The organism is Pseudomonas sp. SWRI68 (assembly GCF_014269165.1).
GTDB lineage: Bacteria > Pseudomonadota > Gammaproteobacteria > Pseudomonadales > Pseudomonadaceae > Aquipseudomonas > Aquipseudomonas capeferrum.
In genome coordinates, this window is sequence record NZ_JABWRU010000015.1 from 57672 (window position 1) to 114415 (window position 56744).

Sequence of the window (56744 nt, forward strand, 5' to 3'; positions counted from 1 at the left end):
CCAGCAGCATGGGCCGGTAGTGCAGCGTTGCGCCTTGGCGGGCGCACATACCCGGCAGTTGCGTCCACGCCAGGTAGCTGGCCGGGCTACCAAGATCAAAGAAGAATTCGACGGTATTGGTCATGGGTACGGTCCTTGATCGATGAGGGGGCTTACCAGCGTTCCATCCAGGGGCGCAGGTCCAGTTCGAATGTCCAGGCGTCTCGCGGCTGGGCGTGAAGGAACCAGTAGCTGTCGGCAATATGAGCCGGGTCAAGGATGCCATCCTGGTCCTTCAGGGCGTAGCGCTCGGGGAAGCTGTCACGAATGAACGCGGTATCGATGGCACCATCCACCACCACATGGGCCACATGGATATTGCGCGGCCCCAACTCGCGCGCCATGCTCTGCGCCAACGCCCGTAGGCCGTGCTTGGCGCCGGCGAATGCGGCAAAGCCAGCGGCACCCCGTGTACCTGCGGTAGCGCCGGTAAACAGAATCGTGCCGCGTTCACGCACCACCATGCGCCGGGCCACTGCCTGAGCGGTCAGAAACCCGGCAAAACAGGCCATTTCCCAGATCTTGAAGTACTTGCGTGGCGTTTCATCGAGAATGCTGCAAGGCACATTGGCGCCGATATTGAAGACAAACGCCTCGATCGGGCCAATATCACGCTCGATGGCCTCCACCAGCGCCGCCACCTCATCTTCCTTGCGCGCATCGGAGCCAAAGCCATGGGCCTGGCCGCCTGCTGCGCGTATTTCGTCCAGTAGCGGTTGCAGCTTGTCAGCCTGTCGGCGGGTGACGCAGGCGACGTAGCCCTCCTTGGCGAACCGTTTGGCAATCTCGCCCCCGGTGGCATCCCCCGCGCCGATCACAAGCACTACTTTTTGTTGTCGAGTCATGTGCGCCTCTTTGGTGAATGATCGTTTAGTAAACGAACGCTATGTTATGATCGGCCCCATCGTCAAGCCAGCGCGCAGAGGTTCATGAATGCGCTATTCCAGCGAGCACAAGCAACAAACCCGCGAAAAGCTGTTGGCCACCAGCGGTGCGCTAGCCAAACGCGGTGGCTTTACCAGCACCGGCGTGGCCGGGCTGATGAAGGCCATCGGGCTGACCGGCGGTGCCTTTTACAACCACTTCCCGTCCAAGGATGATCTGTTCACCGAAGTGGTGCGTCAGGAACTCTGCAACAGCCCACTGGCACGCCTGGCCAGCCAAGGCGCCAGCCGCGAACGCCTTGGCCGTTGCCTGCAGCAGTACCTGAGCATGGCTCACTTGCACAATGCCGAAGGTGGCTGCCCGTTGCCGCCGCTAGGGGTGGAAATCGCCCGGGCAGACCTTGCAGTGCGAGAGGTGGCCGAGCATTGGCTGGTCGACCTGCACAAGGCCTGGGCTGCCACACTGGAGGATGAAGCGTTGGCCTGGGTGTTGATCAGCCAATGCGTCGGCGCGTTGCTGGTCGGGCGCATGCTGGCCAGTGAGGCGGTGCAATCGCAGGTGCTGGACGCCAGCCGCACCTTCGTTGAAAAGGCCTTGAATGAAACCCGTTAACCTGTTGCTTGGCCTGTGCCTGAGTGCGCCGGTACTGGCCGAGCAAGCCTGCCCACCGGGGCAGTATCAGGTATGCCTGATGGGGTGTTTTTGCGCCCCGGTCGACCCAGGGCAGGCCGGGCAGATCCTCAAGGACGTGGAAGCCATGGCGTCGACCAGCCTGGCCTACGCATTGCGCCAGGCCCGCGACGAAGCCAATGCCAGCGGTAGTGAACCGATCCCCCTGCACATCCGCGCCCAGCTCGAGCCCTGGTATGACTTCGCCGTGCTCGATGCCGTCCGCTTCAGGGTGGGCGACGAACAGCAGATGAGCGCAGCCAATGCCATGCTGCAGAACCCCGACGTGAATGCGGTGACGTTGATCGACACGATCATCTTTCGCCATGCCAGCGATGCGCAAGATAATGTGGCCCTGTGGGCGCACGAGCTCATGCACGTGCAGCAATACCAGGCGCTGGGGCTAGAAGAATTCGCCCGGCGCTACACGCGTGATTTCAATGAGCTTGAAGGGCCCGCTTACAAGATAGAGGCCGAAGTGGCCAAGGCGCTCCGAGAGCGCAGTTCCGGCCAGGCAAGGTAACGTGCAGGAGCGACCTCCCGGCGAGGCCGCTCCTACACACACATCATGACGCCGCAGGAGCCTTTTCGGCCAACCCCTCACGGCTGGCATAACGCTGCGCCAGCACCGCGCAGACCATCAGCTGGATCTGATGAAACAGCATCAGCGGCAGGATCATCGCGCCAATGCCACTGCCCACGAACAGCACCTGAGCAATCGGCACCCCAGTGGCCAGGCTCTTCTTCGAGCCGGCGAACAGGATGGTGATGCGGTCCTCCAGGTCGAAGCCAAGCAGTTTGCCAAGCAAGCGGGTACCGTACAGCACCACCGCCAACAAGATCCCGCACACCACAAACAGCCCCGCCAAGTGTTGTGGCGACACCGTGTGCCACAGTCCGGTAACCACCGCCTCACTGAAGGCGGTGTAGACCACCAGCAGGATCGAGCCCTGGTCCACGACCTTGAGCCAGCGCGCGTTGCGCTTGACCCACGCGCCAATCCAGCGGCGGGCGATCTGCCCGGCTACGAAGGGCACCAGCAGCTGCAGGGTGATCTTCAGCACCGCATCCAGCCCCGAGCCGGTATCACCGCTGGCGCCCAGCAGCATCATCACCAGCAGTGGCGTGAGGAAGATACCCAGCAGGCTGGAAGCCGCCGCGCTGCAAATGGCTGCCGGCACGTTACCGCGGGCCAGCGAGGTGAAGGCAATGGCAGACTGTACCGTGGCTGGCAACGCACACAGATACAGCACGCCCAGGTACAGCTCGTTGCCCACCAGCGGCACGAACAACGGCTTGAACGCCAGCCCCAGCAAGGGGAACAGCACGAACGTGCAGGAGAACACCAGCAAGTGCAGGCGCCAGTGCCCGGCGCCGGCGATGATCGCTTCGCGCGACAGCTTGGCACCGTGCAGGAAGAACAGCAGGCCGATAGCCAGGTTGGTCAGCCAGCCGAAATACACCGCCCCGTCGCCCGAGCAGGGCAGCACAGTGGCGATGAGCACCACCCCGAGCAAGGCCAGGGTGAAGTTGTCGAATAACATGCGCAAATACTTCATAACAGTTTCCGTCTTGTCGTTATGCAACGGCAGACGATAAGGTCTCGGTTTATTTTTCGCTAACGCCGGAACCCCCACCGGTATCGCTCAACGGACAAAGGACTACTTGATGCCACGCTATCGCCTTGCGCCCTTCCCTCTCGCGGCTGCACTGGCCATGAGTGCAATCACCGCGCAGGCGGCCGATCCGCTGCAGGCCCAGGTAGACGAGGTCATCCAGCCGCTCATGCAGGAACACCAAATCGCCGGTATGGCGGTAGCGCTGTACGCCGATGGCCAGGCGCATTACTTCAACTATGGCGTGGCCAATAAGGCGGATAGCTCGCCGGTTAGCGCCGATACCCTGTTTGAGGTCGGCTCGCTGAGCAAGACTTACACCGCTACGCTTGCGGCGCTGGCCAGCGCCGAAGGCAAGCTTGACCTACAGGCCCCTGCCCAGCGCTACCAGCCCGCCCTGGCCGGCACACCGCTGGGCGAAGCCAGCGTGCTGGAATTCGGTGCCTACAGCGCCGACTGCCTGCCATTGCAGTTCCCCGACGCGGTGCACACAGACGAACAGGTGCTGGCTTTCTTCCGCCACTGGCAACCCGTTGCCAAACACGGCACCCAGCGCTGCTACTCGAACCCCAGCCTGGGGTTGTTCGGTGATCTGGCGGCGCGCGCGCAGCAGCGCCCATTCGCCGAGCTGATGACCGAGGGGCTTCTCCCGCAAATGGGCCTCAAGCACACCTACCTGCACGTACCGGCCGATGCACAGCGGCTTTATGCGCAAGGGTACGACGCGCATGACCAGCCGGTGCGCGTCAGCTCGGGGCCCTTTGCCGATGCGGCCTATGGCATCAAGACCAACGCCACCGACTTGCTGCGCTACGTGCGCCTGCACATGCAGCCGGCCGAACTTGCGCCAACCCTGCAAAAGGCTGCCGCCATTACCCAGGCCGGCTACTTCCAGGTCGGTAGCATGACCCAAGGCCTGGGCTGGGAACGTTACCCCTACCCGGCGTCACTCGACACCCTGGTCAATGGCAACAGCTCCAAGTTCGCCCTTGCGCCACAGGCCACCCGCCGCCTCGACCCCGAGCTCCCGGCCGTGCCTGACGCCTGGTACAACAAGACCGGCGCCACCAACGGTTTCGGTGCCTATGTGGCGTTCATTCCGGCGCAAGGCAAAGCCATCGTACTGCTTGCCAACCGCAACTATCCCAACGAGGCACGCGTGCGCGCCGCGTACCGGATTCTCTCGTCCCTCGACCACTGACAGGCCCTTCCGGCAGGATTGTCGGACAAGATGTAGTGACAAAAAATATTCACTACAAAACGGTTGACGCCGTTCATCGCCCTTGGGCATGATGAGGCTGTCTCCCCGATCGGGAGCGGTGGCAAGGGTGTTCCAGACGGCCTGCGCGGTAACGCAGGCCGTCCGTGGAGAGGGAACTGTCCAAAAGGCAGCGTGTGAAAGCCCCTGTTGCGATGCTGCTGTAGCAGCGTTGGTAGTGCGCTACACCGTGGTAGCGCCAACTGTGAAAATCACCTACGAATGGGTAATGGGGGCTTTATGATGAACTTGAACAACAATCCCACAATCGACCAATTGGCCCAGCTGTTCGCCGTGCGCAAAGACAGCCTCGACGACCATCTGCTGTGGGTCAGCCAGACCGGTGAGGTGCGTCTCGACCGCCTGCCACCGAACACCATCGAAGATGAATTCGAAGAGCACCTGCCAAGCATGCGTGCACGCTTCAAGGTCTACCGACGTGGCCAGGGCTACGTCGGCAAGAAGGCCGCCGCCGACACCGAGTTCGTTGGCCGCGTCCTGCAGACCCTGCAACAAGAATGGCCCGCCGCCCGTGAGCGGGGGGCAGTCAAGGTGATCGAACCACTCAACTGAGTGGCCTCACCCACCATGGAGCCCGGCCCGCAAAGGCCGGGCTTTTTCATGCCCGCCGACGCGTGCGCGCCATCGCTGGCAAGGGCAATGCGCCGGTGGCCAGCGCGCGGGCCCGCTCGACGCCCCAGACCAACGCCCGGGTCATGGTCTCACCCGGGCGCGCAGGGTAATACTCTTCCAGCAATGCCCGGCCATTCCCAGCGTAGATACCGAGAAACAGCTGGGTAGCGCCCAGGCGCGACAGGCGCACCTGCACGTCGAGCGTGGTGCCGTCACTGAGCGCTTCATCGTGGCTGCGGCTGTGCAGTTGAGCGTCCGCCCACTGCCAATAGGTCTCTTCCCTGACTCGCATGAGCATTCGATCTCCCTTTGCTGAAATGCCGCGCCAGAAAACCACATCCACGGCTATCCGGCGAGTGCAACCCGGCGATGCCATGAGCAGCGTCAACGAATATCAACAAAAACCCCGCCGTTCGGCGGGGTTGCTGGAGCGGGATCACTTTTTCAGCGGAACCCGCGGCATGAAGCGGCCCTTTTTGCTGCGCTGCAGATGTGCAGGCTGAAGCTGTTCCGAATCATCCAGCGTCATGTGGGCGAAACCCAGGCGGAATGCCGACTGGCCGCAACGCACCTGGCTGTTGATCGGGAATGCGTCGTTCAGGTCTTCGAAAAAGGATTCGCTCATGCCCTGTCTCCCTCCAGTGAGGTCGCGTCGGCAAGCAGATACGTTGCCTAGGTGAACGCGCCCGGTAAAAGTGAGACTAGCTGGTCATTTGCGGACCGCCCAGACTAAAACCCTGGAGCCGACCAGTGGCACAATGCCTTATTTCAACCTGACCGCCGTGCCGGTGGCGAATACCACGACCATGCCACCCTGCACCGACGGCATGCTGATTTCGAAGTCCACGCCCACCACTGCATCGGCGTGCAACTGCCGTGCCCGCGCCTTCAACTCCTCGGTGGCCTGCTCGCGGGCCTCGCGCAGGGCGCTTTCCAGGCTTTGCGAACGGCCACCGAAGAAGTCGCGAAAACGGGCAAAGAAATCGCGCACGAAGTTGATGCCCTGCACCGATTCGGAGCTGACGACGCCCAGGTACTCGGCAATAGGACGGCCTTCGAGCTGGCTGGTGGTAGAGATAATCATGACGGTGCTCCGTTGGCCTGGCGAAAAGGGCCGATTCTAACAGAGCACCCGGCCCTCAGTGCGCACTAGCCGCCCGCAACCGTTGGCCGATCTTGGCGCCAAACACGTTCACCAGCAGCCCAAGCATCACCAGCAGCGCCCCCCAGCCCTGCAACTCGGTCAGGCGCTCGCCGAGCAACCACGCCGAAGCACTCAGGCCGATAACCGGCACCAGCAACGAGAACGGCGCCACTTTGCCGGCCGGGTGGCGCGACAACAATGTGCTCCACAGGCTATAGCCGAGCATGGTGGCGACAAATGCCAGGTACGCCAACGCCAGTACCGAGCTCCAGCCAATGTTGGCCAGGGCATGGCCGATGCGCTCAGGCCCCTCCAGCCACCACGACAACGCCAGAAACGGCAGCGGTGGAATCAACCCACCCCAGATCACCAGCGCCACCAGGTCGACCGAACCGAAACGCCGCGTGATGATGTTGCCCACGCCCCACATCGCGCCCGCGCAGAGGGTCAGCACCAGCGCCAGCATCGGCACATGGCCACCATCCTCGCTGCCGATCAGCGCCAAGCCGCTGGCGGCCACCAGCAGCCCCAGCAGGCTGGCGAGGCGCAGTCGCTCGCCCAGAAACAGCGCGGCAAACCCTAGCGTGAAGAATGCCTGGGATTGCAGGATCAACGACGCCAACCCAGGCGGCATGCCGCTGTACATGGCCTGGAAAAGGAAGGCGAACTGCCCCAGGGAAATCGTCACGCCATAAGCGATCAGCCAGCGCCACGGCAGCTTCGGCCGCTTGACCAGCAACACTGCCGGGAAGGCCACCAACAAGAAGCGCAATGCCCCCAGCAGCATCGGCGGCAGGCCATCCAGGCCTACCTTGATGACCACGAAGTTGACTCCCCACGCAACAATCACCACCAGGGCGATCAGCAGGTCCTTGAGCGGCATTGCGACATCCTTCTTCAGGCGAGCTAGACATATTTCGTTACAGCATAAGGCTATTCCTTTTCGAGGGACCAGCACAGTTAGGGGGCAGGGTTGCGCAACAGTGCGGGGGCGCTTTGCGCCCCGTTCCGACCGGTCCGGCGCCCCGGCAAGGCCGCGCCTACAGGAGCCGCGCTGGCCCGCCAGGCCTCAGTCCCGGTAACCCGGCGCCACCCGCTCGAGCATCCGCAGCAATGCCCCCCATGCCAGCGCCACTGCATCCGGGTCCGACAACTCCCCCTGTTTCAGCCCCTGCATCGGTGCATTGAACTGCCGCTCGGTCCGTTCACACACGGCGGCAGGCGGCAGTATCAGCTGCCCGGCACTCTGCGCCGCCAACTGAATCTCGCAGGCCTTTTCCAGGTAGTACATGCGCAAGAAGGCTTCGGCAACGCTACGGCCGGTTGTCAGCAGCCCATGGTTACGCAGGATCATCACCGGCCTGTCCCCCAGGTCGGCGACCAACCGCTGCTGCTCATCCAGGTCCAGGGCAATACCTTCATAATCGTGGTAAGCCACCTTGCCATGGAACTCCATGGACATCTGGTTCACCGGCAACAGGCCGCACGCCAGCGCCGCCACCGCGCAACCGGCACGCGTGTGGGTGTGCAGCACGCAGTGGGCGTCTTCACGGGCTGCGTGGATAGCACTGTGGATGACGAACCCGGCCGGGTTGACCGGGTGCGTGGTCGGCGCTACAGGCTGCCCATGCAGGTCGATTTTTACCAGGTTGGAGGCCGTGATCTCGTCGAACAGCAAACCGTACGGGTTGATCAGAAAGTGGTGCTCCGGCCCGGGCACACGCAGGGATATATGGGTGAAAATCAGGTCGCTCATGCGAAAGTAGGCGACCAGGCGATAACAGGCAGCCAGCTCCTGGCGCAGGGTCTGTTCGGTAAGGGTCATGTATCGTTGGTCCTGTAGAGAGGCAGCATTGAACGTCAGGTTACTTGCTGGCCCAGGTATTGAATCGCTGTTCCAGTTCTTCACCATGGTCAACCCAGAATTCCACATTCATCGCCAAAGCCCCTTCCAGGTTTTGCGGCGACGTCGGCACCCAGCTGGCCAAGGACGGCGCGAGCTTGGCCGCTGCCTGAGTATTGGTCGGCCCGTAAGGGATCTGCTCGACGTAACGCACCTGGGTATCGGCTTGGTTGGCATAGGCGATCAGCCGTTTGGCCTGGTCGACATGCCGCGAACCCTTGATGATCGCCCAATAGTCCATGCCATACAGGCTGCCCGGCCACACCAGTGCCAGCGGGCTGCCCTGCTGGGCCGCCACGGCGATGCGCCCGCTGTAGGTAGACGTCATCACCACATCGCCGGCAGCCAGCCACTGCGCCGGCTGGGCACCGGCGTCCCACCACTGCACATAGGGCTTGAGCTCACTGAGCTTGGCAAAGGCGCGGTCGACACCCGCCGGCGTTGACAGCACCGTGTAGACATCCTCGACCTTGACCCCGTCGGCCAACAAGGCGAACTCCAGGTTGTACACCGCACGCTTGCGCAGGCCGCGCTTGCCCGGGTACTTCTGCACGTCCCAGAAGTCGGCCCACGAGGCCGGGGCCTGGGCCAGCTTGTTGCGGTCATAGGCGATCGCCACGCTCCACACCAACGCGGCAGACCCACAGTCCTGGGCGGCGTCCGGGATCAACTCGGCGGCATGGCCCAAGCGCTGCCAGTCGAGGTGCTCGTAGATGCCCTCATCGCAACCGCGCATCAGGTCGGGCCCTTCGATCTGCACCACGTCCCAGTCGACGTTGCCGGTATCGGCCATCACCTGGATGCGGGCCATTTCGCCGTTGTACTCGCTCTGGATCAACTGGCTGCCGTCCTTGGCGCTGAACGGTTTGAAGATCGCCTCATCCTGGGCTTTCTGACCGGCGCCGCCATAGCCGACTACAACCATTTGCGGCGCCGCTTGCGCACTGCCTAGCCCCAAAGCCAGAAGCGCTGCGCAAAGGCCGGTACTGCGAGGGAATGCATGCATCGAGGTTTCCTCCTGCCGGTGCCCGTGGGGCCCGATTTCTTGTTGTTGTGAGGTCACGCCCTCCTCGGAGGGTGATGAAAACCTAGCTGCGCCCAAGTAAAAAAACAAGTTGATTTTTTACTGTCGCTACACTTTCATAACCAAAACAAGAACAACACCACACCGGAGCCGCCTGTATGCAAACCGCCTTCCCCCACCTGTTCGAAGCCTTGCAGATTCGCGGCAAACGCCTGAAAAACCGCATCATGTCCACGGGACATGACACCTGCCTGCCCACCGACAACCTGGTCAACGACAAGCTCATCGCCTACCAGCGTGCACGGGCTGCAGGCGGCGTCGGCCTGATCGTGCTGCAGGTGGCCGGTGTGCACGACAGCGCCCGCTACACCTCGCACGTACTGATGGCCACCGACGATACCTGCATCGAAGGCTACCGGCGCCTGGCAGAAGCCTGCCATGAGCACGGTACGGTGGTGCTCTCGCAACTGTTCCACCCTGGGCGGGAGATCATGGAGTCTGCCGATGGCTTGCTGGCGGTCGCCTACTCAGCCTCGTCGGTGCCCAATGAACGCTTCCGGGTGATGCCGCGCGCGCTGGACCAGGCGATGATCGATGAAATCGTCCAGGGCTATGCCAGCGCGGCGCGGCGCCTATACCAGGCGGGGCTGGATGGCGTCGAGGTAGTGGCCAGCCATGGCTACCTGCCCGCGCAATTTCTCAACCCGCGGGTCAACCTGCGTACCGATGGCTACAACGGCGACCTGGCGCAGCGCCTGAGGTTTTTGCGCGAAGTGCTGGCGGCCGTGCGTGCTGCCACCGACGAGCAGTTCATCGTCGGCCTGCGCATCAGCGCCGACGAACGTGACAGCGAAGGCCTGAGCGAGGACGAGTCGCTGGCCGCCGCCGAGGCGCTGCAAGGCCAGCTCGACTACCTGCACATCGTCGCCGGTACCTCAGCGTCGCTGGGCGGTGCGGTGCATATCGTCCCCCCCATGGCCATCGAGCCTGCGTACCTGGCACGCGAAGCCGGCACGTTCAAACAGCGCCTGGACATTCCGCTGTTCGTCACCGGGCGCATCAACCAGCCGCAGGAGGCAGAGCTGATCCTGGCGCGTGGCCAGGCCGACGTGTGTGGCATGACCCGCGCACTGATCTGCGACCCGCTGATGCCGACCAAGACCGAGCACGGCCAGGTCGAAGACGTGCGCGCCTGCATTGCCTGCAACCAGGCCTGCATCGGTCACTTCCATCGCGGCCTAGCGATCTCGTGTATCCAGCATCCGGAAACCGGCCGCGAACTGCAATACGGCCACCTGACGCCAACCCCTTCGCCCAAACGGATCCTGGTGGCAGGCGGCGGCCCGGCCGGCATGAAGGCAGCAGCCGTCGCCGCCGCGCGCGGGCACCACGTCACACTCTTTGAAGCCGGCCCGCAACTGGGCGGCCAGGTGTTGCTGGCACAACTGCTGCCACGGCGCAGCGAGTTCGGCGGCGCCAGCACCAACCTGCAACGGGAAATGGCCTTGGCAGGCGTGGAGGTGGTGCGCAACACGCGGGTCGACCGCGCACTGGTCGAGCGCGAGCGCCCTGACCTGGTGATCGCCGCCACCGGCGCCACGCCCTACTGGCCGGCGTTCGAGCGCGCCGGTGACCTGCAGGTGGTGGATGCTTGGCAAGTGTTGCGCAACGAGGTCAAACCCGGGCGTTCAGTACTGGTCATCGACTGGCGCTGCGACTGGATAGGCCCTGGCATCGCCGAGCGCCTGATGCGCGAGGGGCATCAGGTGCAACTGGCGGTCAACGGCACCCATTGTGGCGAGAACCTGCCCTTGTATGTACGCGATCAACTGGCCGGCGAACTGCATCGCCTGAGCATCCCCATCACCCCCTACGCCCGCCTCTACGGCTGCGACGACAACACCGTGTACCTGCAGCACACGGCCAGCGGCGAACCGATGATCTTTGAAGGCATCGACACCCTGGTGCTGTGCCTGGGCCACCAGCCCAATGACACCTTGGCGGCGGAACTGGACGGCCTGGTGGAAGTGCGGCGCGTCGGCGACTGCCTGGCGCCGCGTACTGCAGAAGAGGCGATTCACGATGGCCTGACGGTTGCCTGGGCGCTCTGAGGCTGTACATACTGCCGCTTTCCCGATGGACCGATGCGCATGAGCCAACCCTCGCAGCCCCCCTGCGCCACCGAAGACGGCGGCGCCGCCCCGCAGTTCCTGGGCACCCGCATCCGCGGCCTGCGCAAACGCCGCGGCATGACCCTGGCGGAGCTGGCCGCACAAAGCGAACTGACGGCCGGTTACATCAGCCAGCTGGAGCGCAACCTCTCTTACCCGTCGATCCCGGCGCTGTTCAATATCGCCCGCAGCCTGGGGGTGACCATCCAGTGGTTCTTTGCCAGCGAGGCCGTTACCGCCCCAGAAGACCAGGGCTACGTGGTACGCCGTAACAGCCGCCTCAGCGTGCACTACGAAGACGGCATCGTCGACCAACTGCTCACGCCACAACCCAACCGCCAGCTGGAAATCCTTCACTCGCGCTTTCCGCCGGGCACCTATAGCCAGCAGAGTTACAGCCATGATGGCGAAGAGGCTGGCTATTTGCTCAGCGGCAGTTTTGAATTGTGGGTAGGCGAGCGGTACTTTCAGCTTGGCGAAGGCGACAGTTTCAGCTTCTCCAGCCAGGAACCCCATCGTTATGGCAACCCCGGTGACGTGGATGCCGTGGTGATCTGGGTCATCACCCCGCCGACGTTCTGAAGCCGCCACGCGGCCCCTTTCGATCAGGTCATCTGCCTATGACTGAACACGCCCAGCAGCTCGAGCCTGCGTTGCAACCGGTCGACCACCCGCGCGCCGTGGTCTTCGTCGCCTACCCGCAAATGGGGCTGCTCGACCTCACGGGTGCGCAGACGGTGTTCTGGGCTGCCACCAAAGCCATGGCTGCACAGGGCCGGCCGGGCTATCGACTGCACACCGCCAGCCTCGACGGCGGCCTGCAGCCAACCGCCGAAGGCCTGGTGGTGGCGACTGAAACACTGGACGACGTGATGGCGCAGGCCGTCGACACCCTGGTAGTACCGGGCGCACCGGATATCATCCGCACCCTCCCCGACCACGCCGCATTGGTCGCCTGGTTGCGCCGCGCCGCGGTAAAGGCCAGGCGCACGGCCTCGGTGTGCAGCGGTACCTTTCTGCTGGCCAGCGCAGGCTTGCTCGACGGGCGCCGCGCCGCCACCCACTGGGCGATGTGCGAGGTGCTGCGCCGCGATTTCCCTGCGGTGCAGGTGGACCATGAATCGATCTTCGTTCAGCAAGGCACGCTGTGGACATCTGCCGGCGTCAGCGCCGGCATCGACCTGGCCCTGGCTCTGGTCGAGCAGGACTGCGGCCGCGAAGTCGCGATGCAAGTGGCCCGCGAGCTGGTGGTATTTCTCAAGCGGCCCGGCGGCCAGGCGCAGTTCAGTGAACTGCTCAAGCTGCAGGGGCGCGATTGCAGCGAATTCGAAGCACTGCACCTGTGGCTGAACGCGCACCTCGGCGACCCACGCCTGACCGTCGAGCACCTGGCCGAGCAGGCGCACATGAGCGTGCGCAACTTCACCCGGGTGTACAAGCTCAAGACCGGCCGCACCCCGGCCAAGGCCATTGAAGTGTTCCGCCTGGAAGCCGCCCGCCGCCTGCTGGAAAGCGCCGACAGCCACATCGAGCAGATTGCCCGGCAATGCGGCTTTGGCAGCGAAGAGCGCATGCGCCTGGCGTTCCAGCGCCACCTTGCGGTCACCCCGCGCGACTACCGCGCGCGCTTTGCGCGCAATCTATCGTTGGCCGAAATTCAGGGTTCTTTGGCCTAGGGTGTAGCGCTTCGTCACTCGTAACATCGTTGTCCACAAAGACGGGCTACTTTTGTTTACCCGGACATTCCAGGAGCACAACGATGAAAAATATCCTGATCATTGGCGCGGGCTTCGCTGGCCTGTGGAGCGCCCTCAGCGCCGTACGCCAGCTGGACCTTAACGCGCGCAAGGATGTCGAGGTAACGCTGCTGGCGCCGCAGGCCGAACTGCATGTGCGCCCGCGCTTCTACGAACCTGACGTGCACACCATGGCCGCTCCACTGCAGGCGCTGTTCGAAGCGGTCAACGTGCGTTTCGTGCAAGGCACCGCCTTTCACATCGACGAAGCAGCCCGGCGCGTGCGCTATCGCACGCAAAGCGGTACCGAGTGCGAACTGGGCTATGACCGCCTGATCATGGCCTGCGGCAGTGTGCTCAACCGGCCAGACATGGTCGGCATCGAGCATGTTTTCGATGTCGACAAGATTGACAGCGCCGCACGGCTGGAGACGCACCTCAAGTCCCTGGCCAACCTGCCAGACACGCCTGCCCGCAACACCGTGGTGGTCGCCGGTGGTGGCTTCACCGGTATCGAGACTGCCACCGAGCTGCCGGCGCGCTTGCGCAGCATTCTCGGTGAACAGGCAACACTGCGGGTGGTGGTGATCGACCGTGGCGCCAGGGTCGGCGCAGCCCTGGGTGACGGCATCCGCCCTGCGATCGAGCAGGCCTGCGAGGCATTGGGGGTGGAATGGATCTGTGGCGCCACGGTGGCCTCGGTGGACCCCGACGGCGTTCTGCTGGACAACGGGCAACGCATCGATGCCAGCACAGTGATCTGGACCGTGGGCTTCAAGGCCAACCCGTTGACCGAGCAGATCAGCGGCGAACGAGACCGCCAAGGCCGGTTGCACGTGGACGGTAACCTCAAGGTCAAGGGCAACGACGCGGTCTATGCGGCGGGCGACGTGGCCTACGCAGCGTGCGACGAGGTGGGCAACCATGCGGTGATGTCGTGCCAGCATGCCATCCCACTGGGCCGCTACGCCGGCAACAATGCGGTTGCCGAGTTGATTGGCGTGGCACCGATGACCTACAGCCAACCCAAGTACGTCACCTGCCTCGACCTGGGCGCCTGGGGCGCGGTGTACACCGAAGGGTGGGAGCGCCAGGTATCGCCCCCGGAAGACAAGGCCGAGGCCAAGCTGCTGAAGTCGCAGATCAACACGGTCTGGATCTACCCGCCCGCTGCCAATGATCGTGCGGCAGCCTTGGCGGCGGCTGACCCGACGATACCGGTAGCCTGATACGCCTCAAATCGCCGGCAAGCCGGCGATTTGAGGCTGGTGCAATCAAGCGGCGGCGAACAGCTCGTTGGCAATCTGCGCCTGTGCAGCGTCGATGGCCTGGCTGCGGTGCTCTGGGCCGTAGGCCAGGCCGTGGGCGCGAACGATCTCCAGGTCGGTGACGCCGATGAAGCCCAGGAACACTTTGAGGAAGTCCTCGTGGCCGGCACCGGTCGGCTGGCCAGCGTGCAGGCCACCGGCGGTGGACACCAGCACCACCTTCTTGTCACCGCACAGGCCTTCAGGCCCAGCTTCGGTGTAACGGAAGGTCTTGCCGGCGACGGCAACCCGGTCAATCCAGGCCTTGAGCTGGGTCGGCACGGTGAAGTTGTACATCGGCGCACCGATCACCACGGCATCGGCGGCGAGGAATTCTTCCAGGGTTTCGGCGCTCAGCTTGGCTTCGAAGGCCTGAGCCGCATCGCGCATATCTTCAGGCGTGCCGGCGGCCACCAGGGTCGCGGCCGAGAAGTGGGCGATGGCATCGGCAGCCAGGTCACGGTAAACCACTTCCAGGCTCGGGTTGCTGGCCTTCCAGGCTTCGACCACTTCGCGGCTCAGCTGGCGGGAGGCGGAATTGTCGCCCAGGATGCTCGAATCGATGTGCAACAGTTTCATGGGACTCTCCTGTAATGACGACCGCGGCGTGGGCGATCATGATGGGGAGAATCCTACCGGGATGACTAATAGCTGATAAGCAGGCAAAAATGCGTTAGTTTGTCCCACTGATGGAACAGTGAGAAACTCCCATGCAAGACCTCAATGACCTCTTCTATTTCGCCCGCGTCGTCGAGGCCGGTGGCTTTGCTGCGGCCGGGCGCCAGCTAGGCATCCCCAAGTCGCGCCTGTCGCGGCGTATCGCCGAACTTGAAGAACGCCTGGGCACACGCCTGCTGCAGCGCACCACGCGGCAACTGAAACTGACCGCCGTCGGCGAGCGCTACCTGCACCATTGCCAGGCCATGCTGTTGGAAGCCGAAGCTGCCGACGAGGCCGTGGCCAGCATGAGCAGCGAGCCGCGCGGGCGCTTGCGAGTCTCCTGCCCGGTGGCACTGGCCCACGCCTTTTTGCCAGACGTGATCAGCCGCTTTCTCGAACAGTACCCGCTGGTGCAGTTGGACATGGTGCTGCTCAACCGCCGAGTCGATCTGATTTCCGAGGGTATCGACGTTGCCCTGCGTGTGCGCGACCTGGGCGATGAGGACCCGGCCCTGGTCACGCGCCGGCTACGCCAGGCCCAGATGCAACTGGTCGCCGCGCCGGGCTTTGCCGATCACATTCGCGAGCCTGGCGAGCTGGCCTCGTTGCCAGTGCTGGGTGCTGCCGAGGCCGACCGGCTGGTGCACTTCCGCCTGTTCGGGCCCAATGGCCGCCAACAGGAAATCGCCCTGGAACCGCGCCTGGCCATCGACGATTTCGTGGTGCGCAACGCCGCGGTACGCGCCGGGCTGGGCTTCACTGCGCTGCCCAGCATGTTCTGCGAAGAGGAACTGGAACGTGGCGAGTTGGTGCGCTTGCTGCCGGACTGGCAACTGCCGGGTGGCTATCTGCAGGCGGTGTACCCACACCGGCGCGGTGTATTGCCCGCAGTGCGCGTGTGGATCGATCATCTGGCGGCGTCGTTCGAGGCCTGTGGAGAGCGTTATGTCTGAGCGAAAAATGACTGAAGCGCAGGTGGCAGCCTTCTGCCTGAGCCTGCCGGGTGCTCGAGAAGACTATAAATGGGGCGGTATCCGGGTGTTTTCGGTGGCAGGCAACAAGATGTTCGCCGTGCTCGACCTGGCGGGTGCAGGGTTGTCGTTCAAGGTCGCCGATGAGCTGTTTCTAGGCTATTGCGACCGCCCTGGCGTGCGACCCGCGCCGTATCTGGCGCGGGCGCGATGGATCAGCATGGCGCCCCCTTACCCCATGGGGCGCGACGAACTGTGCGACCTGCTGCAGCGCTCGCACCAGTTGGTGGTGCGGCGGCTGGCGAAGCGCCTGCAGGTGGGGCTGCTGCTCTGATCGAGGCGTCAGAGCCAAGATGACAGGTGGCGCCCGAGGAACAGGTAATCGAGCCAGAACACCTGATGCAGCAGCACAATCCCCCAGAACATCAGCTGATACGACACTTTGCGCGTCTTGTGCCGAAACAGCTGCTGGGCAACCAGTGCGCCGGGCCAGCCGCCGCACAGTTCGCTGGCATGCAGCACATTCTCTGGCGTGCGCCACGTTTGGGTGCGGGCCTGCTGCTTGTCCTGCCAGTACAGCAGCAGGCTGATCAGGCTCACCGCCGGGTACAGCGCCAAGGGCAGCCAGGACTGATCGTTCCAGGCCATCTGCGCCGCACCCAGGCCCGGTAGCAGGCACAGCACGCCCAACACCAGCAACTTCAGGCGCACGTTGCGTACGCCCTCCTCGTTTTGCGCCCTGGCCATGTCAGCTGTGCGCCGTCGACCAGTCGACCCAGCCAAACTGCCAGGTCGCCAGAATCAGCAGGCCAAAGGCAATGCGGTACCAGGCGAACGCCGCATAGCTGTGGTTGGCGATGAACTTGAGCAGCGCACGCACGGCGATCATGGCGAAGATGAACGAGGTCACGAAACCGATGGCGAACACCGGCAAATCACTTGGCTGGAACAGGTCGCGGTACTTGTAGCCCGAATACACCGCCGCGCCGACCATGGTCGGCATCGCCAGAAAGAATGAGAACTCGGTAGCCGCCTTGCGCGACAGCCCGAACAGCAAACCACCGATGATGGTCGAACCGGAGCGCGAGGTGCCAGGGATCATGGCCAGGCATTGGACAAAGCCAATCTTCAAGGCATGGCTCCAGCGCATCTCGTCAACGTGGTCAACCTCCACGCGGTGGGCGCGGCGCTCGGCCCAGAGCATGATCACACCGCCCACTACCAAGGCCGCTGCCACCGTGATCGGGTTGAACAGGTATTCGTGGATCAGGTCGGCGAACAGCACGCCCAATACCACCGCCGGCATGAACGCCAGCAGCAGGTTGCCGGTGAAGCGCCGGGCCGTGGGCTGGCTGGTGAGGCCGAACACCACGTCCAGAATCTTGCGGCGAAACTCCCACACCACGGCCAGGATCGCGGCAAGCTGGATGATGATGTTGAAGGCGATGGCCCGTTCGCCATCAAAGCCGATCAGGTCGGCGACAATGATCTGGTGCCCGGTACTGGAGATCGGCAAGAACTCCGTCAACCCTTCGACCACGCCTAAGATGATTGCCTGTATGGCAGTCCAAAAATCCATCATTCCCCCGATGGAGCGCTGCTGCTTGCAGGCCCCTTGTTCTTGATTTGCTTGAAGTTGCCGCACGCGGCCCGGCTGTTTTACAGCGACAGTTGGGCGCAATGCCAGTGGAAAAGTTCACGCTGCCTAAAGGTTTCATCTTGCGCGGCCGAAATCCTATCAGAGCGGCTTTGCAATGGCTTGCGCCGCCTGCTGCAGAGAACGCCTAGACTAGCACTTAGCCATTAGTCGGGTGGGGGCCTGCCGCAAAGCATGCTTGGATGCACCTGAAGAACAAGAACAAGGCGGGAGTGCCTGGATGAAAACCCTGAGATCGATGTCGATCAGCCGTCGTCTATGGCTGATCCTGCTGGTGGCGGTTGCCATGCTGGTGGTACTGGGCCTGCTGATGCTGCGCCAGATCCACGGCGACCTGTACCAGGCCAAGGCGGAAAAGACCCGCCATGTGGTGCAGACTGCAGCCGGTGTACTGGCCTACTACCAGGGCCTGGAAGCGGCCGGCAGCTTGAGCCGCGATGCTGCCCAGCAACAGGCGTTGCAGGTGGTGCGCGCGCTGCGTTACGACCACGACGACTATTTCTGGATCAACGACCTGGGGCCGAAGATGATCATGCATCCGGCCAACCCCAAGCTCGACGGCCAGGACCTGTCTGCCATTCGCGACCCCGACGGCTTTGCCGTGTTCAACGAAATGGTCAGCCTGGCCCGCAGCCAGGGCGCCGGCCCGGTCAATTATCGCTGGCCCAAACCCGGCGCCAGCGAGCCGGTAGCGAAAACCTCTTATATCCAGTTGTTCAAGCCGTGGGGCTGGGTCATCGGCTCGGGCGTGTACATCGATGACGTGCAGGCCGAATTTGCCCGGCAATTGCGCGATGCCTCACTGGCGGGCCTGGGCATCGCCCTGCTGATGGCACTGCTGGTCATGCTGATTGCCCGCAGTATCGCCCGCCCCTTGCAAGAGGCCGTGCAGGCCATGGGCAACATCGCCAGCGGCGAAAGCGACCTGACCCGGCGCCTGGACACCCACGGTCGCGATGAAATCACCCACCTGGGCGAGCACTTCAACCGCTTCAACGGCAAGCTGCAGGGCGTGGTCGGTCAATTGCAGGGCGCCGCCCACGACCTGGCCCGGTCCGCCGGCCACGTCGGTGACAACGCCGGTGCCGCGCAGCAGCACAGTGCCCAGCAGTCACAACAGATGGACCAGGTTGCCACGGCCGTCAACGAAGTGACCTATGCCGTGCAAGACGTGGCCAAGACCGCCGAGCAGGCTGCGGGCGAAATGCGCGCGGCGCAGCAACAGGTGGAGCATGGCCAGCAGGCCATTCACGGCAGCCTCGAACAGATCGATCGCCTGTCGCTGACCATCGATCAGGCAGTCCAGGTGATTCGTGACCTGGCCGGGCACAGCACGCGCATTGGTGGCGTGCTCGACGTGATCCGCTCGATTGCCGAACAGACCAATCTGCTGGCCCTGAACGCGGCCATCGAAGCAGCCCGCGCCGGCGAGCAAGGCCGAGGTTTTGCCGTGGTCGCCGACGAGGTGCGCCTGCTGGCCCAGCGCACGGCCCAGTCCACGGCTGAAATCCACACCATGATCGAGCACCTGCAAGGCCAGTCGGACGCTGCGGTCAGGGCGATCGACACCAGCAGCGAGGCCTCGCGCCAGACTGTCGAGCAGGCCCGTGAGGCCGGTGCCAGCCTGGATGCCATCAGCCAGGCGCTGCATAACCTGACTGCGCTCAATGCGTCCATTGCCAGTGCAACCTTGCAACAGTCGCATGTGGTCGAAGAGATCAACCGCAATGTGCTGGACACTGCGGGCTTGTCCCAGCAGACCGCCGAAGCGGCGCGCCAGTCGAGTGATGCCGGGGCGGCGCTGGGGCGGTTGAGCGAGGAGTTGGAGCAACTGTTGCGGCAGTTCCGCGTATAGAGAGGCCTTGCCCTTGAGGGTGCCGCGTTGTAAGTGCGCTGCACCTACTCCTGGGACAATCGACAAGCTACAATCGCGCCCCTCTTCTCGCCTCGCCAAGGATCGCCGATGTCCGGCCTTGAACTCATCGCCGCCGTACTCGGCGTTACCGCCGTCTGGCTCACCGTCAAGCAGAACGCCTGGTGCTGGCCAATCGGCCTGGTCATGGTACTGATCTATGGCTGGCTGTTCTTCGAGGTAAAACTGTATTCGGGGATGTTGCTGCAGGTGGCCTACGCCATATTGCAGCTGTACGGCTGGTGGCAGTGGAAGCGCCCGGGCCGCTCGCAGGACGCCCGCCAGGTCTCGCGCCTGCAAACCCAGGCGCTCTTCACGGGCCTGGCGGTCGGCGCGCTGCTCAGCGCCGCCCTGGGTGCTGCCATGGCCAACTGGACCGACGCCGCCCTGCCCTGGCTGGACGCCACGCTGACCGGTTTCAGCCTGGTCGCGCAGCTATGGATGGCCCAGAAGCGCCTGCAGTGCTGGGCTTTGTGGGTAGTGGTGGACATCGTCTATGTCGGCCAGTACCTGCATCAGCAGCTGTACTTCACCGCTGGCTTCTTCGCGGTGCTTACCCTGATCGCCGTGCGAGGCTGGCTGGAATGGCGGCGTGACCCGGCACTGGTGCAAGCATGAAGGTGCTGGTGCTGTGCGGGCCGGAATCCAGTGGCAAGAGCTGGCTCAGTGGTGTGCTCCAGGCGCATTTCGGTGGGCGGGTGGTGGCCGAATACGTACGCCATTTCATCGATCAGGAAGGCCGTGATACCTGTTACGCCGACATCCCCGCTATCGCCCGCGGCCAGCTTGAATGGGAAGACCGCGCCCGCGCGCAAGCTCCAGAGCTGTTGATACTCGACACCCACCTGCTCAGCAACATGCTCTGGAGCCGCGCCCTGTTCGACGACTGCCCGGCCTGGCTGGAACAGGCCTTGCTTGCCCGGCACTACGATCTGCACCTGTTACTGAGCCCGCAAGGGGTGGACTGGGTTGCCGATGGCCAGCGCTGTCACCCGGACCTGGCCGATCGCCAGCGCTTTTTCGACGACAGCCTGCACTGGCTGCAGCACCACCGGCACACTTTTCAGGTGATTGATGGCAATTGGCCGCAACGCCAGTTGCAGGCGCTGCAAACGGTGGCTACGCTGCTTGATAGCGATACGCCAGCCTGCCCGACCGAGTGTTAAGCCCCTGACACACCCAGGTGGGTGATAGTCCCCGCAAATGCGGGGGTTTCCCCCGTTTCGGGGGCAGTGTCAAGTCCGTGAAACACCCTTGCAAAAATCCCTCCAAGCCATACCCATGCTGGCTCCAGCCCCTTCCGGCCTGAATAATCTGTATCAGCCCTGATACAGAAAATGCGAAACACTCCCAGCGTGTTGAGCTAACTCATTGATTCAAAATCAAATTCAAAACACGGCACAGCTTCTGCTCTCTTCTTCGCATCGCTGAATCGGACCAGCACGCCAAAGAAGGAATTGCCGTCGTGGGGATACTTGATAAAGGCGTCCATCGCCTCCTGCTAATCGCATGCGTTGTGGGGTCAGGGTTGACCCAGCCTGCCCAGGCTGAAAACGGGATCATCATCATTACCCGCGATGTGCAGACGCGCAACGCAGTCATCCCGCCGATGATTCCCGACCCCACCCCGACCACCGTCAATGCCAACCCCTCCGCGCAGATCCTCAGACAGACCCACGAACTGAGCGACGGTGACTTCGCCAGCATCAGCAGCGGTGCTGGCATCAGTGCCCTGGTCAATCAACAGACCAACAACCTGGGCGGCAATCTTACCAACCAGACTCAACTGCCCAACCTCGCTGGGGGGCGTGGCTCAGGTTCCGGCAACGGCATCTCGAACATGGTCAATTCAAGCGTCCAGCGCGGCCTGGCCCCGCTGCAAATCTTGACCGGAGGTAAATGAGATGAGGCCTACGCTGCTGCTTCTGGCCACGCTCTGCAGTGCGCCAGCCTTCGCTCAGTCCCCCGTGATCAACAACGCCAGCATCGACAGCTCGGGCAGCCAATACCAGGGCAACCTCACGGTCAATCAAGCTGCCGGCGACCTGCAGCAGCAGGCCAACGCCCGCGCCATCGCCGTGGGGCACGAGGCCAGCGCCACCACCCAGATAAGGCAACGGCTCGGCACCCCTGTCGACCGCGCCATGGATGCCAGCTCAAGCATCCAGGGCGATGCTTTCAGCCAAGGCAGTGGCGCGCTGGGGGTCAACCAGAGCGCCGGGGCCGGCACCCAGCAAGCCAACGCACTGCGCATCAGCCTCAGTACTCAACCGCAAAGCATCGACGACAGCGTCCTCATGCAACAGAACGTGGCGCTGCTCAACAACTCCGATCCAACTGACGCCGCATCCGGCCATCGCCAGGTCACCACCAGTGACCAGGCATTCACCGGTAGCCGTGGGGTGATTCAGGTGAATCAGAGTGCCGGGGTGGGAAACCGAATGGCCAACACCCTGAGCATACGGGTCGCGGACTGACCCAATCAGTTAAGAACAACACTTAACCTAAATAAAGTACGGAGAATCACCATGAAACCCTCGATGGCAATCAAGCCTCTGGTTTTCGCAATTGCTGCGGTCATGGCTGTTGCTGTACAAGCTGATCAGAACGACCGGCGTGGCGGGCACCACAATGGTCACCATAACAACGGGCAACACACTCCCCCTCCTACGAGGATCCCTGTGTACGCCACCGCCAATGCCTTCGACAGCCAAAGCAGCACCGACAACAGGATCACCAACCAAGGTACCGTCAACGAAGCTGAAATGAGCAGCTCGGCCACCGGCGCCAGTGGCAACGTCGGGGTCAACGTGGCAGCCGGTAACGGCAACCAGCAAGACAACGCCGCCGCCATCGCCAACGCAGCGTCCGACTCGAGCCTGGATAACAGCTTCGTGTTCGGCACCGCCGAAGCCACTGCCGACGTCCGTCAGCACAGCGACAACAACCGGGTCGACAACTGGTCTACCCAATCCTCCGCAGTGATGAGCGGATCGGGTGATGGCGCTTCCGGCAACGTCGGCGTCAACATTGCGGGCGGCGACCTCAACCAACAGAAAAACACCATGGCGATCGCCAACACCAATGCGCCATTGGGTAATGCCACCGCCACCGCTTCTGCCGACCAGAACGGCCCAGGCCTGATCGTGAACAACAGCGCCGACCGCACCTACCGTGTCGATACGCTGACCTTCACCACATCAGCCAGCGGTTCGAGCTCACGCGATGGCACGTTCACTTCGAGCGATGACCGAAGCTCGTCCTCAAGCTTCAGTGTGGCAGGTTCGCAAAGCGCAAGCTCCAGCGGCTCCAGTGGCTGGAACTCCAGTGGCTCGAGCAGCTCGAACGCCAGCGGCTCCAATAGCTCCAGTGCAAGCGGGTCCCACAACTCGAGTGCCAGCGGCTCCAATGGCTGGAATGCGAGCGGGTCCAACAGCGGCAGTGCTAGCTCGTCCAGCAGTGCCAGCCTGAACGCTACGCTTGCTGCCGCCGCCGATGCCACTCGGACCGTGACCACCGACGATGGCCGTCGTGAACGTACGCGTACCGACAGCTTCGATGGTTCGCTCAATGCATCGCTCGATGCCTCGATCGACAAATCGCATGAAAGCGCCTACGACTCCTCGTTCGAGAAAGCGTTCGACTCTTCCTACGACAAAACCCGCAGCTCTTCGTACGACAAGTCTCGCGACTCTTCGTACGAGAAGTCGCGCGACCGTTCGTATGAGAAAGCCCACGATTCTTCCTACGCAAACGCTTCGGAGTCTGCGTACGAAAAATCCGGCGAAAAAGCCAAGCAATCCTCGAACGACATTGCCAAGGCCTACAGCGAAAGCAGCTCGTACGACCTGAGCAATACCGTCTCGTTCCAGGTGCTGACCCCAACTGGCTGGGCTAACCCTGTGACCAACACTGCAACCCTGAGCGGTTCGGTGAATGGTGGCAGCGGCAACCTCGGCGTCAACGTAGCCGCAGGTGTGGGCAACCAGCAAAGCAACTCGCTGGCCATCTCCAACACCTCGTTCTGACGGCTGTGCACGCAAGGCCCCCCTCGGGGGGCCTTTCTTCAACAGAACAAGAAGGCATCCGATCATGCGCATTATTGCCCTGGCGTTGCTGCTGTGCCTGGCCAGCGTGAGCGAAGCTGCACAAATGCCACTGTCCGTGCTGCCGGGCGGCGCGGTGGTGTTCAAGCCGATCCAGAGCATTCGCGAGCGCAAGTTCGCCGACCTGGTGCAACAGAAAACCGACTTCAGCTGTGGCGCCGCCGCGCTGGCGACCATCCTGCGCCAGGCCTACTGGCTGGACGTGGACGAACAACACATCATCGAAGGCATGCTGGCGCACGCGGACCAGGACCTGGTGCGTACCCAGGGCTTCTCGATGCTGGACATGAAACGCTACGTGGAAAGCCTGGGCATGCGCGCCCGCGGTTACCGGGTGGCCCCCGAAACCCTGACCAGCATACGTATCCCGGTCGTGGTCCTGATGGACATCCGCGGCTACAAGCACTTCGTGGTCATGCAAAAGGTCGACAAGGGCTGGGTGTACATCGGCGACCCGGTACTGGGCCACAAGCGCTTCAAGGTCGACGACTTCGTCAAAGGCTGGAACGGCATCATCTTCGCCGTGATCGGCCAGGGCTATGACAAGAACAATGTCTTGCTCGACCCGCCTCTGCCACTGACCGCCAAGGGCCGCGTCAACAATTTCGCCCCGGTGCAGGACGCAGAGCTGATGGACTTCGGCTTCATCAAAAGCGACTTCTTCTAACGACTCTTCTAACGATAAGGGAGCATGACGCTCCGGGAGCAATCAATGAAGACTCCACTCTGGCTAGTCGTGGCATGCCTGGCCGCCAGCCTGCCGACCCATGCCGAGACGTTCAAACCCATCGAGCTGAAGGACCATGAACTGGCCAACCTGCGCGGTCGTTATGTGATGCCGGGGCGGATCGTCAGCTTTGGCATTGTCATGACCAGCACTTGGCAAAATGCCAAGGGCGACGTGATCGGCGCATCGTCCACCCTGCAAGTGCAGCAAAACACCATCAAGCCGCAGTTCTACGTGTCGATGATTGACGAGAAAGGCACCGGCGCGGCGCACTCGCAAAGCGCCAGCAGCGCCGCTGGCACCGGCACGGTCACCGGCGGTGGCGGGCTCAACACTACCGAAGGCGTGACCCAGGTCGTGCGCGCAGCGGGCGACAACAACACCGCCTACAACAACGTCGACATCAACGTCACCAAGGCCAACCAGGCGCCCGTGTCGCAGCCACAGGGCCAGGCCCTGACCGCCGGCTCGACCTTGGTCGGCGAAAACGGCGCAGGGGCATTGAGCGTTTCCTCGACCGGCGTGGGTGTGCAACTCAACATCAATGCCGCCAACAACCAGGGCACTAGCGTGCAGCGCCTGGCCCAAGGTGGCCTGATGCAGAACTCGACGTTGCTCGGCAACGGCAACCAGGTCAGCAACCTCACGTCGCTCAATGTCGTCATGCGCGAGAACGTACCCACCGCCGCTTCACTGAACGGTAGCCTCGACCAGCTCAAAGGTCTTCGCACTCTCGGATACTGATCTACGCTCAGTCTCATCAAAAGTAGTCGGAAGGGACGGCAAACCCATGCACCGATCGTTAACGTTCAGAGCTTTTGTCTGTTTGGCTACCTTGGCCCCGGCCACCTCCCTTTACGCAGCAGCAGACCCACAGGTCGAAGCGCTGAAACAAGAACTGATGGCGTTGAAACAGCGCTACGAAGCACAGCAGCAAGCGTTGATGGTGCTTGAACAGCGTGTTCGTCAGGTCGAGGAAGCGCCTGCGGCGCCGCCCCCCAAACGCCTGACCCGCTCCCCGGCCGAAACGGTCAAAGGTGGCCAGACCGTCGCTGCAGGGGCGCCGGGCACCACCGGCAGCTCCTACGGCCAATCACTCAAGGAAGACGCCGAGCCCGCACAGAGTGTGTCCAACCTGTACGACGAGGCCAGCGGCTTCTTTGGTGGCGGCAAGTTCAGCTTCGAAACCGGCGTTACCTACACCCATTACGATACCCGCGCACTGGTGCTCAATGGCTTTCTGGCACTGGATTCGATTTTCCTCGGCAACATCAACCTCGACCGTATCAAGGCCGACAACTGGACCCTGGACATGACCGCCCGCTATAACCTGGCGCAGCGTTGGCAGTTCGACATCAACGTCCCGGTGGTCTACCGCGAATCGACCTACTCGTCAGGCGGTGCAGGCGGTGCGGCCCCGGTTACCAGCGACGAAACCGTCACCCGTGACCCGGAAATCGGCGATATCAACGTGGGCGTTGCCTACAAATTCATGGACGAATCAGAAAACTGGCCTGATGCGGTGGCGACACTGCGGATCAAGGCGCCAACCGGCAAGGACCCCTACGGCATCAAGCTGCGCGAGGTGCCAGGCAACGACAACTTGTCGGTACCGGAAAGCCTGCCCACAGGCAACGGCGTCTGGGCGATCACGCCGGGCATCTCGCTGGTCAAGACCTTCGACCCCGCCGTACTTTTCGGCAGCCTGTCCTACACCTACAACATGGAGGACTCGTTCAGCGACATCAGCCCCCAGGTCAACAGCAAGGTGCCGGGTGACGTGAAGCTCGGTGACTCCTGGCAGATCGGCGCCGGTATCGCCTTTGCCTTGAACGAGAAGATGAGCATGTCGTTCTCCTTCTCCGACCAGTTTGCCCGCAAGAGCAAGATCAAGCCAGATGGCGGCGACTGGCAGTCGATCAGCAACAGTGACTACAACGCGGCCAACTTCAACATCGGCATGACCTTTGCTGCCAGTGACAACCTGACCATCGTCCCCAACCTATCCATTGGCCTGACCGACGATGCCCCAGACTTCTCCTTCAGCCTCAAATTCCCCTACTACTTCTGACCTGAACCCACCAGCCGGGCCTGCGCAAGCGCGCCCGCTTTTGGTTACCAGCCTTGTAGTGGCCCGCCTTCCCTGGCCCAGCCTGTTATCATTCAGCACAGATGTATGACGATTTAATGGCTAAAGGGAAGTTTTCTGTGAAGAACCTGTTCGACCACCCACGCACCCGGCTTGTCGCTTTGACGGGCCTGGTGCTGGTGATCCCACTGGGTACGCGCGCCATGCTGGGTTGGTCCAACCCGCTCGGCTATCTGTCCGACCTCGCCCTCGGCAGCCTGCTGGTCTTGCTGCTGCACCGCCGGCCGTGGTGGCTGGCCTTACCGGTGTTGCTGGCCTGGGCCGCACTCTGGGTGGCTTCGGCCGAGCTGGTAAGCGCGGTGGGCAGGTTGCCCACCAGCGCCGACCTCGGTTACCTCGCCGACCCACAATTCATGGAGAATTCCACCGGCGGCGGCCTCGCCCACGGCTGGTTGCCGGGCGTGTTGGCGGTCGGCCTGCTGGCCTGGCTGCTCAGTGTCTGGGGCAGCCGCAGCCAACCTGCCCCTGCCCTGCCGCGCAAGGCCTGGTCAGTCCCGCTGCTGCTGTTTGGTGCGCACTGGGGCAGCCAACACCTGCTGCCCTCCGACGCCGACCAATGGCGGCAATACAACCTCTCCCATCAGTTGCTGTCTGCCGGCGTCGGTAACCTGCAGCGCCAGGTACAGGGCTGGATGGGCCACGAACAGGTGACCACGCCGTTGGCCAGCAGCGGCCTGACCCAGTCCGACCTGCATGGCCAGAAGCTGCTCAAGGCGCCGGGCAGCGCCCGCAACCTGCTGGTGATCACCGTCGAAGGCATCCCCGGGGCCTACATTCGCCCCAACCGCCAGGCCCTGCACAGCCGTTTCGACGAAGACCTGATGCCAAAGCTCAGCCGCTGGGCCGAGCGTGGCATGAACACCCCGGACTACGTGTTGCATACCCACCAGACCATCCGTGGCCTCTACGCGATGCTCTGCGGTGACTACGACAAACTGGCCAACGGTACGCCCAAGGGTGTCGAACTGCTGACCCAGAACGAACGTAACCAGGCCTGCCTGCCGGCGCAATTGCGCCAGGCCGGGTTCACCACCCACTACCTGCAAGGTGCCGGCCTGCGCTTCATGGCCAAGGACCGCATCATGCCGCACATCGGCTTTGACTCGGTGCATGGCCTGGAATGGTTCCGTAACAAGAACTACCTGGACTTCCCGTGGGGCAAAGACGACCGTGCCTTCTTCGAAGGCGCCCTGGACTACGTCGGCCAGCTTCGAAAACAGGACAAACCCTGGATGCTGACCTTGCTCACCGTCGGCACCCACCAGCCCTATTCGGCACCGGCCGACTACCTTGAGCGCTACGACACGCCCAAGCAGGCTGCGGTCGCCTACCTGGACGACGCGATCGGCGCGTTTCTCGACAACCTCGAACGCCAGGGTGTGCTCAAGGACACCTTGGTGGTGGTGACCTCCGACGAGTCCCACGGCATCGACGGTGTGCGCCTGGCGTCGTCCTGGGGCTTCAACCTCACCCTGGCACCGGAGCAGGCGCAACTGCCGCACATCAAGCGTGGCACCTATGGCCATATCGACCTGACCACCTCCCTGCTCGACTACTTCGCCTTGCCGATCCCGGCCGCGCTGGGCGGGCGCTCGCTGTACCGCGACTACGACTCGGGCCGCGAAATGATCTCCTACACCAACGGCATGCTGCGCTACCACAACGGCCAGGGGGTGTTCACCGAGTGCGACTTCCAGCAGCGTTGCCGGCGCTATGCCAGTGAAGGCTTCATCGCCGACCAGGCGCGCTACCTCGGCCCTGGCGACAACATGCTCGGCCAGCAAATCGTAAGCCTGGCCGGGGTACTCGACCAGTCGCTGCTGCAAACGCCGCTCAACCTGCGCTACCAGTTTGGCGGCCCTTCGCCGATCCAGCTGCGCAAGCGCATTCACGATGACTGGGCCGACAACCTGATCGGTGCCCAGTACCTGGAGATGCCCGAGGGCTCGCATACCCGTGTACGAGTCAAGGTACGTTCACTGGACCCGCGACGTGCGGCCTACATCAAGCTCAAGGCCAAGCAACTGGAACAGGACGTGCCATTGGGGCTGCCCGAAGAGATTCGGGTGACGGCGGACCAGCCGCTGGAAATGGAGTTCGGCTTCGACAATCCGATCGAGCGCAAGGCGTTTTCCTTCCATTTGCTGGGCTACGGCGGCGGTGCGGTCGAGGTCAGTGACTTCAGCGTGATTACCGCATTGCCCGGGGAAGACAACGTGCAGGACGAACTGGCCGAAGGGCATATCGCGCATTCGGGCTGACGGCAAGCCCACCGTTCATCGCTCGGCCATCGCTGCCTGTCGATCCGGCCGAGCGCTGCTCGACTAGTGCTGAAACCCTTTCGCGGAGTCAGCGCCATGAGCACGCATGAAAACAGGCATGAGGTGGTATCCCGCAGCCAGTGGCTGGCCGCACGCCGGCAACTGTGGCTGCACGAAAAAGCCTTCACCCATCAACGCGACGCGTTGGCCGCAGCCCGTCGCGCCCTGCCTTGGGTCAAGGTCGAACAACCCTATCGCTTCCAAGGCCCCGAGGGCGAGCTGAGCCTGACTCAGCTGTTCGCTGGCCGCAGCCAATTGCTGCTCTATCACTTCATGTTTGTCGAGGGTTGGGATGAAGGTTGCCCAGGCTGCTCGTTCCTGGCCGACCATTTTGACGGCGCCAACCTGCACCTGGCGCATCACGACGTGTCACTGGTGGCCGTGTCGCGGGCACCCTACGCTGAATTCCAGTCCTTCCGCCAACGCATGGGCTGGCAGTTTCCCTGGTATTCGTCGGCGGGCAGCGGCTTCAACGAGGACTTTGGGGTCAGCGTTGGCAGCGAAGGCCCTCGGCAATACAACTATGAGCCCTACGCCGGCAGTGAAAGCGAGCTGCCAGGGCTGAGCGCGTTTTATCGGGACGATGACGGCAGCGTTTACCACACCTACTCGACCTATGCCCGTGGGTTGGACATTCTGGTCAATACCTACAACTTTCTCGACATCGCGCCATTGGGGCGCAATGAAGCCGGGACCATGGACTGGGTACGGCACCATGATCGCTATGAAGGGCAGCCTGGCACGGCGCATTGCTGTCACGATTGAGTGTTGGGGCCGCAAAGCGGCCCCCTGTATTTTCAGCCCCGCACGCCAAGCATGCCGCGCTCGATGATGAAATCGATCACCGCCTGCAAGCCCTCACCCTTCTTGAGGTTGCTGAAGGTCCAGGGCCGCTGCGGGCGCATGCGCTGGGTATCGCGCTCCATCACTTCCAGCGAAGCGCCGACATACGGCGCGAGGTCGGTCTTGTTGATCACCAGAAAGTCGGACTTGGTAATGCCAGGCCCGCCCTTGCGCGGGATCTTTTCACCCTCGGCAACATCGATCACGTAGATGGTCAGGTCGGCCAGCTCCGGGCTGAACGTGGCACTTAGGTTGTCGCCACCGCTCTCCACGAAGATCACTTCAAGGTTACCGAACTTGCGTGCCAAGGCTTCCACCGCCGCCAGGTTCATCGAGGCATCTTCGCGTATCGCCGTGTGCGGGCAACCGCCGGTTTCCACGCCAACAATGCGCTCGGGCTCAAGGGCGCCGGCTTCGGTGAGGATGCGCTGGTCTTCCTTGGTGTAGATATCGTTGGTCACTACGGCGATCTGGTAATGATCGCGCATGGCCTTGCACAGGGCTTCGAGCAGCGCGGTCTTGCCAGAGCCGACCGGGCCGCCGACACCGACGCGCAGGGGTTGTTGATAGCTTTGCATGAAGGCAGTCCTCAGGAGCGGAACAAACGGGTGTATTGGGTTTCATGACGCGATGAAGCGATTGCCAGCAATGGCAGGCCGCCACCGAGCTGGTCATCGCTCAGGGCCAGGGCATGGTCGAGCACAGCAGGCAGCGCTTGGCCAAGGTCGCGGAGCAAGGTTTGCGCCGCCTGCTGGCCGAACGGCACCAGCTTGACCCCGGCCATGACCGCGCCCTCCAGCCAGGCAAAACCAAGGCCCAACGCCAACTGGCGCAGCGGGATCGACCAGTGCGCGCCAAGCCAGGCCATGCCGCCCAGTTGTGTGAGTTCAAGGCTGGCCCGCCAGGCCGGCGCCTGCCCCAGTTGCCAGCCATCGAGCAGGCGCGCCAGCGCCGAACCGCGTTGCTGTTCTTCCAGGCGCAGCTCGGCGGTTTCGCGGTTGGCCAGCAGAAAGCGGCTCCAGTGGCTGAACGCATCGGCATCTGCGGCTTGGCAGGCCTGATACAGGCGCGCCAGCACGGGCCAGTCGATGCAGCCCAGGGTGTCGTGCAGTTGCTCGCGTTGCCAGGCGCTGAAGCTGCCGATATCCCGTACCCAGCCCGCTTCGACCGCCCACTCAAGGCCTTGCGAGTAGGTGAACCCACCCACTGGCAAACCTGGGCTGGCCAGTTGCAGCAGGCGCAGCAGCGCCAGGTCGCCGTCCATCAACCGGCCAGTACCAGTGCGGCGCCGGCCAGCAGGCCACCACCAAAGGCTTTTTGCAGGCCGCTGTGGCGGCGCAACAGGCAACCGACCGCGAACCCGGCCGCCAGCAGCAGGCCACTGACCGCCACAAAGCCCGCACTGAACTGCCAGAACGCGCTGGGCGTGGCCTCCACGCCATGCGCCCAACCGTGGAACAAGGCGAACACCGGCATGGCCAGCGCCAGCAACAGCTGGCGGCTGGGCAGCAACAGGGCGCCTGCAGCCACCAGCAACGACACGCTGATCATTGCCTCCATGCCCAGCACATCGCCAAACAGATGGCCGCACACCGCGCCCGCGAACATCGCCGCCAGGGTCGCCAAGGGCAACGCCAGGTTGCGTCGGGTCAGCGCAGCGAGCACGCCGGTGCCCAGCAGCATCAGCAGGTGATCGAGGCCGGTCAGCGGGTGCAACAGGCCATCCTGCAAGGGGTTGTTGTCGTGGCCCGGGTGGGCGAAGGCCGGCAGCGCCAGCATCAGCAGAAACAGGGCGAAAGTCTTTTTCATCGGTTGCTCCAGGGCAGTTCAGGAATGGGCAGGCAGGCGCACGAACGGGTGATCGTGGCCATGGCTGTGGCTATGCGGTGCGCTCTGGTAGGCGCCGGCCTCGGGCTCGAACGGCGCCTGCTCGGTGACCACCGTCAGGCCCAGGCCACGCAGCATGTCGTCGAGCACATAGTCGTGCTGGTAGCGCAACAGGCCGGGCTCGATCTGCAGCGGTACATGGCGATTGCCCAGGTGGTAGGCCGCGCGCGCAAGCAAGTGCGGGTCGACGCAACGCACCGTCGAGACCGTCTCGGGCGCGGCCAGCACCCGGATAACCTGGCCGCCGTCGGCATCGGCCAACAGTTCACCGCCGCGCAGCAAGTGGCCGCGCGCGAGCATCAGCCCGGCGTCGCGGCCATCGTCCAGGGTCACCCGCAAACGGCTCTTGATGCGGCTGTCCACATCCAGGGTGACGCTGCCGGTAACGGTTTCGGGAAGCGCGCCAAGCGCGGTGATCCGGCGATTAAGGACTATCATCTGTGCTCCTTCAGAACAGGAAGTAACGCTGGGCCAGCGGCAGTTCGCGGGCCGGTTCGCAGACCAGCAGCTCGCCATCGGCACGCACCTGGTAGGTTTGCGCATCGACCTCGATGACCGGCTGCAAGGTGTTGTGGACCATGTCGGCCTTGCGCACGCGCCTGCAGCCATGGGCCACGCCAATCAGGCTGCGCAGGTTCAGCGCCTGGGCCAGGCCGCGGTCCATGGCGGTCTGAGACAAAAACGTCATGCGCGTGGCATGGCGCGCCGCCCCCAGGGCGCCGAACATCGGCCGGTAATGCACCGGCTGCGGCGTAGGGATCGAGCCATTGATATCGCCCATCGGCGCGGTGACGATCATCCCGCCCTTGATCACCAACGCGGGCTTGACCGCGAAAAAGGCCGGCGCCCACAGCACCAGGTCGGCCAGCTTGCCCACCTCCACCGACCCCACCTCATGGGCAATGCCGTGGGTCAGCGCCGGGTTGAGGGTGTATTTGGCGATGTAGCGCTTGACCCGGAAGTTGTCGCTGTAGCTGCTGTCGGGGGCCAGTGGCCCACGGCGCAACTTCATCTGGTGGGCTACCTGCCAGGTACGCAGCACCACCTCGCCGACCCGGCCCATGGCCTGCGAGTCGGACGAGGTCATGGCGAAGGCGCCCATGTCGTGGAGGATGTCTTCGGCAGCAATGGTTTCGCGGCGGATGCGCGACTCGGCGAACGCCACGTCCTCGGCGATGCTCGGGTCCAGGTGGTGGCAGACCATGAGCATGTCCAGGTGTTCGTCGACCGTGTTGATGGTGTACGGCAAGGTTGGGTTGGTCGAGGACGGCAGCACGTTGGCCTGCCCTGCAGCGCGGATGATGTCCGGCGCATGGCCGCCGCCAGCGCCCTCGGTGTGGAAGGTATGGATGGTGCGGTCACCGATGGCCGCCAGGGTGTCTTCGATGCAACCGGACTCGTTGAGGGTGTCGGTGTGGATCGCCACCTGGATGTCCATCTCCTCGGCCACGCCCAGGCAACAGTCGATGGCCGCCGGGGTCGAGCCCCAGTCCTCGTGCAGCTTCAGGCCCACGGCACCGGCGGCGATCTGCTCGCGCAACGCCTCGGGGCGCGACGCATTGCCTTTGCCCAACAAGCCGATGTTGATCGGCAGGCTGTCGGCCGCCTGGAGCATGCGCGCCAGGTACCACGGCCCGGGCGTGCAGGTGGTGGCATTGGTGCCGGTGGCCGGCCCCGTGCCGCCGCCAATGAAGGTGGTTACGCCGCTGGTGAGTGCCTCCTCCACCTGCTGCGGGCAGATGAAATGGATGTGCGAATCGATACCGCCGGCCGTGACGATCTTGCCTTCAGCAGCAATCACTTCGGTACCCGGGCCAACCGGTACAGTGACACCCGGTTGCACATCGGGGTTGCCGGCCTTGCCTATCGCGGCAATGCGCCCGTGCTTGACGCCGATGTCGGCCTTGACGATGCCCCAGTGGTCGATGATCAACGCGTTGGTCAGCACCAGGTCCATGGCCTCAGCCGCCAGCATCTGGCCCTGCCCCATGCCGTCACGGATGACCTTGCCACCGCCAAACTTGACCTCTTCACCATACACCGTGAAGTCCTTCTCGACCTCGACCCAAAGCGCGGTATCGGCCAGGCGCACGCGGTCGCCGACGGTAGGGCCGAACATGTCGGCATAGGCGCGACGGGAAATACGGCTCATACCCTGCCCTCCAGTGCGCCCATCACCTTGCCCTGGAAACCATACACCTCACGCTTGCCGGCATAGGCCACCAGTTGCACGGTGCGGGCCTGGCCCGGTTCGAAGCGCACGGCGGTGCCGGCCGGGATGTCCAGGCGAAAGCCCAGGGTGGGCGCACGTTCGAACACCAGTGCGTCGTTGACTTCGTAGAAGTGATAGTGCGAGCCGACCTGCACCGGTCGGTCGCCATGGTTGGCCACACGGACGCTCACCGTCGCGCGGCCGCTGTTGAGTTCGATGTCGCCGGCGGCGACCTGGATTTCACCTGGGATCATGCGGGGCTCCTGGCCGGGTTCAGACGATGGGGTCATGCACGGTCACCAGCTTGGTGCCATCCGGGAAGGTCGCCTCGACCTGCACGTCGTGGATCATTTCGGCGATGCCTGGCATGACCTGCTCACGGTTCAGCACTTCGCGGCCCAGGCTCATCAGCTCGGCCACCGTGCGGCCATCACGGGCGCCTTCGAGCACGGCGGCACTGATCAGCGCCACCGCTTCCGGGTAGTTGAGTTTCAGGCCGCGGGCCAGGCGCCGCTCCGCCAGCAGCGCGGCGGTGAACAGCAGCAGTTTGTCTTTCTCTCTCGGGGTCAGCTCCATGGCGCTTCTCTCAGGTAGCCCAGATACGCGGCGGGCAGGCAGGCAGGCCGATAACGGCCGGGCGCAGGACATGCCACAGGCGTTGCAAGGTGTGTTGCAGGTGTTGGTTGTCGTGGTCGAGCAGGCGGATCACCAGCAGCGACCCAAGCAAGGTCGCCCCAGCGGGGTTGTCCAGTTCGTCGAGCAAGGCCCGGACGTGCTCCAGCAGTGCGGGGTCGGCCGGAGTGGCGCAGAAGGTGGCCAGCAGCGGGTGGCCGGCGAGCTTGTCCAGTTGCCCGCCTTCGATGCGCAGCCGTTCGTACAGGCCGGGGTCGTCGGGCATTTCGATGTGCAAGCGGCTGTCGAGGGCGCCGTGATCGAAGCGTTCGTTCATGACCGGGCGGCCCAGGCACAAGGTTTCCCAGGCCAGCAACCGGGCGCCCGGCGCCAGGGTGAAACGGCTGTCGAGGCTGGCGCGGGCACCGGCGAAGAAGATGCTGTCCTGGGGCAACCATTCCAGGGTGCTGTCGGCGCCCAGGTGAAAGCGCTGGGCCAAGCGCGCGGTCGGGCCGATGCTGCGGTAGAACTTGCTGGCGCCAGGCATGGTCAGCAACGCATGGCTGCCAGGCTCAAGGTGGATATCCAACTCCAGCCGGTCGCCGGCGACGATGCCACCAGGCGGGTGCAGCACATACACATGGCACGGCGCCCCCTCAGGATAGAAAGGCCGCTGCACCAAAAGAGGTCCGAAATGCCGCCGCGCACCAAGGCGGGTCACATCGTCGCGTCGGCTAAAACGCAACTGCAGGTAGGCGCTCCAGCCCGCATCGTCTTGCTGTTGTTCGATCTGCTCCGCGAGCGACATCCTGCGGCCCCTGAAATCCGTGACCTGACGGCCGCTTAGAGGGTCAGGCAGGCGGCACTGAAGCGCTGCCAGCCTGACCACTCGATCAAATTCTCAGGCTGGATATAGCAGGTTGCGGGCCAACTACGCAGGTGAACGAAGATGAAACCGTCAGCGCAGCCGCTCTGGCATCGGGCACACGGGGCTACGGCGCACAAAGCGGGGGCGCGCGCAGGCCCTGTTTCGGTGCCGGGCCAGCCGTTTCAGTAGTCGAAGCGGTCTACGGCCCGCCGGCGTTCGTTGTCATCGCGGCGGTCGTAACTGGCGGTGGTCTGGATATTGGCATGGTGCGCGAGCTTCTGGGCAATCGACAGGTCGTGCTCTTCGATCACCCGGGTGATGAACGCACGGCGAAAATCATGAGGCATGATCTTCACGCCAACCTGCGCACCCCGCTGGCGGGCAATGTAATAGATCGCATGCTTGGTGATGCGTGCGCGGGTAATGTGATTGCCGCGGCGAATGCGGTTGAACAGAAATGGGTCGTCGGGTGCGCCCTCCGGCAAGTCATCGCGGCGCAGGTCCAGCCACGCCTGCAGCTTTTCGAACGCCCAAGGTGGCGCGTACTTGATCAACTGCCGGTTGCCCTTGCCCAGCACCTGCAGGCTGCGGGCTTCGAAGTCTACCTGGCTCAGGTCGATGTCCACCGACTCCGACTTGCGCATACCGGTGCCATACAGCAAGGCGATGATCGCCGCGTCGCGCACGCCTTGCGGCCGGGGATCGGCGGCGCACACCTCCATCAACTCGCGGATCAAGCTTCGGCGCAGGTTGCGCCCCGGTGGCAGGCGGCTGCCGGTGGCGGGCTTGACCTCGCGGATCCTCAGCAACTGTTCGTGGTCGATCAGGCCCTGGCGCCACGCCTCGTTCATCACCCCGCGTATTGCATTCACATACAGCGACGAACTGTTGGGGGCATAGCCATCTTCACGCAACGCAGCCACAAGGGCGATCACGTGGCCTGGGTCGAGCCGGTGCCACGGCACATCGACGATATTGCAGTCGGCAAAGCCCAGCCGGTCAGCGGCGTCCTGAAGGATGTAGCGCATGGTTTGCTGGCTGGAGGGGGCCAGGCGGGCCATGTACTGCAGCAGGGGGTTTTTCGAGAAATCGGTCACAACGTGAATCCTGTAGCGACGCTTGGACCGGTACGGGGACAGGCACAGCGCTAAGCGAGTCGGTGCATGGCCATCACCTTGATATTCAAGGAGATGTGCGAAGGTTCGGGGCGTGATCTTACCCCAATTGACAGCCGCTGAATGAAAGAAGGACTGCCGGCAAGTGTGGTGTTTCATTGGTACTTCTGAAACACCACACTAGTTAATAGCCGTCTGCCACCATCCGGGAAACATCTGCTGCACCCGCGCCTCGGCAAAGCGTTCGTCGATCAGCACCAGCACGCCTTGGTCCTGATCCCCGCGTATGACCCTGCCCGCCGCCTGAATGACCTTGCGCACGCCTGGGTACAGATAGGCATAGTCAAAACCGGCGCCAAACTGGCGCCCCAGGCGCTGCTTGAACTGTTCGTTGACGGGGTTGACCTGGGGCAGGCCGAGTGTGGCGACAAACGCCCCGATCAACCGTGTGCCGGGTAAATCCACACCTTCCCCAAACGCCCCGCCCAGCACCGCAAAGCCAACGCCGCAGCCGTCCAGCACAAAACGATCGAGAAATGCCTGACGCGCCGCTTCGTCCATGCCCGCCGCTTGGGCCCAGTGGGGAATGTGGCCGTAACGCTCAGCCAACAAAGCGACCACTTGTTGCAAGTATTCGAAGCTGCTGAAAAACGCCAGGTAGTTGCCGGGCTTGCGCTGATACTGCTCGGCGATCAGTTCGACAATCGGTGCCAGCGAGGCGTGGCGCTCACGATAACGGGTCGACACCTGGCTGGCGATGCGCACTTCGAGCTGCTCGGCGCGGAACGGCGCCGCCACTTCCAGCCAGGCCGTGTCGGCCGGCATGCCGAGCAGGTCACTGTAGAAATGCCGTGGACTCAGCGTGGCGGAAAACAGCGTTACGCTGCGCGCCGCCTGCATGCGAGGCGCCAACAGCCGCGCCGGGGTGATATTGCGCAGACACAGGGTCGCCAGCCGCCGCTTGCGCAGGCTGTCGCGCACGGTGATGTCGAAGATGAAATGCTCGTCGAACAGTTCAGCGACCCGACAGAATTGCAACGCCTGGTAGAAAAACTGCAGCACCTGCGCATCCACCTCGGCAGGTGCCTGATTCAAGCGCTCCTGAATCAGCCCGATGCATTGCTGCAAGGCACGCAAGAAGGCATCCGGCAACTGCTCGCTGGCCTGATACGGCGCCCGCTGCTCTTTGTACAACGCGTTCCACTGCCGGTTGAGGCGGTCCAGCGCACTGCTCAACCCTTGTGGCTTGCTCTGGCGCAAGGCAAGCAACTGGCCTTGATCCAGGCTGGCGCTGTACATGCCGCGACCGCGCTCGACCAGGTTGTGCGCTTCGTCCACCAGCACCGCCACCCGCCATTGGTTGGCCTGGGCCAGGCTGAACAGCAAGGCATGGGCATCGAAGTAATAGTTGTAATCGGCCACCACCAGGTCCACCCAGCGGGCCATTTCCTGGCCTAAGTAGTACGGGCATACCTGATGCGCCAAGGCCACTTCGCGCAGCTGGGCACGGTCCAGCAAGGGCAACCCTGCCGCCGCCTCGCGGGCAGCGGGCAGGCGGTCGTAGAAACCCTGCGCCAAGGGGCAGGACTCGCCATGGCAGGCCTTGTCGGGGTGCTCGCAGGCCTTGTCACGGGCAATCAGCTCCAGGGTGCGCAAGGCCGGTTGCGGTGTGGCATCGGTAATCTGGCGCATGGCATCGAGGGCCAGCGCCCGGCCCGGTGTCTTGGCGGTGAGGAAGAACACTTTGTCGAGTTGCTGCGGCACCATCGCCTTGAGCAACGGGAACAAGGTACCCAGCGTCTTGCCGATGCCGGTACTGGCCTGCGCCATCAGGCAGCGGCCTGTGCTCACCGCCTTGTACAGGGTCTCGGCCAACTGGCGCTGGCCCTGGCGGAACTGTGCATAGGGGAAGCCCAGGGCCTGCAGACCGCGGTCGCGCTCGGCCAGGCGCTGTTGCTGATGCTCGGCCCAGCGCAGAAAGCGCCGGCACTGGGTCTCGAAGAAGGCTTGCAGCTCGGCAGCACTGTGGTGCTCGCTGATCAGCGTCTGGCCGTCACTGTCCACGTCCAGGTACACCAAAGCCACATCGATTTCCGGCAATTGCCGCGCCTGGCACATCAGCCAGGCATAGACCTTGGCCTGCGCCCAGTGCAGCTGACGATGGTTGGCCGGCTGGCGCGCGAGGTCGCCGCGGTAGGTCTTGATCTCTTCCAGGCGATTGCAGCTGGGGTCGTAACCGTCGGCGCGGCCTCGCACCCTGAGGCTTTCGAACTGGCCTTCGAGGGCAACTTCCGACTCATAGTCGGCGGCGCGCCGCGCCACCACCCGCCGATGCCCTTCCATACCCTCCTGGGCGGTGGGCGATGGGGTAAAGCGCAGGTCCAGGTCGCCGACCTTGGCACTGAACTCGCACAAGGCGCGTACAGCTACGCTGTAGCTCACGCCGCCTCGCTCCAGCGCACATGGCACACCGCAACGGGCAGGCCCTGCGCACGGCAGAACTCCAGCCAGCGTAACTGGTTGTCTTGCAGGCGGTCGCCCGGCCCCTTGACCTCGACCATGCGATAACCACCCTGGTCGGGCCAGAACTGGATCAGGTCGGGCATGCCGGCGCGGTTGTTGCGGATGTCCTGCAACAGCCGCAGGAAGCATTGCTTCAGATGGGCGGGCGGCAGGCAGGCCAGCGCCTGTTCAAGCAAGGTTTCGCTGAGCATGGGCCAGAACACGAACGGCGACTGCAGGCCTTGCTTGGCGGCATAGCAGTCGAGAATGGCCTGGCGATGGCTGCCATCGTCCAACCGCCCCAGGCAACGCTCGAACTGGGCACTGCGCCGTTGCTGGAAGTCGCTGTCGTGCAAGTCCTGGGGGGCGGCCTGAAACGGGTTGAAGAACGCGCCCGGTACCGGCGCGAAAATCGCTTCCCAGCACAACAGGCCGAACAGGCTGTTGAACAACGTGTTTTCCACGTAATGAACCTGCCCTCCGGCCTCGGCCAAGTGTTGGCGCACGGCCTCCTCGACGCCCAAGGCGGCGTGCTCGCGGGGCAGCTCCAGTTCGATCAGTTGCAGTTGCGCTGCGCGCTGGCGCCGTTGCGGCGGCCCGCCGAGCTTGCGCGCCAGGCGCGGCAGCATGCGTTCGAGCGCCTGCACCTCCAGCGCGTTGGCCGGGGCCGCAGCCAGTTGCAGGGCAAGCGCATGTGCCTGTGGCCACTGTTCGCTGCGCTCCAGCACGCGTACCTGGCGGATACGCGCCTGGGCATGGCTGCACTGGCCATACACGGCCATGGCCTGGTCCCAGTCACCCTGCCGTTCGCATTGCTGGCCCAGGGCGAACAGCAGGCGGGCATGGCGCCGGGCCAACCACGGGTTGTCACTGTGCAGCCCTGTCATCGCGCCGAGGATCGACAGCGGCTCGTCACCTTGCTCCAGCCGCTCGGCGCACTGGTGCAAAGCCATGGCCAAGTCGACCTCGGCGCGATGGCGCAGGGCCCGCGAATCGCTGCTGAAAGGCACGCGCTCGTAGCGCAACAGGCCAAGGTCGGCGAGCACGAAGTCCGACCAGTCCTGGTACAGGTTGCCGAAGAACAACAGGCGCATGCGGTCACACAACGGTTGCAGGCACCACTGGAAGATGCGCACGTCGCTGTCGGCAAACCACTGCGTCAACGGCCGGGGCGCGAGCCCCAGGGGTTGCAGCTGTGCGAGCAGGTCGTGCTTGGCGGCCCGTGGGCGGCTCAACTGCCCGGCGAAGCACTGCGCCAGCTCGTCCTTGCGCAGCATGGTGAACAGCTGTTCCAGCGCCAATTGTGCAGGCTCCCGCACCCATCCCAAGGCCTGCAGCGGCTGCAAGGCCTGCTCGGTATCGCCGACTTCGGCGTACACAAGCTTGTCACTGCGAAACAGCTCGCCCTTGCGCATAACCATACGCACCATCAGGGCCTGGGCGCGGCTGTCCAATTGGGCAAAGGCCTGGATGAACGCCAGCTCCTGCTCGTCGAGCAGGTCGTCATAGCGCTGTTCGACCCATGACAGCACCTGGCGGAAGTTGTGCAGGTAATAGAACGGGTCGTCGACGGAATGGGCAATCACGGGGCGAGGTCGGGCAGTGGAGAAAGGATACTGGTTATACATACAGATAGACGGGCCTGGCAATAGCCGTAGGTCCGTTCTGTTGTATGGGGGGCGGGCTTGCGTCGCGAAAGGCCGCCCCACAGGGATCTGCGCGCGCCGGATCGATTACTCGGTCACACCTGCTAGTGTCCCCGACTCGACCTTGGCACTGCCGATCGGCGCCTTCAGCAGCAGGAAGTAAGCCACCGCCGAGCACAGCGCCACGATCGCGCTGATCATGAACGCCGTGTTGAACGAGCCCGAGTACTGAATGCTGAAGCCGGTGACGATCGGTGCCACGGAGCCTGCAATGTAGCCGCCGAAGTTCTGGATCGAGCCGAAGGACGCCACCCGCGGGCTGTCGACGATGGTGTTGACGATCATCCAGGCGGTGGCACTGGCCATGTTGATGCTGAACAGCGCCAGGCACAGCAGGATCACGCAGCCGGTCAGGCCGCTGACGTAGGACAACGGCAGGGTGAACAGCGCGGCCAGCACCAGGCCGGTGATGACGCTGAACTTGCGGCTGCCAAGGATGCTCATGCCCCGCTTGACCAGCAGGTCGCAGAAGCGCCCGGCTACGATCGTGCCCGCCGCACCGAAGCCATAGGCCAGCGACACCACCCAGGCAGTCTTGTACAGGTCCAGCCCGTGCTCACGTTCGAAGTAACCGGGCAACCAGGTCAGGTGCAGCCAGAGCATGTAGATCACGCCCATGAAGCCCAGTACCGCCCCCCAGGTGCTGCGGTGCTTGAACAGGTCGAGCCAGCCCGCGAAGTACGAAGGCTTCGCCGCCTGCGGGATGGCCGTGGCTGGCGATTGCTTGTGCGCGCTCGGCAGCGGTTTGCCTTCGGCGGCGAGCTCGGCCAGGTACTGCGCCTTGCTCTTGTAGAAGGTCAGCCAGCACAGCGCCAGCACCACGCCGATCAGGCCGGTAATGATGAACATGCCACGCCAGCCGAAATTGACCATGAACAGGGTCAGCAAGGGCGGCGCCAGGCATGGGCCCAGGCAGGTCGAGGACCAGACGATGCCAGTCGGGGTACCGCGTTCATTGGCATCGAACCATTCGGACAAGGCCTTGGCCGCCGACGGGAACATCGGCGCCTCGCCAATCCCCAGCAACACACGCAGGCCCATGAAGCCGGCAAAGCTGTTGACCATGCCGAAAGTGGCCTGGGCCACCGACCAGGCCAGCAACGAGGCGCCCAGGGCGATCTTGCTGCCCAGGCGGTCGATGATCATGCCCATCGGCAACTGGGCAAAGGCGTAGGCGATGGAAAACGCCGACAACAGAATGCCCATCTGCGAGGGGCTGATCATCATGTCTTTCTGGATCGAGGTGTTGGCGATCGACAGCGCGCTGCGGTCCAGGTAGTTGACGATGCCGATCAACAGCAGGAACACGACGGTGAGGCGCTGATACTTCTTCATAGGGTTCATTGGGTGGCCTTTATTATTATTGTTGCAGCGCCTTCAGCGCCTTGGCGGTCCATCTATCCTGTTACGTTCATCCCTGGGGCACGGCAGCCGTCAAGGTTGGCGTGCCGTCACCGCTGCTTCGAGCAGGCCGCGCCGGCTCAGGCTGTCGATCAGCGCGCGCAGGCCGAAGCCCCATTGCGGCGCCTGGTCGCTGGTGGTCACACGGTTGCACAAGGTACCCAGTTGCGCGTTGCTGATGGCGACCAGGTCGCCTGGCTTGTGGGTGAAGCCGTTGCCGGGCTGGTCGCGGTCCTGCTTGGGGGCGAACAGAGTACCGAGAAACAGCACCAGCCCGTCGGGGTACTGGTGGTTTTCGTTGAGGGTCTGCTGCACCAGGTCTTGCGGGTCACGGCTGATCTGGCGCATGGAGCTGCGGCCAGCAAGAATGAAGCCGTCCTGGCCTTCGACACGCAAGTCCACTTCGGCGTTACGCACATCGTCCAGGCCAAAGCTTTCATCGAACAGGCGCAGCAATGGCCCCAGCGCGGTGGAGGCGTTGTTGTCCTTGGCCTTGGACAGCAGCAAGGCACTGCGCCCCTCGAAGTCGCGCAGGTTGACATCGTTACCCAGCATGGCGCCCTTGATGCTGCCGTCGCTCGATACCGCCAGCACCACTTCCGGCTCCGGGTTGTTCCAGCTGGACTTGGGATGGATGCCGATGTCGGCGCCATGCCCGACCGCCGACAGCGGCTGCGCCTTGGTGAACACTTCGGCGTCCGGGCCAATGCCCACTTCCAGGTATTGCGACCACAGGCCCTGCTCCACCAGCACCTTGCGCAGCGCTTCGGCCTGGGCAGAACCCGGGATGATCTGCGAGAGGTCCGCACCGATGCGGCTGGCCAGGGTGTCGCGGATGGCATCGGCCTTGGCCGGGTCGCCCTTGGCCTGCTCTTCCACCACCCGCTCCAGCAGGCTGGCGGCAAAGGTCACACCGGCGGCCTTGACCGCTTGCAGGTCGATCGGCGCCAGCAGCCAGGGCAAACGTGCGTCACGCTGGCTGGGGTCGCTGTTGCGCAGCAACGCCGGCAGAGCGATCAACGCCTCGGGCAACGGCAGCGCGCGCAGATAAGCAACCGGGTCGGCCACTTCGAGCAAGGCCGAAACGGTCGCTACATGGGCGCTGATATCGTGCACGGCGCCCGCTTTGACCAGCACCACGGCGGGGCCCTGATCGGGCAGCCAGACCCGGCCGACCCAGGTGCCGCTGTCGAACACGGCGATGTCGTGGCTTAGTTGCAGCGGTGGCGTGGCATTCGATTGGTCGGTCATGTGGGTACCCTTGTTGTCATTGTCATTCATTGAGCCAGCGCCTGCGAAAGTGGCGCCAGTTGCAACTGCCCAGCCAACTGGTCGAGGTCATCGAGCACGTGCGCCGACAGGCTCACCCCCTCCTCCAGCGCGTGTCGGCGCAAGGCCAGGCCGGCCTGGCCTGGCAGGCGTACCGGGCGTTCGGGGTCTACCGGGCGGCTGGCGAGGACCAATTGGCCGAGGAAGCTGGTTTCGTCGGTGAATGCTTGCAGGCCGCCGAAAAAGCGCGGGTCGATGACCACGGCGGTGGCCGACGCGCCCCACTGGTCCGGGGCGTCCTTGCGACCATGGCCAGCCAGCCCCGAGGTCAGCGCCTCGACCAGAATCGCCAAGGCAAAGCCCTTGTGACCAAAGGCCTGGCCGCCCAGCGGCAGGATGCTGCCCTGCGGCTGGCTGAAGAAGTCGCGCGGGTCATCGCTCAGTTGGCCGTCGTTGCTCATCAGCACCGGGTGCGGCAGCTTGCTGCCGGCATCACGGCACTGGCCGACCAGGCCCAGGGTCACGGTGGACATGCTCACATCCAGCAGGATCGGCTCGCCCTGGGTCGGTATGCCGGCGGCAATCGGGTTGGGCGTGAACACCGGGTCGACCCCGCCATGGGCACAGACCAGCCCCACCGACGGGTCCGACGAATACACCAGGGCCACCAGGCCACGGTCGGTGTAGGGTTTCAGGTACGCTGCCAGGCAGCCGATGTGCGCGGCCCGGCGCACCACAGCAATGCCGATGCCCTGTGCACTGGCCCCTGTGGCCGCGCAGTCGAGGGCGCGGCTGACGCAGTAAGGGCCGAGCAGGTAATGGCCGTCGAACAGGCTGGAGACCCCGCTGTCCGACACCTGCTCCAGCGCCTGGGCTTGCGCCTTGACCTGCCCGCTGAGCATACCGCCGATATAGCGGCTGACCAGGTTCAGGCCATGGGTGCGATGGCCCAGCACTTCGCCTTCGAGCAGCACCTGGGTCACCACTTGGGCGACCTCGGCATCGGCACCTGCTTTTTCGAACAGTTGCTCGACGAAAGCAGTGATTACCTGCACGTCGTAGCGTCTGGTTTGAGTCATGCCTGGCACTCCACGATCAGTTCAGGGCCGCGCGGCTTGGCTTGCCATCGACCAGGCGCTGTATGCCCAGCGGGTTGGCGTTCTGCAAGGCGGCGGGCAGCAAGGCATCCGGCACGTTCTGGTAGCACACCGGGCGCAGAAAGCGGTCGATGGCCAGGGTGCCGACCGAGGTGCCACGGGCGTCCGAAGTGGCCGGATACGGGCCACCGTGCACCATCGCATCGCACACCTCGACCCCGGTGGGGTAGCCGTTGAGCAGAACGCGACCGACTTTCTCTTCCAACGCACCGAGCAGATGGCCGTAGCCCGCGAGGTCCGCATCGTCCGCCAGCAGCGTGGCGGTCAATTGCCCGCGCAAGGCCGCGACCGCACGCAGCAGCTCGGCGTCGTCGGCTACCTGAACCACTACCGTGCAAGGGCCGAACACTTCTTCCTGAAGCAGCTCGTCCTGCTCCAGCAGCAGGCTGACATCGGCCTCGAACAGGTGCGGCTGGGCCTGATTACCCTGTTGCGCCAGGCCACTCAACCGCTTCACCCCCGGGTGGGCAGCCAAGGCCTGCAGGCCTTTGCCGTAGCTGTTCAAGGTGCCGGCGTTGAGCATGGTCTGTGGCGCTTGGTCAGCCATGTGCCCGGCCAACTGCTCGATGAAAGCATTGAACGCCGGTGAGCGAATGCCCAGGACCAAGCCCGGGTTGGTGCAGAACTGGCCACAGCCCTGCACCACCGAAGCGGTGAGTTCCTTGGCCAGTTGCGCGCCGCGGTTGGCCAAGGCCTGAGGCAGTACCAGCACCGGGTTGATACTCGACATTTCGGCGAATACCGGTATCGGCTGTGGCCTTGCCGCCGCCATGTCGCACAGCGCACGCCCGCCCTTGAGCGAACCGGTGAAGCCCACTGCCTGGATGCCAGGGTGCTTGACCAGTGCCTCGCCAACGCCGCCACCGAAGATCATGTTGAACACACCGGCCGGCATGCCGGTGCGTTCAGCGGCCCGGATCACGGCCTCGGCGACCCGCTCGGCGGTGGCCATATGGCCGCTGTGGGCCTTGAAAACGACCGGGCAACCGGCCGCCAGGGCCGCTGCGGTGTCACCCCCCGCCGTGGAGAACGCCAGGGGGAAGTTGCTAGCCCCAAATACCGCCACCGGGCCTACGCCAATGCGGTACTGGCGCAAATCAGGCCGTGGCAGAGGCGTACGGGCAGGCAGTGCCTGGTCGATGCGGGCGCCATAGAAGTCACCCCGGCGCAGCACCTGGGCGAACAGGCGCATCTGCCCGCTGGTACGGCCGCGCTCGCCGAGGATACGGGCCGTTGGCAGAGCCGTTTCCTGGCAGGTCAAAGCGATGAAGTCTTCGCCGAGGGCGTCGAGCTCGTCGGCAGTGGCCTCCAGGAACTCGGCGCGGCGCACGGATGCCAGGTTGCGAAACAGCGGGAAGGCCGCAGAGGCAGCATTCACGGCGTTGTCGACCTCGGCCAGGGTAGCCTGGTGGAAAGCGACCGACAGGCGTTCACCGGTGTGGGCATCGACGCTGTAGACCAGGGTCTGGCCCTGAGCGCTGCGCTGGCCGGCAATGAAGTTGTATCCGCTAACGTGCATAGGGGTTGCCTCAAAAATCAGGAATGGGCTGTCGATCAGGTCACGGCGCCGATCTGCCAGGGCACGAACTCGTTCTGCCCGTAGCCGTGCTGTTCGCTTTTGCTGCGCGCGCCGGACGCGATGCGCAGCATCTGATCGAAGATGTACGCGCCGCGCTCTTCGATGCTGGTGGAGCCATCGGCGATGCCACCGCAGTTGACGTCCATGTCTTCTTCCTGGTGCTCGAACACCCGGTTGTTGGTCGCCAGCTTGATGGACGGTGCCGGCGCGCAGCCGTAGGCCGAGCCGCGGCCGGTGGTGAAGGCGATCAGGTTGGCGCCGCCGGCAACTTGGCCAGTGGCCGAGACCGGGTCGTAGCCCGGCGTGTCCATGAACACCAGGCCCTGGGCCCGCACCGCTTCTGCGTACTGGTAGACATCGACCAGGTTGCTGGAACCGGCCTTGGCCACCGCGCCCAGCGACTTCTCGAGGATGGTGGTGAGGCCACCGGCCTTGTTGCCGGCCGAAGGGTTGTTGTTCAGTTCGGCATTCATGCGCTGGCAGTAGTCTTCCCACCAGTGGATGCGGGCGACCAGCTTCTCGCCCACCTCACGGCTGACCGCGCGACGGGTCAGCAGGTGCTCCGCGCCATAGATTTCAGGTGTTTCGGAAAGGATCGCCGTACCACCAGCGGCCACCAGGCGGTCGACGGCATTGCCCAACGCCGGGTTGGCGGTGATCCCCGAGTAGCCATCGGACCCACCACATTGCAGGCCTACGATCAGGTGGCGCGCACTGACCGGCTCGCGCTGCACCTGATTGGCCTCGGCCAGCAGCCCCTTGACCTGCTCGATGCCGGCGGCGATGGTCTTCGAGGTGCCACCGATGCCTTGGATGGTAAAGGCGCGCAGCTGGGTGCTGGTGGTCAGCCCCTGGGTTTCGAGCAGGCTTTCGATCTGGTTGGTTTCACAGCCAAGGCCGATGATCAGCACGGCAGCGAAATTGGCGTGTACGGCATAACCCGCCAGGGTGCGACGCAACAAGCTCAGCGCCTCGCCAGAGGGGTCGACCGCGCAGCCGGCGCCGTGGGTCAATGCCACCACGCCATCGATGTTGGGGTAGTCGGCCAAGGCTGCGGGGTGAATGTCGCGGCGAAAGTGGTCGGCCACGGCCCGGGCCACGGTCGCCGAGCAGTTCACCGAGGTGAGAATGCCAATGTAGTTGCGGGTGGCCACCCGCCCATCGGCACGCACGATGCCCTCGAACACCGCCTCGCGGCTCGGCGTGCTGCGGGCATCGACGCCAAAGGCGTAGTCACGGGCGAAATCGCCCATCTGCACGTTGTGGACGTGTACATGGTCGCCAGCGTCGATGGGCTGGGACGCAAAACCGATGATCTGGCCATAGCGGCGCAGGGGCTGGCCCTGCGCCACACGCTGCGTGGCCACTTTGTGCCCCGAGGGGATCGCCTGGCGCACGGTGATCGCCTCGGCGTCCAGGTGCAGGCCTTCAGGCAAGGCTTGGCGGGCGATTAGGACGTTGTCCAGCGGGTTGAGGCGGATGACGGCAAGGTCACCGGATCGGGCAATCAGTTGCATGGGACCTCTCAGGGCGGTGCGGCTGACTTCTTGTTATGGCGACGCCCGTTCGATGCCGGGCGAATCTGCGACCACTGTAAGAAGCCTTGCGCAACATTCCCAATGAGATGATCCGATCACGCGATAACTCTGGGTTATCGATACCGCCTGTCAGCGGTGATTTATCAATCGCTTGGCGCCCCTGGCGCGTCACGCCGTTGCTGCGCGAAGTCGAGCAGAATGTCGACGAACTCCCGGGCCGACGGGGTCAGCGGCTCGTCCTTGCGGGTGACGATGCCGTATTCCAGTGCCGGCAAGTGCAAGGGGCTTTGCAACTCCTTGAACTGGCCGCTGTTCAGTTGCGCGGCGACCATCGACCTGGGCAGCATGGCGATCATCGGGCCGGACTGCAGCAACTGCAGGAACATCGGCATCGAAATGGTCTCGACGCTGTCCGCCGGCGTGGCAATGCCGGCAACCCTGAACGCCTGCTCCAGGCGGTTGCGGATCGGCGTACCCACGGGGTACAGCACCCATGGCCAGTCACCCAGGGCCTCCAACGGGGTGCTGGCAAGGGCATTGAGCGGGTGGCGGCTGTTGACCACCAGGCTGAAGGGCTCGGGCTCCAGGGGCTGATAATCGAACAACTGGCTGAAGCGCTCTTCGGTGAAGCGGCCGATAATGATATCGAGCTTGTTCTGCTCCAGCATGGCCAGCAGATGGTCACTGGAGTGCTCCACCACCTCGATCGACAGCAACGGGCTGCGCGCCTTGATGGCGGCAATCGCCTGGGGCAGCACCACGGGGGTAGCCGCGAAAATACCGCCAACCCGGATAAACCCATGCCCGCCTTTGCGCAGCCGGTTGACCTGGTCGACGAACTGCTGCGAGTCGGCCAGCACCCCCTGGGCGTAGCGCACCACGTACTCGCCAAGCTCGGTAGGCGGCATGCTGCGTGGCAGGCGCTCGAACAAAGCAAAGCCGAACTGCTCTTCCAGGTCCCGCAGCATCTTGCTCAGGGCAGGTTGGCTGAGGTTCATGCGGGTGGCGGTGGCGTGCATGTTACGAGTACGTGCCAGGGTGTCGATCAGCACCAGGTGCTTGAAGCGGACCCAGTTGCAGAAGCTGGAATGGGTAATGTCCGACGGCATCAGAGGGCAACCTCGAAAAGGTGTGAAGGCATGGCTATTGCGCCCGCAGGTACTGCAGCAAGCGGTCCAGGGCCACGGAATTGGGCCGCGAGCGCAGGGTCAGCAAGCCCAGGTTGGCCATGGTGATCGGCAGCTCCACCGGCAGGATGGCGACCATGCCGTAGCGCGCATAGTGCTGGGCCACATCGTTGGGCACCACGGCAATCATTTCGGAGGCTTCGAGCATGGCGGTGGTGGCCAGGATCGAGGCGGTTTCGACGATGTCCAGCGACTGCACCATGCCGCCCGCCTGCAAGGCGCTCTCGACCCGCCGGCGCATGGGGCTGCCGATGGGGTGCAGGATCCAGGTCAGGGCCACCAGGTCTGCCAGCTGCAATGCCTTGGCGTTGGCCAACGGGTGCCCGGCGCGGGCGATCACGCGCATCTGCTCACCCCCGTCGAACAGTTCGATGTTCAGGTCCTGGCTGTCGCTCTGGTCTGGCAGGCGCCCGACCACCATGTCGAAATCACCGCGCAACAGCGCCGGCAGCAAGGTGTCGCTGGTCCCGACTTCAAGGGAGATCCGCACCTTGGGGTGGTCGCGCTTGTAGGCCAGCACCGCCTTGGTCAGCAGGCCGGGCACCGGCCCCATGACACTGCCCACCCGGACCAGGCCCGAGGCACCGCGGGCCAGCTCGGCGATCTGTGCCTGGGCATGCTCGAACTCGTGCAGCGCGTTCTGCGCATAGCGAATCATCACCTCGCCATACAGCGTCGGCTGCATGCCGCGCGGCAGGCGCTCGAACAGGCGCACGCCCAGGCGTTCTTCCAGTTGCTGCAACAGCAGGCTGGCCGCCGGTTGCGTGGTGTGCATGGCCGCAGCGGCGCGGCGCAGGTTGCCAAATTCGCCCAGCGCGTTGAGCAAGGTGATCTGGCGGCTGGAAATCTTCAATGTGCCGAGCGATGGCGTCAGCGGCGGCGTGTCCGGGGGCATCTGAGACATATCAATTTCGATATCCCTACTTAGGAATTGGCGATTATGCCTGTATCGCTCGACAACCTACAGTCAGGTCTCCCACTGCCCGACCAGAACAAGAGTCCGCCATGAGCATACGCATTACCCACCTGAGCGTTCGTGACATCCGCTTCCCGACGTCGCTGTCGCTGGACGGCTCCGACGCCATGAACAGCGCCCCTGACTACTCGGCCGCCTACGTCGTGCTGCACACCGACGCCGCTGCCCTGGAAGGCCACGGCCTGACCTTCACCATCGGCCGTGGCAACGAGATCTGCGCGGCGGCGGTGCAGTCGCTGGCACCGATGATCGTTGGCCAGACCTTGGAAGACATCACTGCCGACATGGGCGCGTTCTGGCACCGCTTCACCGTCGGCGACAGCCAGCTGCGCTGGCTGGGCCCGGAAAAAGGCGTGATCCACCTGGCCACGGCGGCCATCATCAACGCCATTTGGGACCTGTGGGCCAAGCACGAAGGCAAACCGGTGTGGAAGCTGCTGGCCGACATGACCCCTGAGCAACTGGTACGTTGCCTGGACTTCAGCTACGTGACCGACGTGCTGACCCCCGAAGAGGCCATCGCCCTGCTCCGCCGCCAGGCGCCAGGCAAGGCCCAGCGCGAAGCGCAAATGCTGCGCGAAGGCTACCCCGGCTACACCACCGCACCCGGCTGGCTCGGCTACAGCGAAGAGAAGATGCGCCAACTGGCACGTGAGGCGGTGGCAGACGGCTGGACCCACATCAAGCAAAAAATCGGCGCTGACCTTGAAGAAGACATCCGCCGCGCCAGCATCCTGCGCGACGAAATTGGCTGGGAACGCACCCTGATGATGGACGCCAACCAGGTCTGGAGCGTCGATGAGTCGGTGGCCAACATGCGCCGTCTGGCGGCGTTCGAGCCACTGTGGATCGAAGAACCCACCAGCCCGGATGACATCCTCGGCCACGCCGCCATCCGCGAGCGCATCGCACCCATTGGCGTGGCCACCGGTGAGCACTGCCACAACCGGGTGATGTTCAAGCAGATGTTCCAGGCCGGCGCGCTGGACTTCTGCCAGCTGGACGCAGCCCGCCTGGGTGGCCTCAACGAGGTGCTGATCGTGCTGCTGATGGCCGCCAAGTACGATGTGCCGGTCTGCCCGCATGGCGGCGGGGTCGGGCTGTGCGAATATGTGCAGAACATTGCCTTGTTCGACTACATCGCCGTGTCGGCCTCGCTGCACAATCGGGTGCTGGAATACGTCGATCACCTGCACGAACACTTCCTCGACCCGGTGGTGATCCGCCGCGGTCGCTACATGCCACCGCAGCGCCCGGGCTACAGCATCGAAATGCACGCTGACACCCTGGAGCGCTACCAGTACCCCAATGGCGCGGTGTGGCTCGACATCAACCGTTCCTGACCTACCCACCTCGGTGTGCCGCCATTGGCGCGGCACACCACCAGCACTTTTCACGGGGAAAAAACAATGACAATCCTCACTGGCACGACAGCGGCCGCCGCGCCTGCCGTCGCTACCGAACAGCGCCTTAACAGCCTGTTGCTGCGCAAATTGATGCCGCTGCTTATCGTCGTCTACGTGATGAGCTTTCTCGACCGCACCAACATCGCCCTGGCCAAGGCCAGCATGGGCATCGACCTGGGCCTGTCGGCGGCGGCCTATGGGCTGGGCGCGGGCTTGTTCTTCCTGACCTATGCCTTGGCCGAAGTGCCGAGCAACCTGATCATGCACCGGGTCGGCGCGCGCTTCTGGATCACCCGCATCATGATCACCTGGGGCCTGCTCTCGGCGGGCATGGCGTTCGTCCAGGGCGAAACCTCGTTCTACATCATGCGCCTGCTGCTGGGGGTGGCCGAAGCCGGCCTGTTCCCTGGCGTCATGCTGTACCTGACGTACTGGTTTGACCGCGAACAGCGTGCCCGTGCCACCGGCTACTTCCTGCTGGGGGTATGCGTGGCCAACATCCTCAGCGGGCCGCTGGGCGGCGCCCTGCTGGAAATGGACGGCGTGCTGGGCTGGCACGGCTGGCAATGGCTGTTCGTGCTCGAAGGCCTGCCTGCGGTGGCCCTGGCCTACGTGGTGTGGAAAAAACTGCCCGATGGCCCGGCATCGGCGCCCTGGCTGTCAGCCGCCGATGCCCAGGACATCGAGCGCCGCCTGAACGCCGAACGGGCTGCGGCGCCGCAACAAAGCAAGCTGGGGCAGATGTTTCGCGACAAGCAGATCTGGTTGGCGATCGCGGTGTACTTCGTGCACCAGATCACCATCTACACGGTGATCTTCTTCTTGCCTGGCATCATCGGCACCTATGCCGCGCTGTCGCCCTTCCAGGTCGGGTTGCTGACCTCGGTGCCGTGGATTGCCGCCGCCATTGGCGCTGCGACATTGCCCCGCCTGGCGACTTCGCCCAATCGTTGCCGCACCTTGCTGTTCTTCGGGTTGCTGACCATGTCGGCCGGGCTGCTGCTCGCCTCGCTGTCCAGTTCGTTCATCGGCCTGATCGGGTTTTCGCTGACCGCGCTGATGCTGTTCGTGGTGCAGTCGATCATCTTCGTCTTCCCCTCCAGCCGCTTGAGCGGCAACGCGCTGGCGGCGGGCCTGGCCTTCGTCACCACGTGCGGCCTGCTTGGCGGCTTCGTCGGGCCGTCGGTGATGGGCCTGATCGAGCAGGCAACCGGCAGCACCCGCAACGGCTTGTGGATCATCGCCTCGATGCTGGTACTGGCGGCATTGATCAGCACCCGCTTGCGCCAGGGGCAGGAACAGTAGGCAGACGGGCACCCGCAACAGGGGCCGCAAAGTGGCCCCTGTTACCATTCACCCTCGACTGCTACCCCACTGGCCGGCCGCAACGCAGCTCCAGCGCCTGCGCCAGCTTCTCCAGAGCCTGTTGCAGCGCATCGAGCCCTTCCCCCACCCACCGCAGCGCCAGGTATTGCTGATGACGCACCTGCAGGCTGTGTTGCCCGCCCGGGACCACACGCAAGGCGGTGCCTGACAGCGCCGCCACGATGCCATCCAACGGCACTGGCCGGCGTAACCGCAGCCACAGGGTCCAGCCACCCTCGGGCATCTGGAAGGAGACCTGCTCACCCAGTTGCAACCTGAGTTGTTGGCCTAGGCACTCCATGCGCCATTGCAGTTCTGCGCGCAGCTTTTCTGACTGGCGTTCGATTTCGCCTTTGCCAAGCATCAGCGCCAGCGCCTGCAGCCGCAAGGGCGCAAGCTGAAACGCACGCTGGGCGAAGGCCTCGGTCAGCGTTGCATGCCGCCCCAGCACATAGGCGTAGGGCGCTTCGCCGCCCACCGCAGCTTCGAACGAGCCCATCATCAACAGCCAGCGCGGGTCGACCCAATCGCGCAAGCGCGCAGCCGGCGGCCCGCTGAAGCACAACTCGCTGTCCAGGTCATTCTCCAGCAACCACACCGGGTACTCGCCCAGCAGTTGGCCTATCTGCTGCTGGTCGTGCTGCGACATCAGCCGGCCCTGGGGCATGCTCAGGCAGGACGGCATGATCAGCATGCCCACCGGCTCCGCGCTGAGCAAACCCGCCAACGCCTGCAGGTCTGCAGCGCCGTATGCGTTCAGTGGCACCTCAAGCACGCGCATGCCGCAACGCTGCAACGCGCGCAGCACTTGCCAGCAGCACGGCGAGCACACCAGCACGGTGCCCCCGCGCAGGGCCAGCGCCGCCAGCACAACCTCAAGCAACGCCTGTACGTCGGGGGCAAGATGCACCTCTTCGGCACGCCAGTAATGGCTGGATGAGCGGGTATAGCGTTCGGCCAGCGCATTACGCAGCCGCGCGCTGCCGACCTCCTCCAGCGGGGCAGCCGCCCAAGCCCGCTGGCGTGCCAGGCGCCGCTCGTGGGTAAACAATGAACGTTCCAGCATGGGCTGCGTCGGTACGTTGCTTAGCCCGCTCGGTGCTGGCAACGGCGGGCCATCCGGCTGCACATCCACGCGCACGAAGTAGCCCGACCTCGGCACGCAATGCACACGGCCCTCCTCTTCAAGCAGGCTGTAGGCGCTCTGCACAGTGGCCAGCGATACGCGCAAGCGCCGGGACAGCGTGCGCAACGAGGGCAGGCGCCATGGCTCAAGCCCCTGGGCCTCGTCGATCAGCGATTCGAGGTAGTGATACACCTTGCGATAGGCGTAGTCGCCCGGCAGCGATCGACCCATCAGGGCAAGCCCTCTAGGCCAGGTCGTCCCGCTACGAACGGCGCCGGCAACAATTTCAGGTGCACATCACGCCGGGCCAGGTTCGCCATCAAGCGCCTGGACGCGGGTTGCAGACGCCCCTCATAAATCGCCCGCAGTTGCACAAGTGCCAAGCCACTGGTATTCACCAGCCAGTCCTTCACCGCATCGGGGCACGGTTTACCTTGCAAGGCCCGATGCAGGTAGGGCAACGCCACCTGCATGTCGGGATGACGGCATTGCAGAAAACGTTCAAGGCCCTTGCCCTGCCTGGCAAAGGGGCTGAACAACAGGCATACCAGCTGGGTCTGGCTGATGCCGTAGGCTTTGCCCGGATGCCCCGAAGCTGGCTCGCGCTGCCCATCGAAAGCGCAAGGGCCGGCCAGCCGCAACGCCTGTCGATGGCCCATTGGCTCGCTGCAACGGGCGCGCAGTTCGTGCAGCTGTGCCAGGGCCTTAGGGTCGATGAAGGCCGCCAGCGGCCAGGCGTCCTGGTCAGGGTCAAGGCGGCAGCCGAGCATGAGGTCGAGCTGCTCTTGTTCAAGCAGATGCGGCAGCAAGTCATCGATAGCGATCACCCGCAACGTGGCATCCTCCGCGACTACGCGGCAGGGGTCGCCTACAGGCTCCAGGGGTGACCCGGCAACCCCCTGCAACCTGCCCAGCCCGCTGGCCAATGTCGCCAGGCACTGATGCAGCAGATGGGGCCCGCGCTCCCCTGCCTGGCACAGGCTACGCCGGGCCCAGGCCAGGTAACGGCGTCGCTGCCGGGCAGGTACTGCGGTAATCAGCACATCCGCACGCGACTGCGCCTGCAGCGCGACACCCACGGCACCCGCCAGCTCCAGATGCAGCCGGCTGCCCAGCAGGGCTTCGGGCCGGGCATCGACCCCGTGCCCGAACATCAGCATGGCATTGCGTGCCAGGGCCCAGCGCTCGGTCGACGCCGAGGGCCGACGATTGAACGGCACCACCTCGCAGCCTTCGGTCATCTGCAGTTGTACCCGCGGGTCATCCTGCATGAACAAGGCGTTGAAGCTGCGTTCATGGTTGTCCAGCGCGGCATTGCCGGCAGTCGGCAGGTTGACCACCAGTACCCGCAACTGGAAGGTCACCGGGGCGCGCAAGGCAATACTCAACTGGGCTGCGCGCAGAATGGCCAACAGGTGGGCACTTCGGCGGTCATTGCCCTGCAGTACCAGCAAACGGAATGTGCCGATGTATTCGGGGCCACCGGCAGCCACCAGCAGCCGCTGTATCAGCAACTGCACAGACGCGCGCTGCGCCTGGGACATATGGCTCAACAAGCGTTCCAACACTTGCTGGTAGATATAGTGCATCGCCTGTTCGTGGATAGCGCTCACGTAATCACCTCATCAACTTCATGCATTCATTACAGGGTCAACTGCACACCGTGTAGTGCATCGATCCTGAAGAATTTCCCTACAAGTCTTGGGAAGTAACGATGTGACATGCTCTGTCGCCAAGCCATCGAAAAAAATGCCCCACACTGATGACAGGCTGCCGCCATACACTGCCCTGGCTCGGGCATAGCCATGCTCATTCCACGCTCCTTGCGCAAACTATCACTAGGCCATTATCGAGAGTTGCACATCGAATAGAAGATACAGATGAGGGTAAAAAAACCATTCAGCCAGTGCGCCAACACACAATGAATGGAACACTGCAAGCGTTCAACTTCAAATCTCTTCCAGGATATTACCGCAATAAACGGTAACCCCTTGAAGTATGTAGTCCACGTATTATTAATTTGTAGGATGCATCTGATTATCTACAAGTATCACGCTGAAAATGTGCAGCCGCAAAACACAAAAACCCGGGACTGTGCCCGGGTTCCTGTTGTCGTCAATGTCAGATCACGCAGGCTGCGCCATATCCAGCACCACCCGCCCCCCGCAAGGGCATTCATCCATATACCGATGTGCCTCGACCACCTGATCGAACGGATACACCTTGATGATCTGCGGCGTCAGCAGTTGGTCGGCGGTGAACTGGTTGATATCGCGCAAGGCACGCTGCAGCGCAACCTGGTCCTGGCTGATGCCCAGTTCCGGTTTGCCGGTAAAGTTACCGATGCAGTGCACATAGAACTGGATGTTCTTCTGGAACGCCGCACAAGCCGGGAATGGCGTCTGGTTGCCACCTTGCAGGCCATACAACACCAGGCTGCCTCGGGGTGCCAGGACATCGCCGAGCAGCGACATCTGCGGCCCACCCATGCCATCGAGGACCATGTCCACGCCGCGACCGTCGGTGTACTTACCGATCTGTAGCAGCAGGTCCTGCTCCTCGGTGACGATCACTTTGTCCGCCCCCAGCCCCAGCAAGTACTCGCGTTGCTCGGGCGCCTTGGTGGCGGCAAACACTTTCAGCCCCAGGGCCTTGCCCAGTTGCACGAACGCAGGCCCTGCACAGTGGCTGGCATCGGTGACCAGCGCCGTTTGCCCGGCCTTGGCGCGGGCCAGGTCGACATAGGCAAAGTAGGCGATCAGCAGCGGCGTGTAGTGCACGCTGGCTTCGATCGGCGTGAGGATATCCGGATACCGGGTGATTGCCGTGCGTGGCAGCACGATCACGTCGCCGTATACCGGGTGATCATTGGCGCTGGTGGCCGGGAAGCTGGCGACCCGGTCGCCCACCGCAATGTCCTCGACCCCTTCGCCTACAGCTGTCACCACCCCGGCCATTTCATGACCGATCCCCGCCGGCAGGCGGGCCTGGGAGGGGGCCAGGTTCTGACGCCAGAGCACGTCATACCAGCTGACGCCGATTGCCTCGACGCGGATCTGCACCTCGTCGGCGGCGGGCGACGGTTCGGCCTGCTCCTCGCAACGGAG

At 63.8% G+C, this 56744-nt stretch carries 56 protein-coding genes (2 of these 56 cut by a window edge); 23 read left to right on the forward strand and 33 right to left on the reverse strand.

The genetic code is table 11. The features are described 5' to 3' along the window. Together HU770_RS19645 and HU770_RS19650 are read right to left on the reverse strand one after the other, a co-directional pair. Positions 1-124 carry the beginning of a 2-hydroxychromene-2-carboxylate isomerase gene (locus HU770_RS19645; protein WP_186655757.1) on the reverse strand. It extends 491 nt beyond the left edge of the window, so 124 of the gene's 615 nt are visible here — the first part of the coding sequence; it begins with the start codon at positions 122-124; its stop codon lies off the left edge, out of view. 28 nt (positions 125-152) lie between these two features. Further along, the gene (locus tag HU770_RS19650) at positions 153-884 is read right to left on the reverse strand and encodes an SDR family oxidoreductase (RefSeq protein ID WP_095064409.1); all 732 of its coding nucleotides are present in this window, start codon (positions 882-884) and stop codon (positions 153-155) included. 88 nt (positions 885-972) lie between these two features. Between HU770_RS19650 and HU770_RS19655 the strand changes: the two genes are divergently transcribed. Both HU770_RS19655 and HU770_RS19660 read left to right on the forward strand, forming a co-directional pair. Further along, positions 973-1536, forward strand: coding sequence for a TetR/AcrR family transcriptional regulator (locus HU770_RS19655; protein ID WP_186655763.1), 564 nt, complete (start codon positions 973-975; stop codon positions 1534-1536). After that, positions 1523-2116, forward strand: a complete 594-nt coding sequence (locus tag HU770_RS19660; RefSeq protein WP_047583028.1) for a DUF4157 domain-containing protein — start codon at positions 1523-1525, stop codon at positions 2114-2116. The genes HU770_RS19655 and HU770_RS19660 overlap by 14 nt, the downstream gene beginning before the upstream one ends. 43 nt (positions 2117-2159) lie before the next feature. On the opposite strand, the gene HU770_RS19665 is transcribed toward HU770_RS19660, so the two are convergent. Continuing rightward, positions 2160-3152: a bile acid:sodium symporter family protein gene (locus HU770_RS19665; RefSeq protein ID WP_186665072.1), complete on the reverse strand. Its 993-nt coding sequence runs from the start codon at positions 3150-3152 to the stop codon at positions 2160-2162. A 109-nt stretch (positions 3153-3261) separates the two neighbouring features. Here HU770_RS19665 and ampC point away from each other — a divergent pair, with 109 nt between their 5' ends. Both ampC and HU770_RS19675 read left to right on the forward strand, forming a co-directional pair. Beyond that, positions 3262-4410, forward strand: a complete 1149-nt coding sequence (gene ampC, locus HU770_RS19670; protein WP_186665074.1) for a class C beta-lactamase — start codon at positions 3262-3264, stop codon at positions 4408-4410. A gap of 297 nt (positions 4411-4707) precedes the next feature. Beyond that, positions 4708-5040 carry a hypothetical protein gene (locus HU770_RS19675; protein WP_033698313.1) on the forward strand — a complete coding sequence of 111 codons (333 nt, stop codon included), beginning with the start codon at positions 4708-4710 and terminating at the stop codon, positions 5038-5040. A gap of 46 nt (positions 5041-5086) precedes the next feature. Here the strand turns inward: HU770_RS19675 and HU770_RS19680 are convergent, their stop codons facing one another. From HU770_RS19680 to HU770_RS19705, 6 genes are all read right to left on the reverse strand, one after another. Continuing rightward, entirely contained in the window at positions 5087-5398 is a 312-nt protein-coding gene (locus HU770_RS19680; protein ID WP_047583027.1) for a hypothetical protein, read from the reverse strand. 138 nt (positions 5399-5536) lie between these two features. Beyond that, on the reverse strand, positions 5537-5725 hold the full coding sequence (locus HU770_RS19685) for a hypothetical protein (RefSeq protein ID WP_033698317.1): 189 nt from the start codon (positions 5723-5725) through the stop codon (positions 5537-5539). Positions 5726-5863: 138 nt separating this feature from the next. Then, the gene (locus tag HU770_RS19690; RefSeq protein WP_186665076.1) at positions 5864-6184 is read right to left on the reverse strand and encodes a YbjQ family protein; all 321 of its coding nucleotides are present in this window, start codon (positions 6182-6184) and stop codon (positions 5864-5866) included. Between the two features lie 55 nt (positions 6185-6239). After that, on the reverse strand, positions 6240-7127 hold the full coding sequence (locus HU770_RS19695; RefSeq protein WP_047583026.1) for an EamA family transporter: 888 nt from the start codon (positions 7125-7127) through the stop codon (positions 6240-6242). A gap of 186 nt (positions 7128-7313) precedes the next feature. Beyond that, positions 7314-8156 carry a class II aldolase/adducin family protein gene (locus tag HU770_RS19700; protein WP_186665122.1) on the reverse strand — a complete coding sequence of 281 codons (843 nt, stop codon included), beginning with the start codon at positions 8154-8156 and terminating at the stop codon, positions 7314-7316. Continuing rightward, entirely contained in the window at positions 8110-9153 is a 1044-nt protein-coding gene (locus HU770_RS19705; RefSeq protein WP_186665078.1) for an ABC transporter substrate-binding protein, read from the reverse strand. Before HU770_RS19705 ends, HU770_RS19700 begins: the two co-directional genes overlap by 47 nt. Before the next feature lie 176 nt (positions 9154-9329). On the opposite strand from HU770_RS19705, the gene HU770_RS19710 reads away from it, so the two are divergent. The 4 genes from HU770_RS19710 (at position 9330) to HU770_RS19725 (ending at position 14307) form a co-directional block, all read left to right on the forward strand. Next, a complete protein-coding gene (locus HU770_RS19710) occupies positions 9330-11282 on the forward strand; it encodes an FAD-dependent oxidoreductase (protein ID WP_186655774.1) in 1953 nt (650 codons plus the stop codon). Between the two features lie 39 nt (positions 11283-11321). Beyond that, positions 11322-11924 carry a cupin domain-containing protein gene (locus HU770_RS19715; protein ID WP_186665080.1) on the forward strand — a complete coding sequence of 201 codons (603 nt, stop codon included), beginning with the start codon at positions 11322-11324 and terminating at the stop codon, positions 11922-11924. Between the two features lie 38 nt (positions 11925-11962). Further along, positions 11963-13018: a DJ-1/PfpI family protein gene (locus tag HU770_RS19720; RefSeq protein ID WP_186655783.1), complete on the forward strand. Its 1056-nt coding sequence runs from the start codon at positions 11963-11965 to the stop codon at positions 13016-13018. Positions 13019-13101: 83 nt separating this feature from the next. Further along, a complete protein-coding gene (locus tag HU770_RS19725; RefSeq protein WP_186665082.1) occupies positions 13102-14307 on the forward strand; it encodes an NAD(P)/FAD-dependent oxidoreductase in 1206 nt (401 codons plus the stop codon). 45 nt (positions 14308-14352) lie between these two features. Here HU770_RS19725 and HU770_RS19730 read toward each other — a convergent pair whose 3' ends face one another. Further along, on the reverse strand, positions 14353-14964 hold the full coding sequence (locus HU770_RS19730; RefSeq protein ID WP_033698333.1) for an FMN-dependent NADH-azoreductase: 612 nt from the start codon (positions 14962-14964) through the stop codon (positions 14353-14355). Positions 14965-15095: 131 nt separating this feature from the next. Here HU770_RS19730 and HU770_RS19735 point away from each other — a divergent pair, with 131 nt between their 5' ends. Beyond that, positions 15096-15998, forward strand: coding sequence for a LysR substrate-binding domain-containing protein (locus tag HU770_RS19735; RefSeq protein WP_033698334.1), 903 nt, complete (start codon positions 15096-15098; stop codon positions 15996-15998). Then, positions 15991-16350 (forward strand): MmcQ/YjbR family DNA-binding protein, encoded by a 360-nt coding sequence (locus tag HU770_RS19740; RefSeq protein WP_033698336.1) that lies wholly within the window; start codon positions 15991-15993, stop codon positions 16348-16350. Before HU770_RS19735 ends, HU770_RS19740 begins: the two co-directional genes overlap by 8 nt. 8 nt (positions 16351-16358) lie before the next feature. Here the strand turns inward: HU770_RS19740 and HU770_RS19745 are convergent, their stop codons facing one another. Both HU770_RS19745 and HU770_RS19750 read right to left on the reverse strand, forming a co-directional pair. After that, positions 16359-16763 carry a DUF1294 domain-containing protein gene (locus HU770_RS19745; RefSeq protein ID WP_033698338.1) on the reverse strand — a complete coding sequence of 135 codons (405 nt, stop codon included), beginning with the start codon at positions 16761-16763 and terminating at the stop codon, positions 16359-16361. Between the two features lies 1 nt (position 16764). Beyond that, positions 16765-17595, reverse strand: a complete 831-nt coding sequence (locus HU770_RS19750) for an undecaprenyl-diphosphate phosphatase (RefSeq protein WP_186655793.1) — start codon at positions 17593-17595, stop codon at positions 16765-16767. 298 nt (positions 17596-17893) lie between these two features. Between HU770_RS19750 and mcpP the strand changes: the two genes are divergently transcribed. From mcpP to HU770_RS19805, 11 genes are all read left to right on the forward strand, one after another. Next, the gene (gene mcpP, locus HU770_RS19755) at positions 17894-19528 is read left to right on the forward strand and encodes a methyl-accepting chemotaxis protein McpP (RefSeq protein WP_033698339.1); all 1635 of its coding nucleotides are present in this window, start codon (positions 17894-17896) and stop codon (positions 19526-19528) included. 108 nt (positions 19529-19636) lie between these two features. Continuing rightward, positions 19637-20203: a nicotinamide riboside transporter PnuC gene (gene pnuC, locus HU770_RS19760; protein WP_033698341.1), complete on the forward strand. Its 567-nt coding sequence runs from the start codon at positions 19637-19639 to the stop codon at positions 20201-20203. Beyond that, a complete protein-coding gene (locus HU770_RS19765; protein WP_186655796.1) occupies positions 20200-20751 on the forward strand; it encodes an AAA family ATPase in 552 nt (183 codons plus the stop codon). The genes pnuC and HU770_RS19765 overlap by 4 nt, the downstream gene beginning before the upstream one ends. A 299-nt stretch (positions 20752-21050) precedes the next feature. Next, the gene (locus HU770_RS19770; protein WP_033698346.1) at positions 21051-21488 is read left to right on the forward strand and encodes a hypothetical protein; all 438 of its coding nucleotides are present in this window, start codon (positions 21051-21053) and stop codon (positions 21486-21488) included. Position 21489: 1 nt separating this feature from the next. Beyond that, on the forward strand, positions 21490-22062 hold the full coding sequence (locus HU770_RS19775) for an adhesin (protein WP_186655799.1): 573 nt from the start codon (positions 21490-21492) through the stop codon (positions 22060-22062). A gap of 51 nt (positions 22063-22113) precedes the next feature. Beyond that, a complete protein-coding gene (locus tag HU770_RS19780; RefSeq protein WP_186665084.1) occupies positions 22114-23613 on the forward strand; it encodes a heme utilization protein in 1500 nt (499 codons plus the stop codon). 64 nt (positions 23614-23677) lie between these two features. Continuing rightward, on the forward strand, positions 23678-24358 hold the full coding sequence (locus HU770_RS19785; RefSeq protein ID WP_033698351.1) for a C39 family peptidase: 681 nt from the start codon (positions 23678-23680) through the stop codon (positions 24356-24358). Positions 24359-24403: 45 nt separating this feature from the next. After that, positions 24404-25162, forward strand: a complete 759-nt coding sequence (locus HU770_RS19790; RefSeq protein WP_186655803.1) for a hypothetical protein — start codon at positions 24404-24406, stop codon at positions 25160-25162. Positions 25163-25208: 46 nt separating this feature from the next. Continuing rightward, positions 25209-26489 carry a hypothetical protein gene (locus HU770_RS19795; protein ID WP_033698353.1) on the forward strand — a complete coding sequence of 427 codons (1281 nt, stop codon included), beginning with the start codon at positions 25209-25211 and terminating at the stop codon, positions 26487-26489. Positions 26490-26626: 137 nt separating this feature from the next. Continuing rightward, positions 26627-28828, forward strand: coding sequence for an LTA synthase family protein (locus HU770_RS19800; RefSeq protein ID WP_186665085.1), 2202 nt, complete (start codon positions 26627-26629; stop codon positions 28826-28828). A 96-nt stretch (positions 28829-28924) separates the two neighbouring features. Continuing rightward, entirely contained in the window at positions 28925-29653 is a 729-nt protein-coding gene (locus HU770_RS19805) for a thioredoxin family protein (RefSeq protein ID WP_095064404.1), read from the forward strand. A 32-nt stretch (positions 29654-29685) separates the two neighbouring features. Here HU770_RS19805 and ureG read toward each other — a convergent pair whose 3' ends face one another. From ureG to HU770_RS19895, 18 genes are all read right to left on the reverse strand, one after another. Beyond that, entirely contained in the window at positions 29686-30309 is a 624-nt protein-coding gene (ureG, locus tag HU770_RS19810) for an urease accessory protein UreG (protein ID WP_033698357.1), read from the reverse strand. Between the two features lie 11 nt (positions 30310-30320). Then, the gene (locus HU770_RS19815; RefSeq protein WP_186665086.1) at positions 30321-30995 is read right to left on the reverse strand and encodes an urease accessory UreF family protein; all 675 of its coding nucleotides are present in this window, start codon (positions 30993-30995) and stop codon (positions 30321-30323) included. Further along, positions 30995-31540, reverse strand: a complete 546-nt coding sequence (locus HU770_RS19820) for a HupE/UreJ family protein (RefSeq protein WP_033698361.1) — start codon at positions 31538-31540, stop codon at positions 30995-30997. Before HU770_RS19820 ends, HU770_RS19815 begins: the two co-directional genes overlap by 1 nt. 18 nt (positions 31541-31558) lie before the next feature. Beyond that, positions 31559-32056 carry an urease accessory protein UreE gene (gene ureE, locus HU770_RS19825; protein WP_186665087.1) on the reverse strand — a complete coding sequence of 166 codons (498 nt, stop codon included), beginning with the start codon at positions 32054-32056 and terminating at the stop codon, positions 31559-31561. 10 nt (positions 32057-32066) lie between these two features. Next, positions 32067-33770, reverse strand: a complete 1704-nt coding sequence (gene ureC / locus HU770_RS19830) for an urease subunit alpha (protein ID WP_186665088.1) — start codon at positions 33768-33770, stop codon at positions 32067-32069. Then, complete coding sequence (locus tag HU770_RS19835; protein ID WP_186655819.1) at positions 33767-34084, reverse strand: urease subunit beta; 318 nt, start codon at positions 34082-34084, stop codon at positions 33767-33769. Before HU770_RS19835 ends, ureC begins: the two co-directional genes overlap by 4 nt. Before the next feature lie 19 nt (positions 34085-34103). Beyond that, complete coding sequence (locus HU770_RS19840) at positions 34104-34406, reverse strand: urease subunit gamma (protein ID WP_033698369.1); 303 nt, start codon at positions 34404-34406, stop codon at positions 34104-34106. Between the two features lie 10 nt (positions 34407-34416). After that, on the reverse strand, positions 34417-35250 hold the full coding sequence (locus HU770_RS19845; protein WP_033698371.1) for an urease accessory protein UreD: 834 nt from the start codon (positions 35248-35250) through the stop codon (positions 34417-34419). Between the two features lie 242 nt (positions 35251-35492). Continuing rightward, positions 35493-36407, reverse strand: coding sequence for a tyrosine-type recombinase/integrase (locus HU770_RS19850; RefSeq protein WP_186655832.1), 915 nt, complete (start codon positions 36405-36407; stop codon positions 35493-35495). Positions 36408-36605: 198 nt separating this feature from the next. Beyond that, positions 36606-38867, reverse strand: a complete 2262-nt coding sequence (locus tag HU770_RS19855) for an ATP-dependent DNA helicase (protein ID WP_186665090.1) — start codon at positions 38865-38867, stop codon at positions 36606-36608. Continuing rightward, positions 38864-40513 (reverse strand): VRR-NUC domain-containing protein, encoded by a 1650-nt coding sequence (locus HU770_RS19860; RefSeq protein ID WP_033698377.1) that lies wholly within the window; start codon positions 40511-40513, stop codon positions 38864-38866. The genes HU770_RS19855 and HU770_RS19860 overlap by 4 nt, the downstream gene beginning before the upstream one ends. 147 nt (positions 40514-40660) lie before the next feature. Beyond that, positions 40661-41968 (reverse strand): MFS transporter, encoded by a 1308-nt coding sequence (locus HU770_RS19865; protein WP_238347524.1) that lies wholly within the window; start codon positions 41966-41968, stop codon positions 40661-40663. Positions 41969-42067: 99 nt separating this feature from the next. Continuing rightward, positions 42068-43285 (reverse strand): fumarylacetoacetate hydrolase family protein, encoded by a 1218-nt coding sequence (locus tag HU770_RS19870; protein ID WP_186665124.1) that lies wholly within the window; start codon positions 43283-43285, stop codon positions 42068-42070. A 26-nt stretch (positions 43286-43311) separates the two neighbouring features. Next, complete coding sequence (locus HU770_RS19875; RefSeq protein ID WP_047583135.1) at positions 43312-44382, reverse strand: Ldh family oxidoreductase; 1071 nt, start codon at positions 44380-44382, stop codon at positions 43312-43314. A 16-nt stretch (positions 44383-44398) separates the two neighbouring features. Next, positions 44399-45979: an aldehyde dehydrogenase (NADP(+)) gene (locus HU770_RS19880; RefSeq protein WP_186665094.1), complete on the reverse strand. Its 1581-nt coding sequence runs from the start codon at positions 45977-45979 to the stop codon at positions 44399-44401. Between the two features lie 35 nt (positions 45980-46014). Then, a complete protein-coding gene (locus HU770_RS19885; RefSeq protein WP_186665096.1) occupies positions 46015-47556 on the reverse strand; it encodes an altronate dehydratase family protein in 1542 nt (513 codons plus the stop codon). A gap of 164 nt (positions 47557-47720) precedes the next feature. Next, positions 47721-48686 carry a LysR family transcriptional regulator gene (locus HU770_RS19890; protein ID WP_186665098.1) on the reverse strand — a complete coding sequence of 322 codons (966 nt, stop codon included), beginning with the start codon at positions 48684-48686 and terminating at the stop codon, positions 47721-47723. Positions 48687-48720: 34 nt separating this feature from the next. Then, complete coding sequence (locus HU770_RS19895; protein ID WP_186665100.1) at positions 48721-49668, reverse strand: LysR family transcriptional regulator; 948 nt, start codon at positions 49666-49668, stop codon at positions 48721-48723. A gap of 101 nt (positions 49669-49769) precedes the next feature. Here HU770_RS19895 and HU770_RS19900 point away from each other — a divergent pair, with 101 nt between their 5' ends. Continuing rightward, complete coding sequence (locus tag HU770_RS19900; protein WP_186665102.1) at positions 49770-51083, forward strand: L-fuconate dehydratase; 1314 nt, start codon at positions 49770-49772, stop codon at positions 51081-51083. Positions 51084-51149: 66 nt separating this feature from the next. Beyond that, positions 51150-52451, forward strand: coding sequence for an MFS transporter (locus tag HU770_RS19905; protein ID WP_186665104.1), 1302 nt, complete (start codon positions 51150-51152; stop codon positions 52449-52451). Between the two features lie 61 nt (positions 52452-52512). Here the strand turns inward: HU770_RS19905 and HU770_RS19910 are convergent, their stop codons facing one another. From HU770_RS19910 to HU770_RS19920, 3 genes are all read right to left on the reverse strand, one after another. Next, positions 52513-53868: an aminotransferase class I/II-fold pyridoxal phosphate-dependent enzyme gene (locus HU770_RS19910; RefSeq protein WP_186655864.1), complete on the reverse strand. Its 1356-nt coding sequence runs from the start codon at positions 53866-53868 to the stop codon at positions 52513-52515. After that, complete coding sequence (locus HU770_RS19915) at positions 53868-55250, reverse strand: hypothetical protein (protein WP_186655866.1); 1383 nt, start codon at positions 55248-55250, stop codon at positions 53868-53870. Before HU770_RS19915 ends, HU770_RS19910 begins: the two co-directional genes overlap by 1 nt. 513 nt (positions 55251-55763) lie before the next feature. Further along, positions 55764-56744, reverse strand: the 3' portion of a protein-coding gene (locus tag HU770_RS19920) for a zinc-dependent alcohol dehydrogenase family protein (RefSeq protein WP_186655868.1). 45 nt of this gene lie beyond the right edge of the window; only the last 981 of its 1026 coding nucleotides appear in the window; its start codon lies off the right edge, out of view; the stop codon is at positions 55764-55766.

What these genes read in the sequence shown, in the direction of transcription:
- HU770_RS19905 (WP_186665104.1), top strand. Translation starts at nt 51,150, where the DNA reads ATGACAATCCTCACTGGCACGACAGCGGCCGCCGCGCCTGCCGTCGCT.
- HU770_RS19710 (WP_186655774.1), top strand. Translation starts at nt 9,330, where the DNA reads ATGCAAACCGCCTTCCCCCACCTGTTCGAAGCCTTGCAGATTCGCGGC.
- HU770_RS19725 (WP_186665082.1), top strand. Translation starts at nt 13,102, where the DNA reads ATGAAAAATATCCTGATCATTGGCGCGGGCTTCGCTGGCCTGTGGAGC.
- HU770_RS19775 (WP_186655799.1), top strand. Translation starts at nt 21,490, where the DNA reads ATGAGGCCTACGCTGCTGCTTCTGGCCACGCTCTGCAGTGCGCCAGCC.
- HU770_RS19655 (WP_186655763.1), top strand. Translation starts at nt 973, where the DNA reads ATGCGCTATTCCAGCGAGCACAAGCAACAAACCCGCGAAAAGCTGTTG.
- HU770_RS19870 (WP_186665124.1), bottom strand. Translation starts at nt 43,285, where the DNA reads ATGACCGACCAATCGAATGCCACGCCACCGCTGCAACTAAGCCACGAC.
- HU770_RS19780 (WP_186665084.1), top strand. Translation starts at nt 22,114, where the DNA reads ATGAAACCCTCGATGGCAATCAAGCCTCTGGTTTTCGCAATTGCTGCG.
- pnuC (WP_033698341.1), top strand. Translation starts at nt 19,637, where the DNA reads ATGTCCGGCCTTGAACTCATCGCCGCCGTACTCGGCGTTACCGCCGTC.
- HU770_RS19660 (WP_047583028.1), top strand. Translation starts at nt 1,523, where the DNA reads ATGAAACCCGTTAACCTGTTGCTTGGCCTGTGCCTGAGTGCGCCGGTA.
- HU770_RS19650 (WP_095064409.1), bottom strand. Translation starts at nt 884, where the DNA reads ATGACTCGACAACAAAAAGTAGTGCTTGTGATCGGCGCGGGGGATGCC.
- HU770_RS19745 (WP_033698338.1), bottom strand. Translation starts at nt 16,763, where the DNA reads ATGGCCAGGGCGCAAAACGAGGAGGGCGTACGCAACGTGCGCCTGAAG.
- HU770_RS19900 (WP_186665102.1), top strand. Translation starts at nt 49,770, where the DNA reads ATGAGCATACGCATTACCCACCTGAGCGTTCGTGACATCCGCTTCCCG.
- HU770_RS19910 (WP_186655864.1), bottom strand. Translation starts at nt 53,868, where the DNA reads ATGGGTCGATCGCTGCCGGGCGACTACGCCTATCGCAAGGTGTATCAC.
- HU770_RS19705 (WP_186665078.1), bottom strand. Translation starts at nt 9,153, where the DNA reads ATGCATGCATTCCCTCGCAGTACCGGCCTTTGCGCAGCGCTTCTGGCT.
- HU770_RS19690 (WP_186665076.1), bottom strand. Translation starts at nt 6,184, where the DNA reads ATGATTATCTCTACCACCAGCCAGCTCGAAGGCCGTCCTATTGCCGAG.
- HU770_RS19750 (WP_186655793.1), bottom strand. Translation starts at nt 17,595, where the DNA reads ATGGATTTTTGGACTGCCATACAGGCAATCATCTTAGGCGTGGTCGAA.
- HU770_RS19820 (WP_033698361.1), bottom strand. Translation starts at nt 31,540, where the DNA reads ATGAAAAAGACTTTCGCCCTGTTTCTGCTGATGCTGGCGCTGCCGGCC.
- HU770_RS19885 (WP_186665096.1), bottom strand. Translation starts at nt 47,556, where the DNA reads ATGCAACTGATTGCCCGATCCGGTGACCTTGCCGTCATCCGCCTCAAC.
- HU770_RS19695 (WP_047583026.1), bottom strand. Translation starts at nt 7,127, where the DNA reads ATGCCGCTCAAGGACCTGCTGATCGCCCTGGTGGTGATTGTTGCGTGG.
- HU770_RS19815 (WP_186665086.1), bottom strand. Translation starts at nt 30,995, where the DNA reads ATGGACGGCGACCTGGCGCTGCTGCGCCTGCTGCAACTGGCCAGCCCA.
- HU770_RS19890 (WP_186665098.1), bottom strand. Translation starts at nt 48,686, where the DNA reads ATGCCGTCGGACATTACCCATTCCAGCTTCTGCAACTGGGTCCGCTTC.
- HU770_RS19845 (WP_033698371.1), bottom strand. Translation starts at nt 35,250, where the DNA reads ATGTCGCTCGCGGAGCAGATCGAACAACAGCAAGACGATGCGGGCTGG.
- HU770_RS19730 (WP_033698333.1), bottom strand. Translation starts at nt 14,964, where the DNA reads ATGAAACTGTTGCACATCGATTCGAGCATCCTGGGCGACAATTCCGCC.
- HU770_RS19740 (WP_033698336.1), top strand. Translation starts at nt 15,991, where the DNA reads ATGTCTGAGCGAAAAATGACTGAAGCGCAGGTGGCAGCCTTCTGCCTG.
- ureC (WP_186665088.1), bottom strand. Translation starts at nt 33,770, where the DNA reads ATGAGCCGTATTTCCCGTCGCGCCTATGCCGACATGTTCGGCCCTACC.
- HU770_RS19720 (WP_186655783.1), top strand. Translation starts at nt 11,963, where the DNA reads ATGACTGAACACGCCCAGCAGCTCGAGCCTGCGTTGCAACCGGTCGAC.
- ureG (WP_033698357.1), bottom strand. Translation starts at nt 30,309, where the DNA reads ATGCAAAGCTATCAACAACCCCTGCGCGTCGGTGTCGGCGGCCCGGTC.
- HU770_RS19675 (WP_033698313.1), top strand. Translation starts at nt 4,708, where the DNA reads ATGATGAACTTGAACAACAATCCCACAATCGACCAATTGGCCCAGCTG.
- HU770_RS19895 (WP_186665100.1), bottom strand. Translation starts at nt 49,668, where the DNA reads ATGTCTCAGATGCCCCCGGACACGCCGCCGCTGACGCCATCGCTCGGC.
- HU770_RS19865 (WP_238347524.1), bottom strand. Translation starts at nt 41,968, where the DNA reads ATGAAGAAGTATCAGCGCCTCACCGTCGTGTTCCTGCTGTTGATCGGC.
- HU770_RS19700 (WP_186665122.1), bottom strand. Translation starts at nt 8,156, where the DNA reads ATGGTGAAGAACTGGAACAGCGATTCAATACCTGGGCCAGCAAGTAAC.
- HU770_RS19840 (WP_033698369.1), bottom strand. Translation starts at nt 34,406, where the DNA reads ATGGAGCTGACCCCGAGAGAGAAAGACAAACTGCTGCTGTTCACCGCC.
- HU770_RS19795 (WP_033698353.1), top strand. Translation starts at nt 25,209, where the DNA reads ATGCACCGATCGTTAACGTTCAGAGCTTTTGTCTGTTTGGCTACCTTG.
- HU770_RS19835 (WP_186655819.1), bottom strand. Translation starts at nt 34,084, where the DNA reads ATGATCCCAGGTGAAATCCAGGTCGCCGCCGGCGACATCGAACTCAAC.
- ampC (WP_186665074.1), top strand. Translation starts at nt 3,262, where the DNA reads ATGCCACGCTATCGCCTTGCGCCCTTCCCTCTCGCGGCTGCACTGGCC.
- HU770_RS19785 (WP_033698351.1), top strand. Translation starts at nt 23,678, where the DNA reads ATGCGCATTATTGCCCTGGCGTTGCTGCTGTGCCTGGCCAGCGTGAGC.
- HU770_RS19665 (WP_186665072.1), bottom strand. Translation starts at nt 3,152, where the DNA reads ATGAAGTATTTGCGCATGTTATTCGACAACTTCACCCTGGCCTTGCTC.
- ureE (WP_186665087.1), bottom strand. Translation starts at nt 32,056, where the DNA reads ATGATAGTCCTTAATCGCCGGATCACCGCGCTTGGCGCGCTTCCCGAA.
- HU770_RS19685 (WP_033698317.1), bottom strand. Translation starts at nt 5,725, where the DNA reads ATGAGCGAATCCTTTTTCGAAGACCTGAACGACGCATTCCCGATCAAC.
- HU770_RS19735 (WP_033698334.1), top strand. Translation starts at nt 15,096, where the DNA reads ATGCAAGACCTCAATGACCTCTTCTATTTCGCCCGCGTCGTCGAGGCC.
- HU770_RS19680 (WP_047583027.1), bottom strand. Translation starts at nt 5,398, where the DNA reads ATGCTCATGCGAGTCAGGGAAGAGACCTATTGGCAGTGGGCGGACGCT.
- HU770_RS19765 (WP_186655796.1), top strand. Translation starts at nt 20,200, where the DNA reads ATGAAGGTGCTGGTGCTGTGCGGGCCGGAATCCAGTGGCAAGAGCTGG.
- HU770_RS19805 (WP_095064404.1), top strand. Translation starts at nt 28,925, where the DNA reads ATGAGCACGCATGAAAACAGGCATGAGGTGGTATCCCGCAGCCAGTGG.
- mcpP (WP_033698339.1), top strand. Translation starts at nt 17,894, where the DNA reads ATGAAAACCCTGAGATCGATGTCGATCAGCCGTCGTCTATGGCTGATC.
- HU770_RS19790 (WP_186655803.1), top strand. Translation starts at nt 24,404, where the DNA reads ATGAAGACTCCACTCTGGCTAGTCGTGGCATGCCTGGCCGCCAGCCTG.
- HU770_RS19715 (WP_186665080.1), top strand. Translation starts at nt 11,322, where the DNA reads ATGAGCCAACCCTCGCAGCCCCCCTGCGCCACCGAAGACGGCGGCGCC.
- HU770_RS19880 (WP_186665094.1), bottom strand. Translation starts at nt 45,979, where the DNA reads ATGCACGTTAGCGGATACAACTTCATTGCCGGCCAGCGCAGCGCTCAG.
- HU770_RS19875 (WP_047583135.1), bottom strand. Translation starts at nt 44,382, where the DNA reads ATGACTCAAACCAGACGCTACGACGTGCAGGTAATCACTGCTTTCGTC.